General features: G+C 53.6%; 56 protein-coding genes (1 of these 56 running past the window's edge). 43 read left to right on the forward strand and 13 right to left on the reverse strand.

Going from position 1 to position 57,671, the window contains the following annotated elements; all coding sequences use genetic code 11:
• Positions 1-525: helix-turn-helix transcriptional regulator (locus MKX51_RS00005; protein ID WP_340990760.1), on the forward strand; the 525-nt coding region annotated here is incomplete at its 5' end.
• Here the strand turns inward: MKX51_RS00005 and MKX51_RS00010 are convergent.
• Positions 522-1,142, reverse strand: coding sequence for a flavin reductase family protein (locus MKX51_RS00010; RefSeq protein WP_340945276.1), 621 nt, complete (start codon positions 1,140-1,142; stop codon positions 522-524). The genes MKX51_RS00005 and MKX51_RS00010 overlap by 4 nt on opposite strands.
• 95 nt (positions 1,143-1,237) lie before the next feature.
• On the opposite strand from MKX51_RS00010, the gene MKX51_RS00015 reads away from it, so the two are divergent.
• Entirely contained in the window at positions 1,238-1,927 is a 690-nt protein-coding gene (locus MKX51_RS00015; RefSeq protein ID WP_340945274.1) for an ArsR/SmtB family transcription factor, read from the forward strand.
• Positions 1,928-1,942: 15 nt separating this feature from the next.
• On the opposite strand, the gene MKX51_RS00020 is transcribed toward MKX51_RS00015, so the two are convergent.
• Entirely contained in the window at positions 1,943-2,386 is a 444-nt protein-coding gene (locus MKX51_RS00020) for an SMI1/KNR4 family protein (RefSeq protein ID WP_340990761.1), read from the reverse strand.
• 108 nt (positions 2,387-2,494) lie between these two features.
• Entirely contained in the window at positions 2,495-2,905 is a 411-nt protein-coding gene (locus MKX51_RS00025) for a hypothetical protein (protein ID WP_340990762.1), read from the reverse strand.
• A 237-nt stretch (positions 2,906-3,142) separates the two neighbouring features.
• On the opposite strand from MKX51_RS00025, the gene MKX51_RS00030 reads away from it, so the two are divergent.
• The 9 genes from MKX51_RS00030 (at position 3,143) to MKX51_RS00070 (ending at position 11,861) form a co-directional block, all read left to right on the forward strand.
• Positions 3,143-3,835, forward strand: coding sequence for a response regulator transcription factor (locus MKX51_RS00030; protein ID WP_340990763.1), 693 nt, complete (start codon positions 3,143-3,145; stop codon positions 3,833-3,835).
• Positions 3,832-5,304, forward strand: coding sequence for a sensor histidine kinase (locus MKX51_RS00035; RefSeq protein WP_340990764.1), 1,473 nt, complete (start codon positions 3,832-3,834; stop codon positions 5,302-5,304). The genes MKX51_RS00030 and MKX51_RS00035 overlap by 4 nt, the downstream gene beginning before the upstream one ends.
• Before the next feature lie 103 nt (positions 5,305-5,407).
• A complete protein-coding gene (locus tag MKX51_RS00040) occupies positions 5,408-6,529 on the forward strand; it encodes a TolB family protein (protein ID WP_340990765.1) in 1,122 nt (373 codons plus the stop codon).
• Positions 6,530-6,812: 283 nt separating this feature from the next.
• Entirely contained in the window at positions 6,813-7,355 is a 543-nt protein-coding gene (locus MKX51_RS00045; RefSeq protein ID WP_340990766.1) for a MarR family winged helix-turn-helix transcriptional regulator, read from the forward strand.
• 42 nt (positions 7,356-7,397) lie between these two features.
• Positions 7,398-8,852: an aryl-sulfate sulfotransferase gene (locus MKX51_RS00050; protein WP_340990767.1), complete on the forward strand. Its 1,455-nt coding sequence runs from the start codon at positions 7,398-7,400 to the stop codon at positions 8,850-8,852.
• A 47-nt stretch (positions 8,853-8,899) separates the two neighbouring features.
• Positions 8,900-9,928, forward strand: coding sequence for an ABC transporter substrate-binding protein (locus MKX51_RS00055; RefSeq protein ID WP_340990768.1), 1,029 nt, complete (start codon positions 8,900-8,902; stop codon positions 9,926-9,928).
• Positions 9,929-9,950: 22 nt separating this feature from the next.
• Positions 9,951-10,739, forward strand: coding sequence for an ABC transporter ATP-binding protein (locus tag MKX51_RS00060; protein WP_340990769.1), 789 nt, complete (start codon positions 9,951-9,953; stop codon positions 10,737-10,739).
• 18 nt (positions 10,740-10,757) lie between these two features.
• Entirely contained in the window at positions 10,758-11,534 is a 777-nt protein-coding gene (locus MKX51_RS00065; RefSeq protein ID WP_340990770.1) for an ABC transporter permease, read from the forward strand.
• A gap of 90 nt (positions 11,535-11,624) precedes the next feature.
• Positions 11,625-11,861: a DUF6953 family protein gene (locus MKX51_RS00070; RefSeq protein WP_042231904.1), complete on the forward strand. Its 237-nt coding sequence runs from the start codon at positions 11,625-11,627 to the stop codon at positions 11,859-11,861.
• 140 nt (positions 11,862-12,001) lie between these two features.
• Here MKX51_RS00070 and MKX51_RS00075 read toward each other — a convergent pair whose 3' ends face one another.
• From MKX51_RS00075 to MKX51_RS00085, 3 genes are read right to left on the reverse strand one after another with little or no spacing between them, the layout of a single operon-like run.
• Positions 12,002-13,084: a mannose-1-phosphate guanylyltransferase gene (locus MKX51_RS00075; RefSeq protein WP_340990771.1), complete on the reverse strand. Its 1,083-nt coding sequence runs from the start codon at positions 13,082-13,084 to the stop codon at positions 12,002-12,004.
• On the reverse strand, positions 13,077-14,183 hold the full coding sequence (locus tag MKX51_RS00080; RefSeq protein ID WP_340945258.1) for a glycosyltransferase: 1,107 nt from the start codon (positions 14,181-14,183) through the stop codon (positions 13,077-13,079). The genes MKX51_RS00075 and MKX51_RS00080 overlap by 8 nt, the downstream gene beginning before the upstream one ends.
• Complete coding sequence (locus tag MKX51_RS00085; protein ID WP_340990772.1) at positions 14,183-15,364, reverse strand: glycosyltransferase family 4 protein; 1,182 nt, start codon at positions 15,362-15,364, stop codon at positions 14,183-14,185. Before MKX51_RS00085 ends, MKX51_RS00080 begins: the two co-directional genes overlap by 1 nt.
• Positions 15,365-15,565: 201 nt before the next feature.
• Here MKX51_RS00085 and MKX51_RS00090 point away from each other — a divergent pair, with 201 nt between their 5' ends.
• From MKX51_RS00090 to MKX51_RS00100, 3 genes are all read left to right on the forward strand, one after another.
• Positions 15,566-15,862, forward strand: a complete 297-nt coding sequence (locus MKX51_RS00090) for a helix-turn-helix domain-containing protein (protein ID WP_211721882.1) — start codon at positions 15,566-15,568, stop codon at positions 15,860-15,862.
• Positions 15,828-16,775 (forward strand): DUF1861 family protein, encoded by a 948-nt coding sequence (locus tag MKX51_RS00095; protein WP_340990773.1) that lies wholly within the window; start codon positions 15,828-15,830, stop codon positions 16,773-16,775. Before MKX51_RS00090 ends, MKX51_RS00095 begins: the two co-directional genes overlap by 35 nt.
• A gap of 83 nt (positions 16,776-16,858) precedes the next feature.
• The gene (locus MKX51_RS00100; RefSeq protein WP_340990774.1) at positions 16,859-17,443 is read left to right on the forward strand and encodes a 50S ribosomal protein L25; all 585 of its coding nucleotides are present in this window, start codon (positions 16,859-16,861) and stop codon (positions 17,441-17,443) included.
• Between the two features lie 175 nt (positions 17,444-17,618).
• Here the strand turns inward: MKX51_RS00100 and MKX51_RS00105 are convergent, their stop codons facing one another.
• Entirely contained in the window at positions 17,619-19,952 is a 2,334-nt protein-coding gene (locus tag MKX51_RS00105) for a UvrD-helicase domain-containing protein (RefSeq protein ID WP_340990775.1), read from the reverse strand.
• Between the two features lie 93 nt (positions 19,953-20,045).
• Positions 20,046-20,516: an Imm30 family immunity protein gene (locus tag MKX51_RS00110; protein ID WP_340945246.1), complete on the reverse strand. Its 471-nt coding sequence runs from the start codon at positions 20,514-20,516 to the stop codon at positions 20,046-20,048.
• Between the two features lie 137 nt (positions 20,517-20,653).
• Between MKX51_RS00110 and MKX51_RS00115 the strand changes: the two genes are divergently transcribed.
• On the forward strand, positions 20,654-20,779 hold the full coding sequence (locus tag MKX51_RS00115) for a hypothetical protein (protein WP_340945244.1): 126 nt from the start codon (positions 20,654-20,656) through the stop codon (positions 20,777-20,779).
• A gap of 37 nt (positions 20,780-20,816) precedes the next feature.
• Here MKX51_RS00115 and MKX51_RS00120 read toward each other — a convergent pair whose 3' ends face one another.
• Complete coding sequence (locus MKX51_RS00120; protein ID WP_340990776.1) at positions 20,817-21,686, reverse strand: Cof-type HAD-IIB family hydrolase; 870 nt, start codon at positions 21,684-21,686, stop codon at positions 20,817-20,819.
• 298 nt (positions 21,687-21,984) lie between these two features.
• On the opposite strand from MKX51_RS00120, the gene MKX51_RS00125 reads away from it, so the two are divergent.
• On the forward strand, positions 21,985-23,226 hold the full coding sequence (locus tag MKX51_RS00125; protein WP_340990777.1) for a DUF445 domain-containing protein: 1,242 nt from the start codon (positions 21,985-21,987) through the stop codon (positions 23,224-23,226).
• A 404-nt stretch (positions 23,227-23,630) separates the two neighbouring features.
• Here the strand turns inward: MKX51_RS00125 and MKX51_RS00130 are convergent, their stop codons facing one another.
• Together MKX51_RS00130 and MKX51_RS00135 are read right to left on the reverse strand one after the other, a co-directional pair.
• Entirely contained in the window at positions 23,631-24,737 is a 1,107-nt protein-coding gene (locus MKX51_RS00130; protein ID WP_340990778.1) for a glycosyltransferase family 4 protein, read from the reverse strand.
• A 103-nt stretch (positions 24,738-24,840) separates the two neighbouring features.
• Positions 24,841-25,665, reverse strand: a complete 825-nt coding sequence (locus tag MKX51_RS00135) for a hypothetical protein (protein ID WP_340990779.1) — start codon at positions 25,663-25,665, stop codon at positions 24,841-24,843.
• 302 nt (positions 25,666-25,967) lie between these two features.
• Between MKX51_RS00135 and MKX51_RS00140 the strand changes: the two genes are divergently transcribed.
• From MKX51_RS00140 to pulA, 3 genes are all read left to right on the forward strand, one after another.
• Entirely contained in the window at positions 25,968-28,994 is a 3,027-nt protein-coding gene (locus MKX51_RS00140) for a PAS domain-containing protein (RefSeq protein WP_340990780.1), read from the forward strand.
• Positions 28,991-29,602 (forward strand): C39 family peptidase, encoded by a 612-nt coding sequence (locus tag MKX51_RS00145; protein ID WP_340990781.1) that lies wholly within the window; start codon positions 28,991-28,993, stop codon positions 29,600-29,602. The genes MKX51_RS00140 and MKX51_RS00145 overlap by 4 nt, the downstream gene beginning before the upstream one ends.
• Positions 29,603-29,796: 194 nt before the next feature.
• Entirely contained in the window at positions 29,797-31,752 is a 1,956-nt protein-coding gene (gene pulA, locus MKX51_RS00150; RefSeq protein ID WP_340990782.1) for a type I pullulanase, read from the forward strand.
• 64 nt (positions 31,753-31,816) lie between these two features.
• On the opposite strand, the gene MKX51_RS00155 is transcribed toward pulA, so the two are convergent.
• Both MKX51_RS00155 and MKX51_RS00160 read right to left on the reverse strand, forming a co-directional pair.
• Positions 31,817-32,665 (reverse strand): hypothetical protein, encoded by an 849-nt coding sequence (locus MKX51_RS00155; RefSeq protein ID WP_340995448.1) that lies wholly within the window; start codon positions 32,663-32,665, stop codon positions 31,817-31,819.
• Positions 32,666-32,778: 113 nt separating this feature from the next.
• Positions 32,779-33,300, reverse strand: coding sequence for a TetR/AcrR family transcriptional regulator (locus tag MKX51_RS00160; protein WP_340990783.1), 522 nt, complete (start codon positions 33,298-33,300; stop codon positions 32,779-32,781).
• Positions 33,301-33,417: 117 nt separating this feature from the next.
• Between MKX51_RS00160 and MKX51_RS00165 the strand changes: the two genes are divergently transcribed.
• The 24 genes from MKX51_RS00165 to MKX51_RS00280 all read left to right on the forward strand — a co-directional run.
• The gene (locus tag MKX51_RS00165; RefSeq protein ID WP_340990784.1) at positions 33,418-33,873 is read left to right on the forward strand and encodes an NUDIX hydrolase; all 456 of its coding nucleotides are present in this window, start codon (positions 33,418-33,420) and stop codon (positions 33,871-33,873) included.
• Positions 33,874-34,136: 263 nt separating this feature from the next.
• Positions 34,137-34,463 (forward strand): PadR family transcriptional regulator, encoded by a 327-nt coding sequence (locus tag MKX51_RS00170; protein ID WP_036723569.1) that lies wholly within the window; start codon positions 34,137-34,139, stop codon positions 34,461-34,463.
• 5 nt (positions 34,464-34,468) lie between these two features.
• Complete coding sequence (locus MKX51_RS00175) at positions 34,469-35,449, forward strand: permease prefix domain 1-containing protein (RefSeq protein WP_340990785.1); 981 nt, start codon at positions 34,469-34,471, stop codon at positions 35,447-35,449.
• Between the two features lie 293 nt (positions 35,450-35,742).
• A complete protein-coding gene (locus tag MKX51_RS00180) occupies positions 35,743-37,227 on the forward strand; it encodes a glutamate synthase subunit beta (RefSeq protein WP_340990786.1) in 1,485 nt (494 codons plus the stop codon).
• A gap of 221 nt (positions 37,228-37,448) precedes the next feature.
• Positions 37,449-38,000: a phosphodiesterase gene (gene yfcE, locus MKX51_RS00185; protein ID WP_340945226.1), complete on the forward strand. Its 552-nt coding sequence runs from the start codon at positions 37,449-37,451 to the stop codon at positions 37,998-38,000.
• A 241-nt stretch (positions 38,001-38,241) separates the two neighbouring features.
• Positions 38,242-39,270 (forward strand): agmatine deiminase family protein, encoded by a 1,029-nt coding sequence (locus MKX51_RS00190; protein WP_340995449.1) that lies wholly within the window; start codon positions 38,242-38,244, stop codon positions 39,268-39,270.
• Positions 39,271-39,298: 28 nt separating this feature from the next.
• Entirely contained in the window at positions 39,299-40,174 is an 876-nt protein-coding gene (gene aguB / locus MKX51_RS00195; RefSeq protein ID WP_036723561.1) for an N-carbamoylputrescine amidase, read from the forward strand.
• Between the two features lie 225 nt (positions 40,175-40,399).
• Positions 40,400-41,215, forward strand: coding sequence for a transporter substrate-binding domain-containing protein (locus MKX51_RS00200; RefSeq protein ID WP_036723560.1), 816 nt, complete (start codon positions 40,400-40,402; stop codon positions 41,213-41,215).
• 96 nt (positions 41,216-41,311) lie between these two features.
• Complete coding sequence (locus MKX51_RS00205; protein WP_340945223.1) at positions 41,312-41,959, forward strand: amino acid ABC transporter permease; 648 nt, start codon at positions 41,312-41,314, stop codon at positions 41,957-41,959.
• Between the two features lie 5 nt (positions 41,960-41,964).
• Positions 41,965-42,696, forward strand: coding sequence for an amino acid ABC transporter ATP-binding protein (locus tag MKX51_RS00210; RefSeq protein ID WP_340990787.1), 732 nt, complete (start codon positions 41,965-41,967; stop codon positions 42,694-42,696).
• 257 nt (positions 42,697-42,953) lie between these two features.
• Complete coding sequence (locus MKX51_RS00215; protein WP_340945219.1) at positions 42,954-43,400, forward strand: tellurite resistance TerB family protein; 447 nt, start codon at positions 42,954-42,956, stop codon at positions 43,398-43,400.
• A 111-nt stretch (positions 43,401-43,511) separates the two neighbouring features.
• Entirely contained in the window at positions 43,512-44,108 is a 597-nt protein-coding gene (locus MKX51_RS00220; protein ID WP_076085946.1) for a TerD family protein, read from the forward strand.
• A 29-nt stretch (positions 44,109-44,137) separates the two neighbouring features.
• Positions 44,138-44,713 (forward strand): TerD family protein, encoded by a 576-nt coding sequence (locus MKX51_RS00225; RefSeq protein WP_076085949.1) that lies wholly within the window; start codon positions 44,138-44,140, stop codon positions 44,711-44,713.
• 50 nt (positions 44,714-44,763) lie between these two features.
• Complete coding sequence (locus tag MKX51_RS00230) at positions 44,764-45,345, forward strand: TerD family protein (protein WP_036723550.1); 582 nt, start codon at positions 44,764-44,766, stop codon at positions 45,343-45,345.
• 94 nt (positions 45,346-45,439) lie between these two features.
• A complete protein-coding gene (locus tag MKX51_RS00235) occupies positions 45,440-46,765 on the forward strand; it encodes a TerD family protein (protein ID WP_076085952.1) in 1,326 nt (441 codons plus the stop codon).
• Positions 46,766-46,792: 27 nt separating this feature from the next.
• Positions 46,793-47,536, forward strand: a complete 744-nt coding sequence (locus MKX51_RS00240; protein WP_036723548.1) for a TerC family protein — start codon at positions 46,793-46,795, stop codon at positions 47,534-47,536.
• Positions 47,537-47,769: 233 nt separating this feature from the next.
• The gene (locus tag MKX51_RS00245; protein WP_340945215.1) at positions 47,770-48,978 is read left to right on the forward strand and encodes an HpcH/HpaI aldolase/citrate lyase family protein; all 1,209 of its coding nucleotides are present in this window, start codon (positions 47,770-47,772) and stop codon (positions 48,976-48,978) included.
• A 76-nt stretch (positions 48,979-49,054) separates the two neighbouring features.
• Positions 49,055-50,347, forward strand: a complete 1,293-nt coding sequence (locus tag MKX51_RS00250; protein ID WP_340995450.1) for a phosphoribosyltransferase family protein — start codon at positions 49,055-49,057, stop codon at positions 50,345-50,347.
• Positions 50,344-51,498 (forward strand): cysteine protease StiP family protein, encoded by a 1,155-nt coding sequence (locus MKX51_RS00255; RefSeq protein ID WP_340945213.1) that lies wholly within the window; start codon positions 50,344-50,346, stop codon positions 51,496-51,498. The genes MKX51_RS00250 and MKX51_RS00255 overlap by 4 nt, the downstream gene beginning before the upstream one ends.
• On the forward strand, positions 51,495-52,331 hold the full coding sequence (locus tag MKX51_RS00260; protein ID WP_340990788.1) for an HAD family hydrolase: 837 nt from the start codon (positions 51,495-51,497) through the stop codon (positions 52,329-52,331). Before MKX51_RS00255 ends, MKX51_RS00260 begins: the two co-directional genes overlap by 4 nt.
• The gene (locus MKX51_RS00265) at positions 52,328-53,383 is read left to right on the forward strand and encodes an ATP-grasp domain-containing protein (RefSeq protein ID WP_340990789.1); all 1,056 of its coding nucleotides are present in this window, start codon (positions 52,328-52,330) and stop codon (positions 53,381-53,383) included. Before MKX51_RS00260 ends, MKX51_RS00265 begins: the two co-directional genes overlap by 4 nt.
• A 36-nt stretch (positions 53,384-53,419) precedes the next feature.
• On the forward strand, positions 53,420-54,139 hold the full coding sequence (locus MKX51_RS00270) for a hypothetical protein (protein ID WP_340945206.1): 720 nt from the start codon (positions 53,420-53,422) through the stop codon (positions 54,137-54,139).
• A 13-nt stretch (positions 54,140-54,152) separates the two neighbouring features.
• Positions 54,153-55,247 carry a toxic anion resistance protein gene (locus tag MKX51_RS00275; RefSeq protein ID WP_076085967.1) on the forward strand — a complete coding sequence of 365 codons (1,095 nt, stop codon included), beginning with the start codon at positions 54,153-54,155 and terminating at the stop codon, positions 55,245-55,247.
• Positions 55,248-55,406: 159 nt separating this feature from the next.
• On the forward strand, positions 55,407-57,671 hold the 5' portion of the coding sequence (locus MKX51_RS00280; protein ID WP_340990790.1) for an S-layer homology domain-containing protein. It continues 984 nt past the right edge of the window; the window shows 2,265 of its 3,249 coding nt (coding positions 1-2,265); its start codon is at positions 55,407-55,409; its stop codon lies beyond the right edge, outside the window.

Here is a 57,671-nt window from a genome sequence, read left to right on the forward strand (position 1 = left end):
TTGATAGATAATAATAAAGCCGGGCAGAATATATTGAACTTAAGGAAGGGGCTATCCCTGACCCAGACAGAGCTGTCCAGCTTACTTGGCGTAAGCCATCAGGCGGTTTCCAAGTGGGAGCAGGGTGACTGCCTGCCTGATATCGGGGTGTTGCTGAAGCTTGGACAGGTCTTCGGGAAGTCGGTGGAGGAGCTTCTGTTAGGAGAGAGCGTTAGCGGCGGTTCAGCTTCTGAGACAATTGTAAGCCCTCCCATCGGGCTGCCGGATGAGATCTGGACTGAGGCTTTGGAGCGTATCCAAGACCGCATCTCGCCGCCCAGCTTCAACACCTGGTTCAAGGGCACGAAGGGGAAGCAACTGGGGGAGACTTACTGCGTCTACAGTCCGAGCCGTTTTGCTGCAGAATGGTTATATCAGCGCTATTCCACTTTGATTGTACCGATTCTCGAAGATATTACAGGCACATCCAGCCTTAAGGTCGAGTTCTGCTCTATGGGAGCATGGGACACCAACCGTAAGGGTTAGGTTTCTGCCCGGTAGGTTTTGCCGAGCTGATGACCCAGACCAAAATAATGGCGGAAATTGTAGATGAGCGGACTCCATTTCAGAGGATCGATATGATTGTCATCGATAATAATATCCTGATGGGCATGTACATGAACAGCTTGCGCCTCAATGATTGCAAAGGCAGGCGAATGATCGGGTATGCGAATATTTTGTATGCTTGCTTCAATTTGTAACGGGCACTCCATAATTCGGGAAGGCTTAACTGTTTTGGACGCCACGGGTGTGAGTCCGCTGGCAGCATATTTATCCTTTTGATAGGAGTAGCCATGTTGTTGCTTGTAATCAGGGACTGGATTCTTGCCCGTATAGGGAGCAAGCTGCTCCACATTCTCCCACAGCGATGGACCGGGGATGTTAATGACGCATTCGGGGAGCCGTTCCAGGTTCTCGATGGCTTTTCCTCCAAGACCAACCCCTAGTACTATACAGTCTCCCAAGGCCCAGGAGGATGAAATAGGACTGATATTTACGGTATCATCCTCATTCAAGGTGTTCAGTAAGATGACAGAGGTTCCATAATATAAAATCTTGGGTTGTATCGTTTCAGTGTTCATCATTTGCTTCGTATGGTCCATTGTATTTCTCCTCCCCTATTGTAGATTCTACTTCAGTGTATAATATAAATAATTCAACACTCATCGAAGTATGGAATGCATAAAGGAGGGTTAGGATGCAGGCAAATCCGAATGTTGCTATAATCGCAGCTCTAGTGAGTGAAGCTTCACGGGCGGCAATATTAACTGTTTTACTGGATGGAAGGTTCCATTCGGCGAGCGAGTTAGCATATATGGCTAGAATCAAGCCTCAAACGGCAAGCTTTCATTTAGCGAAAATGATCGATGCTAACGTGGTTACCGCTCTGAAACAAGGGAGACATCGTTACTTTGCGATTGGAGATCAAGAGGTTGCGCGGGTGATGGAATCCTTATTGTCTATTGCTCCGCCCGTGACAGTTAAGTCTTTAAGGCAATCCTCGCAGGACAAGGCGTTGCGTTATGCCAGAACATGTTATGACCATCTCGCCGGGAATGTGGGGGTGCAACTAACTGATGCATTGCTAAGCAGCGGTATTTTACTTGAAGAAGAGGACAGGTACACGGTGACGGAGCGTGGGGAGCGATTTTTTGCCGATTTTGGCGTTGATTTGAATGAAGCTGCAACGAAACGCCGTCTATTCTCACATCAATGCCTGGATTGGAGCGAACGCCGCCACCACCTGGCCGGAGCCCTGGGAAATGCCCTGCTGGAGAGAGTCTTGGAGCTGGACTGGGTCCGGCGTCTGCCTGGTACACGTGCGGTACAAGTCACCGATGAGGGGAAGGCGGGTTTTGAAGAGGTATTCTCGTTGGATTTGAATTAGGTGCAAGGAATGAAGCTACCACTCCATAAAATTCTCTTCAATCAGCGCAGCGAATGATTTCGCGATCACCTCGCAGTCCCCGTTATCATGGTCGATGAGCAGCACGCGGCCTTCGGGGTCAAGCAGGATTGGGTTGCCCGAGCCGTCCATGGAAAAGACTGCACTTCGTGCAAGCAGCCCGCTCATAGGGGTATCCTTGTAATCCTCGCGGAAGGACAACGTTAACTCAGTCACACTCTCCCGTCCGATGGAGGAACCGTTGCTGAAGGCGTGTACGGATAATCCGGCATAGGCGCCGCCAAAGCTTCGGATGAATTGAACATAATCCTGATCCAGCGACAGACCCAGTTGCTTCTCTGCCTCAGCGATTTGTTCCTCTGTTGCCGGTGTACCGAGCAGACTCTGATTCCCCTCTTTGGTTAAAAAAAGCTGCAAACGTTCCATTAGCGCATCATTCATAGCTAGTCCTCCTCTTTTAAGAATATCTATTCATCATAACAAGAGCGGCACCCGAGTCAATAGCCCGGGTGCCGCTCTTGTGGATATTCGCTATTTCAAATACTTCACTCACCCAAACGAAGTTTCGACACTCTGCGCCACAATCTCCCTGAGCTCGGCCTTCTGTGCGTTGAACTGCTGCGGGGTGATGCTGCCGCTGGCGAGTCTCGCTTCGAGCTGCTGGGTCAGCTGCTTGACCTGGAGGTTGATGACCTGAGTCACGTTGCCGCCATTCTCTTCTGCGATGTTCCGCAGGGATTTGCCTTCATACAAGGCGTCGTATAGCTCTTCTTCAGAGGTGGAGTTCAGGTTCAGGGCGTCCAGCAGCTCATCGGTATCGGCCACATCAGAGGTGGACCATTTGGCGACAGGTAGGGTATGTAAGGCCGGCTTACCCCAAGCCGTTCCTCCGAACGACATGGCTACAATCATGGTTCCTACAATCATTACACGCTTAATATTCATATGTTTTATATTCATGTGTATAATCCTCTTTTCGTGGTTGGTTATATGGGTCAAGGTTCATCATTTACGGCGGCTAGCGAAGTTCAGCTAAATACAGTTTACCCAACAATACTGAAATGAAGCTTAAGTCTTCTTAAAGATAACCTAAACTTTACTTCCAGCTGCCGGTTCCTTGCTCCGGCTTCTTCATCTGCGTTATTCTTGAAGGGCATTGCCGAACCGAACAAGCGAGAGCGGAAGGATGAACCGTCTATGAAAAAAATACTGGTCGTCGATGACGAACCGGCCATTGTAAGTGCGATTGCCTACGCGCTGCGGCGTGAAGGCTATGAGGTCGATACTGCCGGTGACGGGGAGGAAGCGCTAAGCAAGGCGAATACCTTCCGTCCGAATGTGCTGGTGCTGGATGTAATGATGCCGAAGCTGAGCGGTTATGATGTCTGCCGCAAGCTGGAGGACCGGGATGATATTGGAATCATTCTGCTCACTGTCAAGAATGATATTGTGGATAAAATTGTCGGTCTGGAGCTGGGTGCAGACGATTATATGACTAAGCCTTTCGAGATCCGCGAGCTGCTGGCCCGGGTGAAGGCGCTGCTGCGCCGGCTGGAGAAGAATACGGCCGAGCTCCGCAATGAGCTGATCGAATACGGCCTCTTGCAGGTTCATCCGGACCGGCGCAGCGCCGAGCTTGGCGGGGAGCCGCTGGAGCTGACCCCGAAGGAATTCGATCTGCTGCATCTGCTGCTCTCGCACCCGCAGCGGGTGTATATGCGGGAGGAGCTGCTGGAGCAGGTCTGGGATATGGACTATGCCGGGGGAACGCGTACCGTAGACATTCATATCCAGCGGCTGCGCAAAAAGCTGGGCGAGCCCTACCAGAATATCCTGCAAACCGTCTATGGTGTAGGTTATAAGGCAGTGCCTGCGGGGAGCTACTCATGAGAATCAGCATCAAGCTGAAGTTCAGCCTGTTCCTGGCGGTGCTGCTGATTCTGGCTGTCGGCGTGCTAAGCTACTTCGTCCTGCGCGGCGTGGAGCGCAATGAGCAGGGCCAGACGGAACGCAGTCTGGCCCAGCATGTCAACACGGTCAATCTGCGCGTGAAGCAGACATACTATACCGGTGCGCGCCTTACGCCGCAGGTCTTCATGCAGCAGCGCGGCAAGGCGCTGGCTGCCGAGCTGGCCGGATTCACCGGCCTGGAGGTGACCCTGTACGACAGCCAGGGCCAGCAGGCGGGCACCTCGGCGCAAGGCGAGCCGAGGCTTGGGCCGGGCAAGCCGGATCTCAGTACGGCGCTGGACTATGCGCTGAATAACAAGGTCGCCTACCAGAGTGAAGGCGACAAGCTGTTCTACCTGGCCCCGCTGCAGGGACCGGAGGGGCAGATGGGCGTGGTGCAGCTGCAGTACTCCCTGGAGGGTGCCCGCAGCTTCCAGCAGACGCTGCTGAATCTGTTCCTGACCACAGGCGGCGCGGTACTGGTATTCAGCTTCATCCTCGGGTATCTGTATTTCAACCGTGCGGCTGCCGCTATCGGGCGGCTGAAGAAGGCGGCGGAGGATATCCGCGGTGCCGACTATATCACAGCTCCGCCGGTGCGGCGCAAGGATGAGCTGGGGGAGCTGGCCGAGGGCATCTACTTCATGAGCCGGGAGATCGAGCGCAGCATTGCCGCCAAGGATGAAGAACGGCGCAAGCTCCAGCTGGCCGTGGAGAAGCTTCAGGCGCTGGAGCAGCAGCAGAAGCAGTATATCGGGAACATCAGCCATGAATTCAAGACGCCGCTGACCTCGATTAAGGCGTATGTCGATCTGCTGAATATGTATGACGATGACCCCAAGCTGCTGCATGATGCCAAGCTGAGTATTGCCAAGGAAACAGAGCGGCTGTACGAGATGGTGGAGAAGGTGCTGCAATTGACGGCGCTGGAGAAGTATGATTTTGAATCCCAGGCAGAGCTGCTGGAGGTTGAGAGTACCCTCATCGATATCTGCGGACGGATGAAAGGCAAGGCGGAGCGCTACGGCCTGACAGTCACGCTTGACGCCCAGCCTGCGCATATCTGGATCGACCGGGAGAGCTTCATGCATATCTTCATCAATCTGCTGGACAATGCGATCAAATATAATGTCCCGCAGGGGAGTATCCATCTGCACAGCGAGGTCAGGGAGCAGCGGGTATGGATTACTGTGCAGGATTCCGGCATTGGCATTCCAGAGGCGTCCCGGGAGAAGATCTTCGAAGCGTTCTATACGGTCAACCGTGACCGTTCCAGAGCGTCAGGCGGCACAGGGCTTGGACTCTCGCTGGTCCGTAATCTGGTGGAGAAGCAGGGCGGCACCATTGTTCTGCTGGAAGGCTCAGGCGAAGGGGCAGCATTTGAGCTGTCTTTTCCGCTGGTGACCTGAAGGGATAATGTTTACAAGTTAGATATATTTGCGATGCGGTTTGGAAATAAGCGTCCGGTAAGCTGAAGAGGCAACATGAGCGATGAGCTGGAGGGAAGCCTGAATGAATCATAAGAGCCATAGAGCCTGGGGCAAGATCTGGAGCATTCTGCTCTGCGGAGCTGTTCTGCTATCGGTTACTGCCTGTAGTACTGAGAACACAGACGCACGTGAGGTTGTAGAGAAGGCAGGCCGCAAAATTACAGTCCTCGACAATGTCAGCGAACCGGTCTATACGAAGCTGAAGCTTGCGGGCATACAGAAGGTGGAGGGTGTGCGGGGGACGGATTTTGCCGGCGAGGATGTCATGGTAGTGACCAAGGAGAACCGCAGTCTTCCCTCGCAGGTGATTGAAGGGCAGGAACGGTATCCGCTGAATCTCTATCTGCATACCCTGTCCACAGGTGAGGAAGCTCCGCTGCAGACGGGGGAGCTGAATTATGGCGCGCCGCAGCTATCTCCGGACAAGACGCATGTATTCTTCAAGGAGCTGTATGACATCACAGGCTTCGGTTATATTATGGATCTGTCCGGGGGCGCCCCGGTGAAGGTAAGCGATGCGGAGTTTCGGGTGGAGGAAGGGAAATGGGCGGATGACACGCATGTGATTTTTCCCGATATGGAAGGCAATATTCTAAGCACAGATGTGACCGGCAAGCAGGAGACCCTCGTGAAGACGGGCATCCCTTATGTGCATGAGGTGGTTCAGACCGGCAGCCGGATTCTCTATGTTACAGGTGAAGACAGCCAGCTTAACGCCTATGACACGGTGACGAAGCAGACCAAGGTGCTGCGTAAAAATGTGATCTGGGCGGTTCCCTCCCCGGACGGAAGTCAGATGGCGATTGTCGAGCGTGTCGGACGCGGAGAGATGACTCTGCAGCTCTGCGACAGCGAAGGCAATGAGCAGTCTAAGCTAGCTTCGGGGCAGCAGATCTTCGGCACCAGCTGGTCGCCGGACGGCAAGCTGCTGGCTTATGCAGTGACGGCGGCGGGTGCGACGGATGACCAGCAGGACCTGTTCATTACGGAGGTGGAGACCGGAGAGCAGACGCCTGTGCTGAATGATTTTCATCTGGCTGATCCTCTCCACTGGAGTCCGTCCGGTAAGAAGCTGCTGGCCACAGCTACGGTTCTGAAGGATAATATTTATCAGTTTCTGACCTATGTGGTTAGCCTGTCGTAACGCTTTTCTACGCCAAAAGCAAAAGGCTGCCCGGGATCAGCCGCATGACGGCTACCCGGACAGCCTTGCTTTTAGGTGAGTTTATAATTCATACTTGACAGGTTGGTTTAAAGGGGTATATGATAACAGCAATCGTTCACCGCTAATTAAATGAACAGTGAAATAATCGCTGTGAACATCATACCTGAGATTTGAGCTGATTGGACCACCAAAGGCTCCCGTTACAGTTCCCGAACAGGGAATGGACCGGGGGCCTATTTGCGTCCCGTGGAGGAGAGAGGGCATGGAGGATAGACAGTGGGAGCAACTGGAGCAGGCGGATCATCTGTTCCGTAAGCTGGTACGCAGGTTCGTCAAGGAGCGCGACCGGGTAAGCGTGGAAGGGGTGGCCTTGCCGGGAATGCTGATTCTGCACAAAATCATCCGCGACGGAGAGCAGCGGCTCGGCGATCTGGCGGAGCAGCTTGATTTCACCTCAGGCGCCATAACGGCGCTGAGTGACAAGCTGGAGGCGGGCGGATATACGGTACGCAGGCGTAAGGAAGATGACCGCCGGACCGTGCTGCTGGATATTACCGCCAGCGGCCGGGAGATGGTGAAGCGTAACGGCAACATCGGTGCCAGGTGTATTACGCTTCTGTTCGAGGGCTTTACGGAGGAAGAGCTGGAGCAGCAGAGCTGTTTCTATGAGCGGATGATCGGGAATCTGGAAGGGTTCTCGGAGACGCTGCTTGAGCTGGCCCAGCAGAATGCTGCCAATCCCGTTCCCGCAGAGCCTGAACAGAAGCCGCGAGCAGTTACGAAGAGCAATTATCTCAGCTACTGAGGAATGAAGAGGATACTAACCTAATGATGAGGAGAGATGAGCATGGGACATTCCACAATATATCCAACAGGGGCTACCATATATAACCCGGCCAAGGCATGGAGCGGCTACACGGTATTTCAGGCGGGCGATGAGGGCGTAGTGCTGATCGACATGAGCGGCAAGGAGGTACATCTATGGCAAGGGCTAATCGGTTTTCCGGCCAAAATCCTTCCCGGCGGCTATGTCCTGGGCAGCACCGGCCGAAGAGACCCCAAATTCGGCATTCAGGATAATGTCGATCTGGTGCAGGTGGATTGGGAAGGCAATGTGGTCTGGAGATACAACAGCTATGAGCTGATCGAGGACCCTGGGGCCGAGCCGCTCTGGTATGCCCGCCAGCACCATGATTACCAGCGGGAAGGCAATCCTGCCGGATACTATGCTCCCGGGCTTGAACCTTCGGTTAACAGCGGGACAACGCTCATCCTGGCGCATAAAAATCTGCATAACTCCGAGATTTCCGACAAGGAGCTGCTGGATGACACGATTATTGAAGTGGACTGGGAAGGTAATGTCCTCTGGGAGTGGGCGGCTAGCGATCATTTCGCGGAGCTGGGATTCGACCAGGCGGCGCGAAATGTCCTGTTCCGCGACCCCAACACCCGCTCCTTCGGCGATCTGGGCGGCGGCGTAGGCGACTGGCTGCATATTAACTCTGCGTCCTATGTAGGGCCGAACCGGTTCTATGATCAGGGAGACGAGCGTTTTCACCCGGACAATATTATCTGGGATGCCCGTGAGGCGAATATCATCGCGATCACGGATAAGCGCAGCGGGGCCATTGTCTGGCGCTTGGGCCCGGATTATTCCCTGCCCGAAGTGAAGCATATCGGCTGGATTATCGGCCAGCATCATGCCCACATCATTCCGAAGGGGCTGCCGGGGGAAGGCAATCTGCTTGTATTCGATAACGGCGGCTGGGGCGGTTACGGACTGCCTAATCCGGCATCGCCCTTCGGGCAGAAGAATGCGCTGCGTGATCACTCGCGTGTACTGGAGATTAACCCGGTGACGCTGGAGATTGAGTGGCAGTATACTTCGGCGGAGGCCGGATTCTCCATTCCGACGGATTCCTATAAGTTCTACAGCCCGTATATCAGCTCCACGCAGCGGCTTGCGAACGGCAACACGCTGATCACCGAAGGCTCCAACGGACGGCTGTTCGAGGTCACAGCAGAGCATGAACTGGTCTGGGAGTATATCTCCCCGTACACCGACCGCCGCAATACGAATATGGTCTACCGTTCTTACCGGGTACCCTATGCTTGGGTGCCGCAGCTTACGAAGCCGGAGGAGCTTGCGATTGAGCCGCTCGACGTGTCCAGCTTCCGGGTGCCGGGAGCCGCGCCGAAGGGATCGGATTCGGTCGTGCAGGTGGCGACGACGCTTCCTTTTACAGAGGGGGCAGCCTGTGTAGCCACTACGGATGAAGGCAGCGTCCGGGGGACCAGGTAGAGACTCAGGCAGGCTTCAGAAATTCATAGACGAAGAGGTGCGTTCTTGTGACAAAATCATGGTACAGCTCAAGCCTTCTGCTCTTATCCTTATCGCTGGTACTGGTGCTCTCCGGCTGCAGCTCCAAGGGAGATGCGGCAGCCTCGGCGGGAGGGGGCAGCGGTACACCGGAGACCCTAAAGATCAGGATTGCCGATATCAACACGAATCCGACCTTCCGGGTAGCCCTTAAGCAAGGCATTTTCAAAAGCCACGGCATCGATGCGGAGATCATCAACTTCGGGACGCCGGCGGAGGGAGTGAATGCGCTGTTCATCAAGCAGGTGGATGCGGCCTTCGGCGCGGACTTTCCGGTGCTGAACGCCGTTGCCAAGGGCGACTATTCGATCATCGCTTCCGCCGGTCAGGCCACGGATCAGGCAGCGGCAGTGTGGAAGCTGTACGTCAGGGACGACATTCAGTCTGCCGCTGACTTGAAGGGCAAGAATCTGAGCTTCCTGCGCGGGACGTTCCTGCCGTATCTGTGGGATGAATACCTGAAGGAGCAGAGCATCGCGCTTAGCGATGTGAAGCTTACAGGACAGGGGGCCTTCGACGAAGCCTTCATTGCCCTGAAGCAGGGGGATGTCGATGCCGCCTGGTTCAGCGGTTCAGCGCTGACCGATAAGCTGGTTGCGCTTGAGGGCGTGCATGAGCTGACCGATATGTCCAAGACTCCGGTGCGGCTGGGGATGGGAATCGTAGCCGCAGATGCTTTTGTAGAGGAGCATGGTGAAGGCATTGGAGCCTTCCTGGCAGCGGTGGATGAAGCCTCGGCGTATGTACAGGAGCATCCGGAGGAGGTGGCTGAGCTGATGTTCAAGGAAGTGAAGCAGCCGAAGGAGGCGACATTGAAGGACCTGCCGGCGAATCCGTGGAAGGTGGGCTTCACCCAGGCTGCATATGACAGCCTTGCCGGACAGAAGAAATATATGGTGGATACAGGGATTATCACGCAGGACTTTGACCTTGACAGCAAGCTTAAGCTGGAGCCGCTGAAGCAGGCGCTGCCGGATAAAGTGACCTATCCGAAATAAATGAAACCACAGGAGGTGCCCTATGTCGTTATCTGCTAAACCAGCGGCAAGGCAGCATGCTATTCATATCGAGCAGCTGCGCAAGAGCTACAGTGAACCGGCAGCCGGAGATGTCCACTACATTATCAAGGATGTAGATCTGGTGATCAAGGGCGGAGAATTTTTTGTGCTGCTTGGCCCAAGCGGTTGCGGCAAATCGACGCTGCTGAATATGATCGCGGGGTTCGTCTCCAAATCGGGCGGACATTTGCGGGTAGACAACATTGAGGTGGATAAGCCGGGCCGGGACCGGGCGGTGGTGTTCCAGCAAGCCGATTCGTCACTGTTCCCCTGGCTGACTGTGCGGGAGAATGTAGAATTCGGACTGCGGATGAAGAAGGTGGCCAAGGCAGAACGCCGGAGCTTATCTAGCCGGTATATCAAGCTTGTCGGGCTGAACGGTCATGAGGATAAATTCCCGAAGGCGCTGTCGGGCGGGATGAAGCAGCGGGTACAGCTGGCCCGGGTGCTGGCGAATGATCCGGCGATCCTGCTGATGGATGAGCCGTTTGGCGCGCTGGATGCGATGACCCGGCGGACGATGCAGAAGGAGCTGGTGCAGATCTGGCGGGAGACGCATAAGACAGTGATCTTCGTGACCCATGATATTCAGGAAGCGCTGCTGCTGGGGGAGCGCATCGGCATTATGTCGGTAGGGCCCTCCTCCAATATCACGGACATCTACGACAATACGCTGCCCTTCCCGCGGGATGTGGCTTCACCTGAATTCTACTCGCTGTATAGCCGGATTCAGAGCCATTTTGAAGAATAGGAAGGGAGGTGACACCTGATGAGATGGGTGGAAAAGAAATGGGTATCCGTATCCCTGCTGTGGCTTGCCGTACTGCTCCTCTGGCAGCTTGGCGCCTGGGTGTATGGTCCGGATGTCATTCCCGGGCCGTGGGCCACGGTCCGGGGCGGGCGTGAGCTGGTGGAGGACGGGACGCTGGTGCAATATATCGGGGTCAGCTTGTACCGCGTGCTGATCGGCTGGGTGCTCGGCAGTCTGCTGGCTATTCCGGCAGGACTGATCACTGGCAAGGTGAATGTAGTCCGCCTGTTCGCTGAGCCGTTCCTGAACTTCATCCGCTTCATTCCGCCGATTGCCTTCATTACACTCTTCCTGGTCTGGTTCGGCATCGGGGAGCAGTCGAAGATCGCGCTGATTATGTACGCCACCTTCTTCATTGTGGTATTGAACACCCTGACCGGGGTTATGTCGGTGGAGGAGGACAAGATCCGCTCCGCACGCAGCATGGGGGCCAGTGAGTGGCAGATTCTGCTGCATGTCATTGTACCCTCGACGATTCCGTATATTTTCACCGGTGTACGGCTGGCAATGGGCACCTCCTATATGGCGATTATCGGCGCGGAGATGATTGCCTCGAACGAAGGGGTAGGCTACCTGATCTGGAATTCGCGGCTGTTCTTCCGCACCGACTGGATCTTCGTAGGGCTGATTAGCCTCGGCTTCATGGGCTTCTTCACAGACCGGGCCTTCGGCTGGTTCGGCCGGAAGGTGCTCTACCGCTATGGTGTGGTCAGTGTGGGTGCGCACAGAAGATAAAGGAACAGATCGGACGGTTAGAAGCAGCGGGATTCGTGGTATAATGGGGGAATGTGCAAGCAGGATCAACAGGAAGGAGCAGTACCCCCAATGGAAGTAACCGCACAGGAAGTAGCGGAGTGGATGGTGAAGGAGATCAAGTTCACAGGGACGTTACACCAGACCGCTGCGATTGAATACGTGAAAGCAAATTTCGGTGAGGAATTTGTATTCGTAAATGAGAACGGCAATGCCTCGTTATCCAAGGAAGTGAAGAAGGCCTTCCGCAAGCTGCATGGCGGCCGGATTGCCTGGGATCGCGACGGATTCTTGTGGGCCTGGACCTAAGGGCTGAGCTCACAATAAGACCTGAACATAACAAAGGGAGCGTTGCTGATAACAGCGGCGCTCCCTTTTGTATGCAAAGACGTACAATATTTATGTCTGCAGCACTTAATAAGAGTTCTTCATTGTAGAGGCAACAAATCTTATACGTACTCCAGCATTCCCTTTTCCTTCAGCAGATCCACAATGTCTTTGACCGACTGTGCTTTATCCTTGGGACAGATCATGACTGCATCCCCCGTGTCAGCGATGATGAAGCCGTCTACGCCGATAGTGGTAATCAGCCTCCCGTTGCCGTAGATGATGGAATTGCGGGTGTCGATGCCGACATGATTCGCTTTGATAATGTTGCCTTCATCGTCAGGCGGGAAGATGGCCCCGAGTGCGTCCCAGCTGCCGATGTCATTCCAGCCGAACTGGCCGGACAGGACCACTACCTCGTCGGAACGCTCGAGAATGCCGTAGTCAATCGAGATGTTCTGCAGCAGCGGATAGATCCGGTTAAGGGTCTCCTGCTCCTGATCTGTACCGAGTGCATCGCGGATCGGCAGCATCGTATTGTATAGCCGCGGCAGATAGCGCTTGAAGTTATCAATAATGACCGAGGTCTTCCAGATGAAAATCCCGCTGTTCCAGAGATAATTGCCTGAGGCCAGATACCCCTGTGCCTTCTTGAAATCCGGCTTCTCCACGAATTCAGCTACATCGTATACGGCAACCGGCTTGACTGCGATGGGCTCTTTGTCATAAGCGATGTAGCCGTAGCCGGTGGACGGGAAGGTCGGTTTGATCCCGATCGTGACAATGGCATCACTCTCCATCGCGACAGTGCAGGCTTCGTCCAGCGTAAGCCGGAACTGCGGCTCATCGGTAATATAGTGGTCGGAAGGCAGGACCACCATTAAGGAATCCCCTTCACTCATCTGCTGGATGGAGAAGGCGGCGAACAAGATGCTTGCTGAAGTATTCCTAGCCACAGGCTCGATCAGAATATTGCTCTTCTGCACGCTACTGTGCATAATGCTCTCCAGCAGGACCGCCTGGGTGCGGTTCGTTACAATAACGGTATTCTCCTGCGGGATGATGCCCTTGAAGCGTTCGATGGTATCGTTCAGCATAATATCGTTGCCGCTGATGTTCAGCAGCTGCTTGGGGATTTCCTGTCTGGACAGCGGCCAGAAGCGGGTGCCGCCACCGCCTGCAAGTATGGTTGCGTATTTATCCATGATGAGTCACCAGATGGGCAATCGAGAACGAGATGATGCTCTCCGATCCCTGATTGAGGTTCAGTCCCGAGCTGTGAATCCCGTCGTAGCAAGCCCCGGTCTGGGGATCGATCAGGCTGAGCTGCAAGGAGTTATTCCCCGTATACCAGGCATAGCATAAGTCTGCCTGATGCAGATAAGCAGGGTCCTTAAGCACCGTGGCAGCTTCCCGGCAGGCCAGCAGCATCTCGCAGGCTTCGATCGGCTGCTCGTCATAGAGAGCAGGCTTGCCGCCCCGCAGCAGCCAGCCGTGGCTGCCAATGGGCTTGTAATAGCCTTCCGGCGCGAAGGTCCGGGAGATCAGGAAATCGAGGCTTTCCTTAGCCGTGATTCTCAGCGCCGGATTGCCGGAAATCTTGTAAGCCTTAAGCAGCGCCCAGGGCAGCATCGAGTTCCCGTACGTAAGGCTGTCTTCATACCAATTCCAGCCTTCGCCCTTGGTGAGATTGTATTGGTCATTCAGCCGGACGGCGATCGATTCGATCAGCCCGCCAACGATAGCTTCAGGCAGGAAGGCCTGTTCTTCTTCTGTGCTTGGTGTATGCGGATAAGGGAAGGAGTAAGTGCGTGCTCCGGGAGTTTTGAGCAGGTAGCTAAGTCCGACAACGGCATAGGCCAAGGCCCGGGGAGAGCGCATTCCGCCGATATGCGGCAGCGCCTGGTTGATCAGATAGCGGCAGGTATTCAGCAGGTTATCCGGCAGAATGGAAGAATAGGCGAGTACGAAGCCCAGCGCCCAGAGGGTACGCCCCTGGCAATCCTCAGAGCCGCGCTCTTCCAGGAAGGAACGGTTATAGTCCATGAAATTCCGGAAGTTGCCTTCTTCAGTCTGTGCATGGTGGACGAAAGAGAGGTACGTATGGATCAGGTCGAGGGAGGCGTTGTCCTGAGTCTTTTTGTACATCAGCACAGCTGCGATTAAAGCCCGAGCATTGTCATCGGTGGTGTAGCCTTTGGCACGGTCGGGCACGCCGAACTTTGTATGCTGAAAGATTCCTGTATCATCGGTGATCCGGCGCATATAGTCAGTTCTGAACTGTGACGCTATAGGTGTCTGCATTAAATCACACTCCGGTCAGCCGGGGCGCGGAGGGCTAGGAGATCCTGAAAGATGGCCGCGTAGGTCTTCGCAACCTCACTCCACATCATCGTACTGCCAAGCTCCTGTGTACGCTGCTCCATATCCTTAACCTTGGCCGGATCATCCAGCAGCTCCAGAATACAGGCTTCGAGGGAAGCCGAATCACGGAAATTCGCCAGCAGGCCGCGGCCTCCGGCAAGCATCTCTTCGGCATAGCGGTAAGGAGTGGAGATAATCACTCTGCCATATCCGACGCCGTAAGCAAGCGTGCCGCTGACGGCCTGATCCTTGCCCAGATAAGGAGTCATATAAATATCGGACATCACCAGGGACTCGATGACCTCTTCCTGGGTCAGCAGCTTGTCGACGAACAGCACATTATTGACCAGGTCTAATTCATGCACCAGATCGGTCAGCTTTTGACGGTATACTTCACCTATCTCCTGTTTGACGACCGGATGGGTCTTGCCCCAGATAATATATAGCGCGTCCGGATGCTGCTTCACTACTCCGCTCATAGCCTCAATGGCATATTCAATGCCCTTGCCGGGACTCAGGAAGCCAAAGGTCGACAGGATTTTGCGTTCGCCTAACTTGTACTGGAGCTTCAGCTCTGCACGTGTGGAGGTCTGGACAAACGGAACGCCGTGATGAATGAAAGCTATTTTGGCGGCATTAATATGATAGACAGAGATCAGATCCTCTACTGTGGACTGGGCCATGGTCACCACCTTGACGCTTCCTTCGGCGAGCCGGGTGATGATCTCATGCTGCTTGGGAGTAGGCTTGGTTAAGACAGTGTGGAAGATAACCACGTAAGGGACCTGAAGCTCTTCTGTGAACTGCAGCAGATATTCGCCGCTCTCTCCGCCATAGATGCCGAATTCATGCTGAATGACTAGCAAATCGGTATCTGACTGGTTGATGTCTCTGGCTGATTCTATATAATCGGATAGCTGATGTTGGTTAATTTCCCGCATGACCTGATCCGTGTAACGGTAGTTCCCGTTGTTATTCATGGCGATGATGCGCGGTTTGTTGAAGCCCTGAAGCTTCGTGAATTCATCCAGCAGATCCTGGGTGAAGGTAGCAATTCCGCATTCTCTAGGCAGGCTGGTGGACAGGAAAACAATGTTTTTATTGCGGTTGCTGTGGTTCATAATAGAAAGCCTCCCTATTGATTATCGAACTTTTGGGGACAAAAAAAGAAAATAAAGCGGGCTTTATTTTCCGGAGATGAGTGGTATAAAATTTTGTTTCTGCAAATCATTTCCTGCCCAAACTATAACATGACCATTTAATCTTGTCAATTTATTGACTCCCTTGAAATCACCGGATATAGTGATGTAGGAGGTGTATGGATGCCAGTCATACGCAGTAAATTGAGTGAGGTTATGGAGAAGCATGACCCGAAATTATCGATTCGCAAGCTAGCGAAGGACATTAATTACCATTTCGATTCCGTCCGGCGGATGTACAAAGACGAGATGGTACAGTATCCCCGGGATCTGCTGCTGAAGCTGTGTACGTATTTCAATATTCAGCCCGGAGAATTGATCCGGATGGAATCCGATGAGAATGACTGGGACATAGATAAGACAAATGAATATGAGGAGGAAGGCAATGACAAGGAGCCCGGCGAAGACAGCAACCTGTAATGAACTACTGAATACCTTTTATGCCAATCTCCGTACCGTGCACGTGGAGAAGCTAGTCTTCTCCGGTGTGGGCGGGCGTGATGTCTACAATATAACGGCTCCGTTTCTGCATGACGGGGAGGAAGTGATCTTGGGAAGAGTTGAGGAACGGGATAGCGAGTTCTCTCAAGTCTTCTTTTTTACATCCGGCGAGAATGGTGTATGGGTTCCTCGTGCGCATACCCATACCTATAATCTGCAGGACCCTTGCGTAACCCGCGTCAAAGGAGAATTGATTGTCGGCGGAGTTGAGGTGATTACGGCTGGGGATAAGCCGCCCAAGATAGTCTCCTGGGTTACCCAGTTCTACCGGGGATACCGGATCGACTCGCTGCATCACTTCTCCTCCGGTCCGGAGCTGATGAAGGATATCCGGCTGATTGAGCTTCAGGATGGCAGAATCGGCGTACTGACCAGACCGCAGGGAGACCGGGGCGGCAGAGGACAGATTGGCTTCACCATTATTGATTCACTGGAGGAGCTGCATGAACAGACCTTCCTGGAGGCGGAGATTCTGCAGCATCAGTTCGTGCCGGAAGAGTGGGGCGGAGCCAATGAAGCCCATCTGCTTAAGAATGGCCATGTGGGGGTACTTGGACATATTGCCTGCTTCGACCCTCTGGGGAAGAAGCATTATTACGCTATGGTCTTCTCGCTTAATCCGGACACCTTCGAGACAACTCCGGTCAAAATCATTGCGGCCCGCAGCGATTTTCCGGTCGGCCCGGGTAAACGGCCTGATCTGCAGGATGTGATCTTCAGCGGCGGACTGGTACGCGGGACGGCCGGCCGGGCGGTGTTGTCTGTAGGCGTCAGCGATGCAGAAGCCTACAGAATTGAGCTTCCTGATCCTTTTGCCGAATACGAAGTGTAATGTTACTGGTTTGACTAGATTCTATGGTCATGGTACACTTTGTTTGACAAGAATTTATGGTCAAAGAGAGCGGGAACCAAGCAATGGGTATATTCATTCAACTAAACAATCGTACATCGGAAACAAAGTCCAACCTGAATGTGGCAAGAAAGCAGGGCCGCATCCCGGCTGTACTGTACGGGATTGGTAAAGATACACTCAGTCTTGAAGTGAACGAGAAGGAACTGCTGGAGATGCTGAGAACGAATCCGCGGGCAATTCTACAGGCGAAGCTGTCAGATGGAACGACCCTTCCGGTAGTGGTTCAGCACATTCAGAAGCAGTCGATGTCCGGTAAAGTGCTGCATATCGATTTTCAGCATGTGAACATGAGCATCAGCATGGACAGCAAGGTGACCATTCATTTTGCAGGCGAAGCTGTTGGCGTCAAAGAAGGCGGCGTACTGCAGGTGGAAATCTATGAAGTAGAGGTCCGCTGTATGCCGGGCGATCTGCCTACTTCCATGGAAGTGGATATCAGCGGCCTGGCCATCGGCGACCAATTACTGGTGTCGGATCTGATCTTCAAGGATGGAATTGAAGTGCTGACCGATCCAAGTACTGTCATGATTCAGATCAAGACTGTACATGAAGAAGTTGAAGAACCGGTAGTAGTTACTCCGGCTTAAATACAGATTAACGAATAATAGCCCCTTCGGGCAGAACGTATTCGGAATTCATGAGGATATCATGACTCCGGTTACGTCTGCTGGAAGGGGCTTTTTGTTGAATTATAAGAATTTATATGCTTCACGCTATACATTATCCTGCTATTTCTCGCCGAAACGGCAGCCGAATATTCGCTTACACCGGGACTTCCCGGCTGCTCTGGCTCATCGGGGCGCTGCAGAGCGGACAGGGCTTCGAGGCCAGGTGATCCTCGGCGCCGCCCGCCTTCATCCGGGTCCAGCCCTTACAGGCTTTGCCGGTGCATGTCCAGACCGGGACGGTGTGTGTTCTGACTGCGGATGAACCCGTAGCGCTGCTGCGGGTAACAGGCGTTCTGACTCCGGCCGCCGGAGCTGATGTATACGGGCGGGCTGCCGAACGGAAGGCCGCGAGCATGAAGCGCGAGACCTCCGCTTTTTTGCCCCGATGTCTTGCAGGCGAGCTGATGAACAGCTCCTCCTTGGCCCGGGTAACGGCCACGTAGGCGAGCCGGCGCTCCTCCTCCAATGCGGCAATGCCCGCTTCGGCTGCGGCTCTTGCGGCAGCCGTGCTGATCACCTTGACGGAGGCCTTCGCTGGCTTGCGGTCCTTGGCGCGGTCCTCCTCCAGCGCGGAGCTATGCGGCAGAATTCCCTCTGAGGCTCCGATCAGGAAGACGACGGGGAACTCCAGCCCTTTGGATTTGTGGATGGTCATCAGCGCCACCCGGTTGCCTTGCTCCTTCAGCCCCGGTTGCCGGTTCTGCTCGTTACGCTCCGTTACGTTGTCGATGAATTCGAGGAACAGCGGAATTGTAGCGAACCGCTCCGCCGATGCTTCCAGCTCATCCAGCATTTCTTTCAACGTCTCCCGGTGTAGCGTAGCCTGATGGCGCTCGCTGCCTTCAATGAAATAATCATAGAATACCGTGCGGATCTGGCGGATCGCCTGCACCGGCGTCAGCTCCCGCAGGCCGCGGATCAGGTCCAGCCGCTCGCGCAGCTTGACGCCCTTGAAATCCTCCATGCCCGGCATGGACAGCAGATGAATAAGCGGGCCCTGCTTCGCCTGTACCGCCTCCATGCGCCGGATATGCTCCATACCCTTGTCCCGGCTCATGTACAGCGTCGGCAGAATATTCTCCATGGCGGCGAAGTCCCTGCGGTTAACCGACAGGCGCAGGTGATCCAGCACTGGAGAGATCAGCCAATGCTCATAGAGCAGCTGGCCTTCCCCGTAATCAATATAAGGAATATCGCGCAGCAGCAGCAGCTCCAGGACCGCCCGGTTGCTGCTTGTTGCGCGGTATAACAGGGCGAAATCACGGTATTCCCTGGCTCCGCTCTGAGTTTCACGCTCAATATGCTCCACAATCTGTCCAGCCTCGTCATCTGCTGTCTGCGGACGCAGATAACGGGGCGGCAGACCGTTGCTGCGGAACGCCTGCAGCGTCTTGTCGCGTCGCCGTGAGTTATGGCGGATGATGCCGTTGCCCAGCCCGATGATCGCCGGACCGGACCGGTAGTTGATATCCAGCGTGATCACCTTGGCCTGCGGATACAGCTTCTCGAACTCCAGGATGAACTCGCTGCGGGCCCCGTTGAAGGAATAGATCGTCTGGTCATCGTCGCCGACCACCATCAGATTATCCTGCGGAGCAGCAACCATCTTCACCAGCTCATATTGCAGCGCATTCGTATCCTGGAACTCATCAACCATCACATATTGATACTGCTGCTGCAGCTCACGCAGCAGCGCCGGCTGTTCCCGGAGCATCTGATAGGCGAGCAGCAGGACATCGTCGAAATCGATCTTGAAATGATCGGTCTTCCACTGCTCGTAGAGAGCCAGGATGGCCTTCATCTCCTTCTCAGCCTCGGTCGTCTCCGGCAGCTGCCCGGGCAAGCCCATGTTCATCTTGCAGGCGGAGAGCAGACTGAGCAGATTCTCCGGCGGATAGGCATCCTTCGGCAGTCCCAGCTCGCGCATAATCTGCTTCAGCAGAATATGCTGGCGGCGGGTCTCGTGGAAAATATCCTGCCGCAGCCCTTGCCGCCGCAGGAAATATAGAAAGAACGAGTGGAACGTACGCGCCTGCAGGCGCGCAGCATCCCCCTCGTTCACCCCGGGCAGCAGGGCGATCCGCCCGCGCATCTCTGCTGCTGCCTTACTGGAGAAGGTCAGCAGCAGCAGGCGTCCGGGGGCGATGCCGCGCACAGACAGCAAATACCCGGTTCTGCAGATCAGCACCGAGGTTTTGCCGGAGCCCGCTCCCGCCAGCGTCAGCAGCGGTCCGAGATGATGCCGCACCGCTGAGATCTGCGGAGGATTGAGCAGAATGCCGCCGGCCTCCAGCCGCCTGAAATAAGCGGCATCGCTGTCCCCCGGCTGTACCGTCTCCCGGCTTGTCCGGGCTGAGGCTACCTCCGCCTGGGGTATATGTTCACCGCTGGCTCCCAGTGGGATATTATGGTATATAAGCTTGTTCATTAAGTTCACCTTCGTTTGTTTCTGAATGCGTGATCAGCCATGCAATTTTGGCCAGTATACACTATACCATTCCGCACTCTTTTCTGCACGGGGCTATCTCCCGGATGCATTCAGCTTGGCGAGAATGGAATTCACCCTGCGCTCGTATAGCCGGGGCTGATCCTCCTTGATCTCCTCCAGCAGGAAGGCCAGACACTGCCGGATTCTTGGCGGCATGCGCACAGCGATCTCAGCGTAATCCTTGCGGTAGCGGTCGTCCTGGAGAATTCGTTGATTCAGCACAATCGCCCAGTTGCGGGCATGCTCCAGCATCTCGGGCAGCGACTCCAGCAGCTGGGTGAGGTACATCTCCATCTGGACACTCTCTACAAAATGAACAAGGCTGAACATCACCTCTTCCTGCTCGGTATCATCGTCGAATACTTTGAAAATCTGGTGAATGACGGCATCCTCCGTATCACCGGCCAGACCCTCCAGTGCCAGATCGAACTGCTCGCATTCCAGCTCGGTGCGCAGCAGCCGGTTCTCATATAACCGGGCAATCCCGGGGTATAGATGGTTCATAGAATAACTCCTCCCAGCAGGAAAATAACGCCATTTATCATAAAGTCCATTTTTTGACAGATGAGGATAATATATTGGACAAAGGACTAGCTGATTATAACAGATGTACAAGTAGAAGTGAGGTATGGAGGGATATAATGTTTATTCCGGTTCTGATGGAATTAACCAATGCCGAACGGTTGACGCTCATTCTATATCTGGCAGTCAACCTGGGCGCCATCTCATTATTATGCTTTCGGCGCTCGGGAACCGACCGCCGCTAACAGGAACAGCCTTCATGCGAAGGCTGTTTTGCTGTCGCTACGCTTGTTCCTTATCCAGAAGATGCCGCAGTCCTGCCGCTACACCATTCTCCGTATTACTTGATGTAATGAAGTCAGCGGTCTGCTTCAGAACGGGTGCGGCATTCTCCATGGCAATCTTGTACCCTGCCATCTCGAACATAGGCAGATCATTGTAGCTGTCGCCCATGACCGCCACTTGCTCCGCAGGAATCCCGTAGTGGGCAGCGAGCCTGCTTACACCGGCGCCCTTATTCGCTTCCTTATGATTGATCTCGATATTGTTGACATGCGATGCGGTAATAATCAGTCCGGGAATGGCGGCGAACCGCACAGAGGCTTCCTTCAGCAGCTCACGGTTCAGAGAGAAGACCAGGGTCTTATAGATCAGATTCTCTTCCTTGCTCCAGACGTCCTCCATCTTCTCCACATAGGTTACCGCTGCCTGCTGGAACTGCTGATCAACCATCGCCTGTAGCAGCCAAGCCAATTCCTCAGGAACCTCAGTGTCCTTATGAGTAGCCAGCTTTTCCAGCTGTACCCGCTTGTCCAGCTCTACATATACGTTATCCTCTGTGTATACCTCGTAGTACAATTCAGGAACTTCATTCATCCAGCGCAGTGCGGGGATAATATCCTCTTTATTCAGCGGAGTGCTTGCCGCCACCGTCCGGTCAGCAAGCGTGATCACAGCACCGTTAAGACTCACCACAGGGCACTCCAGATCAGCCAGCCGCAGCTGCCGCTCAGCGTCCATATAGGACCGGCCTGTAGCAATAATCACGATATGCCCCAGACGCTGTGCGTGAAGAATAGCCTCTTTGTTCTCCCTGCTGATTTCGCCCTCCGCATTGAGCAGTGTTCCGTCCATATCCAGTGCAATAAGCATGAGATTGATCTCCTGTTCTATCTATTTATTGTAGGTTTCCCTGTAAGGGTGCGTATGCTATGCCTGTATTTTATCATTATTTATCGGGAAACTAAAAAATTAAAGTGTTCATCTATAAGATTGCAGTATAGATTGGCCGCTGCATGCAGCGTGAGGAATTTTCAGAAAAGTGTGCTCACGTGGTACAATGAAAGGCAGACCTAGAGCGTGACTGCCTGGTTCGTCTGCTGAATGCGAATGGGACGATGCCCGGGGTGCAAGCGGCTTGGGGTCGCTATGTAAGGGGGAAAAGATACTGATGAAATCCAGAAATTTAGCTACGATCTCTCTGGCCATTATGGCCTGCGGCTTTCTGTTCACGTTGTTTCTGCCGGAGAATCTGGCAGTTATTCTGCTGAGAGGGGGCTTCGAGGCAGGGCTGGTCGGAGGAATAGCCGACTGGTTTGCCGTGACGGCGCTGTTCCGCCATCCGCTGGGCCTTAGAATTCCGCATACCTCGCTGCTGCTGAAGAACCGGGATAAGCTGATCCAGTCTCTGATCTCTGCGATGGAGAATGAACTGCTGAATAAGGAGAGCATTGAGAATAAGCTGCGCACATTCAATATAATCTCGCTCGGAGCCACCGTACTGACCCGGTTCTTCTCCAGAAAGAAAGCGCGGCAGGAAGTGCTGGAGCAGCTGAAGGGCTTCGTACTGCGGCTTCCGGTAGAGCAGGCCGTTCCGTATATTCAATCGGCAGCGGCAAGCTACCTGCGTGAAGCTAAGCTCGGAGTTGCCGCAGACACCATTGCCACCAGCTTGATGAATGAGGGCAAGGATATTGCCGCTCTTGATTTTGCGCTGGAGGGGATCTCCGCCTGGAGCGGACGCCCGGAGACGCGGGCCATGCTGGGCAAGATCGCCAGTGAGAAGCTGGCTGAGGTCAAGCTTGGCGGACTGAAGGGAATGGCCTTCCAGGCCTTCGTCGGGTTCGTGGATGCCGATATGCTGGGGGAAATGCTCCAGGGTATGGTGCAGTCTACGATCCGTGACTTTAAGGAAGAAGATAGCCCCTACCGGGAGGAAGTCATCCGGGAGATCCGGGTGGCTCTGTTCCAGCTGCTGAGCGATGAAGCACGGATTGCCTCGCTGAAGAATTGGGCGCTGAATGAGCTTCAAGGGGAAGCGGCCGCCGCATTTGTACTGCAGCAGCTGCAAGGGCTGCGCGGCAAGGCGGTTACGCTGCTGGAAGAGGACCGGGGCCGGGGAGGCCGCAGGCTGTTCTCGCTATATGCCCTACTTGTCCGGCGGGTTAGCCAGGAGAAGGAATGGATTCAGACATCAGAGGACCGGATTCGCGGTACACTGATCTCCTTCGTGGAAGCTAATCATTACCGGATCGGGCAACTGGTCAAGGAGAACCTGGATCAGATGGACGATGCCGCTCTGGTCAATATGCTGGAGGAGAAGGTCGGCAAGGATCTGCAGTGGATTCGTGTCAACGGTGCCGTCTGCGGCTTTGTGGTCGGGCTGGGGCTTACCGTGATTCAGCTGATCTGATCATCGCAAGACCAGGAATTCATAGAGGCAGCAAGGCAGCCTCCGGGCCGTCCGTGAAGACGGAGACCGGGAGGAGGCTTTGCTGCCTCTTTCATAAGCAAGAGACTTGATCATTAACATAACGATGAACCCTTTCTACAGCGAATAATAGGTTGTAGGGGGTTGCCCATATCTCGGTGGCTTACTGTATAGTGCATTTGTTTAATGGTAACGCTTACACGTGTAGTATATTATGAACTCCGGCTGCATCCTGCGAGAAGGATCACCAAATCCGTATTACACATTGTCGCATCCTGACCGGACATACAGTCCGGTGCTGTCCGCCCTCCAGGAAAGTATTTCAAGGTTAAGCGTTGTGCCCTTCGTTAACCGGAGGAGCCCTCAAGAAGAAAGCTTCCCCCTGGTTAACGTGAAGGCACCAGCTTCAGATAAATATTCTCCAGCAGCTCTGCGGTATGCTGCCATTCATACATATGCAGCGTATCGCTTCTTCCCTGCAGTCCGATCCTTGCGGCAAGCTCAGGATTGCGGCCGATCTGCAGCATACGGCTGGCAAAAGCAGCGGGGTTCCTGTACTGCTTCACCAGATAGCCGTTATGACCCGAATCGATAATCTCCCGGATTCCGCCGTTGCTGGAGGCGATCACCGGCAGTCCCGAGGCCATAGCCTCCACATTCACCAGCCCGAAGGATTCATGCTGCTGGGAGGGGCAGATCAAGCAGTCGGCAGCCTGGTACAGACTGTGGATATCCTTATGGGGGATATTTCCAAGAAAGGCTACCTGTACACCCAGCCGCCGGGCAAGGGCTCTCAGCTGCCGGAGATACGCCGGCTTCCCCCTGCCTGCGATCAGCAGCCGGGCAGGCATATGCCGGTTCAGGCGGTGCATGGCCCGGAGCAGCACGGGTATCCCCTTGCGCGGAATGACCCGGCCTACGAACAGGAGCGTGAAGCCGGGACCAAGGCCATACACCGTGCGCAGACGCATCTTCTCCTGCGTTGATGCCGGGGTGAAGCGTGACAGGTCTGCTCCCAGGGGAACCACGCGAAGCTTGCTGCGGATGCCTGGGAACCTCCGGATAAGCCGCTGCTCCAGGGAGCTGCTGTTGGCCGTGACGGCATCGGCCATGGCTAGGCTGCGGGCGATACCGGACTCCTGCGGCACGAACGTGAGAGAGTGAAGGAATGCCAGCACCGGAGTGCCGGGGTGCTGCCGCTTCACAGCAGCTACGAGCCGCGGCCGGTTATCGATCTGGATGAGATCGAACGGCTCGGCTGCTTCCAGGAACATAAGAACGGAGCTGCGGTACCGGGAAGGGGTGCCTGAGGGCAGCCGGATGAACTGGACCTGCTCGAGCTCATCCGTGTCAGGAAGCTCTGCGGCTCTGCGGCTTACGATGGTTACCTTATGTCTCTTGGCCAGCCGCCGGGCGATATTCCAGATGCAAATCTCCACAGAGCCGTCCCCGGGAACCGTGAACTGCTCCGGTGCAATCATGCAGATGTGCATTGTGGCTGCTCCTCCCGTTGCATAGTAGATAGGGTTCTTAACCTAACATATGCGTTCAGGCGTGCAGAAGACACAGGAGTAAGTAGTGGGCGTCGTCTGCGGCTTAGCTGCCTGTCTGTCTAAGGGTGGCGGCAATAACTCCGGCAATCGTCTGCTCATACTCCAGGATCTTCAGCTTCCCCGCCGCGATCTGCTTGTACCCGGAGACCATAGAGGATAAGGATTGTCCGGTGAGAGCCGGATTCTGCTTGCGGATGGCCGCCTTGAAGTCGCTCCAGTCTGCCGTTAGCCGCTTGTTCAGTGCAGAGACTGCGCTTTTCTGTGATTTGATTAAGCTTTGCGGTCTGTCAATGCCCGCCAGGGTCTTGCGGGCAGCGGCCATCCGGCGGGTACGGGTATCCTTGGCGGCCTTGAGCAGCGCTTCCTTGTCGCGGATCTCCTGGCGGGCCATTTGGACCAGCAGCTTCATGGCTTCCGACTGGGCCTTCAGGACGGAGTTCAGCGTCTTGTCCTTCAGTCCCTTGAGCAGGGAGATCCGCTTGTTCAGCGCGCTGTATTGATCGAACAGCGGCTGATAACGCTGTTTGGCACTGCTGACGGCGGTGCTCAGCTTGGTGATGGAGGCCTGGTCTATATTCTTGATGGACTCCCGGGCTGCATTCAGCGCCTCTGTATTCTGATCATGAAGCGTCCTGATCTGCACCTCCCGGCTGTCATACCCGGCAGACAGGACGGTCAGCTCAGTGAACTGGCTCTTCATCCGGGCGCGGGCAGTGCTGTCTGCCTTAGCAGCAGTCAGATCAAAGGAAGCCTGAACCGATGAGGTAATCACCGTTGCTGCTGCCGAAGCCGGACCGGCCGGGAAGCTGAGGGCGAGGGCAATCAAGAGGGATAGCAGCAGACAACTGGGCTTGTACAGATTATTCATTACATTCCTCCGCTTGTATTCATGTCCCGCAGCACAAAGAAAGCACCCGCAGTAAAGGCCAACAGGCCTCTATTACGGGTGCTTCCGGCGTAATGAGTCACGAAGATAGTTTTGCTTTTTATTATAGATATAATATCTTAATTTTGTCAATATTATCAATTTTAACTTATGCGAATCAAGGGGGAGGACCTTCATTTCATTCCGTGACGGTCTTATCGTATACTGTGAAGGAAGAACGTCAAGGGAAGCACAACAGAGGGTCAGCAGAAGCGCCAGCCCCAAAATGAAGGAGGCCTTAGGTGATGGATAACCTGGCTAGGAATAACAGCATTCTCGATCAAGCCTTCCAGTTATCTCCGGTGGGGATGGCTGTATTGTCTCCGGAAGGAGGCAGATGGATGAAGATTAATCCTGCTTTTTGCAATATGCTGGGCTGCACTGAGCCTGAATTTCTCTCAGGGACTCTATCGGGGGCCGGCCGGGACCTGCAGGAAGAATTCTCTATTCAGCGAATCGGGACAGAGCTTGTACAGCGGCAGGGACAGCCTCTCCAGGAGGAGCAGCGGTTCTCCGGCAGTGACGGGAAGCCGTTCTGGCTCTCCCTGACCTTCATCTATGCGGAAGAGGAGCCTTCCAGCCGAACCGTTATTGTATATGCACAGGATGTAACAGACCGCAAAATTGCTGACCAGCTGACCGTAGACAGAAGCGATCTGTACAATTTATTCATAAAAGACGATCAGAGTATGATCTCCTTCTCCCTGCCCGACGGGACGATAACCTTCATATCGCCGTCCTCCTATTCCCAGATCGGATACCATCCGGAGGAGATCGTCGGCAGGAACCGCGCCGATTTCTATCACCTGGAGGATGTTGAAGCCATCAACAGCTCCGGCAGCCTGCTGAAGAACAATATCTCCATCCGCCGCCTGCGCCATAAGGAGGGCCATTATCTGTGGTTCGAGACATCCTTCCATGTGGTCCGCGGAGATAAGGGTGAAATCACTCGGATTATGGGGATCGGGCGTAATGTTACACGGCGCAAAGCTAGCGAGGAGGCCCTTGCGTCCGCGCAGCGGGTGGCGCGAATAGGCTCATGGGGCTGGGATCTGGTGAAGGGCAGAATCACGTTCTCCGACGAACTGCGGCGTATTCTGCAATATAGTGTGGAGACAGGCCAAGTGAATCAGGAGGCCTTCCTGGCACTGGTCCATCCGGGAGATATCAGGATTCTGCAGGAGGCCGTAGAACGGGCTATGGGACTAGGGGAGCCGGGGAATACGGCTTACCGGATGATTTTGCCGGATGGGGAGGTCGTGATGGTGCATGTCCAGTGGGATGTCATCCTGGGACCGGAGGGCCAGCCAGCCCAGCTGTTCGGCATGATGCAGGATATTACGGAGCGTATGCATATGGAGGAGCAGCTGCGGGAGAGTGAACGGAATTTCCGGCTGATGTCGGAGAACTCCCTCGACCTGATCTCGCGCCATGCGATTAAGGACAGTATCTTCCTGTATTGCTCACCGGCCAGCCGTTCGCTGCTCGGTTATGAGCCTGAGGAGATGATCGGCACCAGTGCCTACGATTACCTGCATCCTGATGATCTGGAGATGATTCTGAATCAGATGGCGGAGAGCGTGGATTCGGGATTGATTCCGCCGGCCTCCTACCGCTACCGGCACAAGAACGGAACCTATATATGGTTTGAGACGAACAGCCGGTATATTTTTGACGCGCAGGGCCGGAAGACGGAGATTATTGCCGTAGGCCGTGACATTACTGAACGCAAGCAATTCGAATCGAAGCTGCAGGAGAACGAGCAACGCTACAAATCCCTGTTCGAGTATAATCCTGCGGCGGTATATTCCATGAATCTGCAGGGGGATTACCTGACGGCAAATGCCAATCTGGAGAAGCTGACCGGCTACTCGCTGGAGGAGCTGCTGGGGAGTTATTTCGGACCGCTGGTGGCCGAGAAGGATATCCAGAAGACGCTGCATCATTTCACCCTGGCCAGCCAGGGGGAGCCGCAGAGCTATGATCTGACGCTGATCCACAAAGACGGCCATCCGGTGGAGATCAATACGATTAATATTCCAATCGTTGTGGATCATCAGGTGGTTGGGGTATATGGGATCTCCCGCGATATTACGGATCATATCAGGTACACGGAGCAGATTGAGAAGCTGAGCAATGATTATACCCTGATTCTCAATGCCGTGTCCGAAGGGATATTTGGTCTGGACAACGAGGGGCGGGTCACCTTTATTAATCCTGCGGGGGCGCATATGCTGGGCTTCGAATGTGATGAGATTACCGGGCATCCTTACCTGGACCCCATCCAGCAGACCGCGCTTGACGGCAACCATTATCGGCCGGAGGAGTCTCCGCTGATGCGGGCAGTCCGGGCAGGAGAAGCCCATCAGAGCCTGGATGCGGTGCTGTGGCGCAAGGACGGCTCCAGCTTCCTGGCCGAGTACCAGGTTACCCCGCTGTTCGACAAGGGTGAGCGCAAGGGAGCGGTTGTCGTCTTCCGTGACACTACCGGGGAGAAGGAGATTATCAGAGCCAAGGAGCTGGCGGAGAAGGCGGACCAGGCCAAATCGGAATTTCTCGCCGTCATGAGCCATGAGCTGCGTACACCGATGAACGGAATAATGGGCATGACCGATCTGCTGAGTGAGACGGAATTGACGGAAGAACAGCGGGGGTATACCCAGATTATCAGCGAGAGCAGTGCATCCCTGTTATATATTCTTAATGAAATTCTGGATTTCAGCAAAATCGAAGCCGGTAAAATGACGCTTACCCGCGAGCCGGTAAGTCTGGCGGAATTACTCGACAATATCACGGAGCTGTTCATGCCGAAGGCCCGTGAAAAGAATATTGAGCTGTCCTGCCGCATGGCTGCGGATGTGCCGGAGCTGATCATGGGAGATGCGGCCCGGCTGCGCCAGGTGCTGGTGAATCTCGTCAGCAATGCCGTGAAATTCACCGAGACGGGACAGGTCTCCATTCTGCTCAGCAGAGAATATAGCAGGGATCGCAAGAAGCTGACGCTTAAATTCAGCGTGGCCGATACAGGGATAGGAATCCCTTCGGAGAAGCAGCCGCTACTGTTCCAGTCCTTCTCGCAGCTGCACCCGTCCATTAACCGCAAGTATGGGGGAACCGGATTGGGCCTGGCCATCTGCAAAAAGCTGGTGGAGCTGATGGGCGGTGCCATTACGGTCGAGAGTGTCGTCGGGGAAGGGTCTGATTTCTATTTTATCCTGCCTGTAGATATGGAGCTGGGTCTGGAGCATTTCAGCGATAAGGTATCCCTATGAGCCGGAGGCCTTCTGGTGAGCGATTGAAGGCGAAGGCGTATACACAGTGGGAGACAGGCGTAGCCTCGCCTTCCTCAGCCTGCGGGCCGGCGACCATGGCTGCCCTCCTGGAATATTGGCATTCGCATAAGGGCCGGACGTTTATTCCGGGTATCCGTCATTTTGATTCCATGGCCGCGCACATCAATTACATCTACACCCATCATGGCGGGACGCCCTGGGGCATGAGCGCACGCAGCTTTGTCAGAGGCCTCCGGGCGTACATCGGCGCAGCCCTACCGCCTTTAAGTTACCGCTCTGACCTGATTAAGATATCCGTGTTCAATGATATCGGGCGCTACCGGGCCGAGATTGATGCCGGGCGTCCGGTTGCGCTCAAATTCGACAAGTGGTTCAGCCTCCGCTGGCGGGGCAGATATGCGTATGACTATCATTGGGTGCTGGGAATCGGCTATGAGGATGAGGAGGACGGCTCCTGCAAGCTGGTTGTCCATGACAACGGGGTGCAGCATCCGGGCGGCGGTTATACGCCGGGCAGAGAACGGCAGATCTCCTATTCAGCCAATAAAAAAATACTTACGATGGTGTCGCTCGACCTGCCGGAATAATAATCCTCCTATTCTCGCTGAAACGGTCCCGTCCTTTAAAAGGACGGCCAAGCCGTTTCCACTTGCAAAGTGTGATTCAAACGTTTGCACAAAGTTGGCGGTTAGGATAAAATTTCATTTAGAGAAATGAAGAGTTGTATAAAACCCAGGAGCCCTGCCGTATATTTAGTTAAGGGTAAAGGAGGCGGTAAGCCTTGTCAGTACAGAAGGAAATGAAGGAACCGATTGATTACGGGGACCCGGCGGCTACCAGCGGAATCTCCGTCTTCGACCGGAGTTTCGATGAGCTGTTCAGCTATGACGGAGAGGATCTTGGCCTAACCTATTCGGCGTCCGGCTCCGCGTTCTGTCTGTGGGCCCCGACGGCCCAGGAAGCGGAGCTGGTGCTCTATCCATCCTGGAAGGATGCTGCGCAGCGGCAGATACCCATGGTGCGAGACGTCCGGGGAACCTGGAGACTCAGCGTTCCGGGTGATCTGGACGGAATGTTCTACACCTACAAGGTGCGTATCGGTGATCTATGGAACGAAGCGGTGGACCCGTATGCCCGCGCGGTCGGGGTGAACGGGGACAGAGGGGCTATACTGGATCTGCGCAAGACCGATCCCGCACGCTGGACGCAGGATAAGCCGCCGCTGGAGGACCCGGTGGATGCGGTGATCTATGAGCTTCACCTGCGCGACTTATCGGTTCATCCTGCCAGCGGGATTACGCATACAGGGCAATACCTGGGTCTTGCCGAAGCCGGTACCCAGGGTCCTGAGGGCATTGCCACCGGCCTTGATCATATTGCCAGTCTGGGTGTTACCCATGTGCAGCTGCTGCCTATCTATGATTATGCGACAGAGAGCGTGGATGAGACCCTTCTTACGGAGCCTCATTATAATTGGGGATATGATCCCAAGAATTACAATGCTCCTGAAGGCTCTTATGCGTCAGATCCGTATGTTCCGGGCCTGCGCATCCGGGAGCTGAAGACAATGATTCAGGCACTTCATGACCGCGGCCTGCGTGTCATCATGGATGTGGTCTACAATCATGTCTATGACGGCTTCCGTGTTAATTTCACCAAGCTGGTCCCTGGCTATTATCTGCGGTATAAGCAGGACGGGCGGTTGTCGAACGGCTCCGGCTGCGGGAACGACACTGCTTCTGAGCGCAAGATGATGTCCCGTTTCATCATAGAGTCCGTGTTGTACTGGGCTAAGGAGTACCATATTGACGGCTTCCGCTTCGATCTGATGGGACTGCATGATACAGGGACCATGAATGAGATCCGCCGCCGTCTGGATGAGCTGGACCCCTCGATTATGACCATTGGCGAAGGCTGGGTGATGGACACGGAGCTGCCAGAGGACCTTCGGGCTAACCAGCGCCAGGCCAATGAGATGCCGGGCATCGGGCATTTTAATGACGGCTTCCGCGATGCGGTCAAAGGAAATATATTTCTGCATGACCAGAAGGGCTTCATCAGCGGCGGATTCGGCTTCGAGCGCAATGTGAAGGCAGGCATTGCCGGAGCGATCTACTACGGGCCCGGCCTCGGGCAATTCGCTCAGGAGCCGCAGCAGAGTGTGAACTTCGTGGAGTGCCATGACAATCATACACTGTGGGATAAGCTGGTATTGTCAACGGCAGGAACGGAAGACAATCAGCGCCGCGCTATGCACCATCTGGCCTCGGCCATCGTGCTGACGAGTCAGGGGATACCGTTCATTCATGCCGGGCAGGAGTTCCTGCGGACCAAGGACGGTGTGGAGAACAGCTATAAATCACCAGTGGAAGTGAACTGGCTGGACTGGGAACGCTGCGCGGAGCATGCTGAATCAGTAGCGTACATGAAGCAGCTGATTGCGCTGCGAGCGGCTCATCCCGCCTTCCGGCTGCGTACCGCCGAGGAGATCCGTGACCATCTGATCTTCGAGGAGGCACCGGCGCAGGCGGTGGCCTTCACCCTCCGCGATCATGCCGGAGGAGATTCTGCGGAGCATCTGTACGTTCTGTACAATGCCAACCCGGATGGTGCAGCCCTGAGGCTACCTGAGCTGGGCGAATGGAATCTGGTGTTCGGCGGGGAGCAGATCAGCGGACTGGCGGGCGGCATTTTAACTGCTGCAGGAATTGGAATGATTGTACTTGCTGTGAACTAATGGATAGGTACCGTGATATAGGTATTACGCTGAAGCAGGCTGCCGGGGCGGTCTGTTTTTTGCCCTACCGAATTTTACAGGCAGACATTAGAGCTGAAATGACAGTGAACAGCCAAACCAGTAAACAGAGCAGGGCAAGTATTGAAAACAAGCTAACCTCAAACATAGAACGGCCAAGACTGGTCTGAACGGCGATGAACATAATGGCAATCAACCAAGCTATGCAGCCTGCATGCAGGAGCATGCGTTGTTTGCCGGGCCGCAGATTCGAATGTTCCAGCAGCCAGGCCGGTAACAGTAAGGTTTGGAGGGAATGGAGACCCATTCCATGTAGTACAATATAATTGCCCCCAGCTCCGATGAAACGGCTTTGTAAGCTCATCATGATCAGGCCTGCCAGATTAGCTATGAATACCGACAGCAAGGCATAACGGATACCGGTGATAAGTACAGGGCGAGGCAATGGAGCCTTCATCCTCAAAAATTGAATAATAAGCAGGATACCTGAGACCACAAAAGAAAGAGAAATGACGCCAAATAAAGCTCCCCCAAGGGTGTCCACCAGGCCGCCAGCTTTAGAGAAACGGGGATTGAAGCCCCGAAAATTCTGCAGGGTTTCAATTGCATAGCTGTAGGAAGCAGCAGCAATATTAAGCCGGCGAACCACTTTTCTCATGCGGACAGTAAAGCCTGCAAAGGGTAGAATCGCAGCGATGGAGAACAGAAAAATTCCTAGTGCTGCTGCAAACGAGAATACATTTTTAATATTACCCTCCGGCTGAACAACGGCCCCTTGAAAGAACATATAGAAAGCAGCACTTCCCGCGATAATAAACCCAAGCAGTCCAAGGATAACGAGCGCTTTTTCACGTTTGAAAATAGAGACGGCAGATGCCATCAACTCGTTGAACATAGTAGGCACGATTCGATCACTCTCTCAAATTTATTTATCGATAAATAAATAATTAGCAAAATAATTGCAAGCAGTAACAGATAAGATTCATCCGTTTGCTGCTTGCACATCCTTTAATCTTTATTCGTTTGTATGGACTGTTTTATTTCTGGTATATCAAGCACCTCGGATAACGTGACCAGCAGCCCCATGCTCATAAAACGTATTGCATTTTCTTCCGCATCGGGTAACCCGGCCTTCTGGAATTTGCCAGTCACTTCATCAAAAATAGTCTTATAAAGCTTAGCAGAATGCTGTTTGATCCCCGCTTCCGATATGGTATAAGCCTGCATAACCATCAATATTTCGGAACGGTGCGTCTGCATTAAGTTGAAAAAGCTGCTGCCCATTGCGCCAACCAACTGATCAGCAGGTGCCTCGACTTCCATAAAAGTGTCATGAATCCGATCGTATGCACGTTTTAACACAGCTATATATAAGTCTTCTTTGTTGTCAAAAAAATGAAAAATATAGGGCTGTGTAACTCCCGCGGCTTTAGCTACCATGGCTGTTGTTGTCCTGTAGTAGTCATATTCTGCAAATAAGGTTAATGCGCTTTCCATAATTTTTTGCTTTTTATCTTCCTTTGCTGCCATTGTGATCAGTTCCAATCGTTTATTTATCGAGCGATAAATAAATCATATAAAAGTATGATTTGTCTGTCAATGCTATACTAAGGTAAATACAGCCGAAATTATAAGGACGTGAAGCATATGACCAATTATATTAAACAAATCCGCACCTTAGTCGGAACTCATCCCCTCATTATGGCAGGAGCTTGTGTGATTTTGTTGGACCCTCATGGGCGATTATTATTGCAACAGAGAACAGATAACGGCATGTGGGGATTGCCTGGAGGTTCCATGGAGCCGGGGGAAGAGATGATAGAGGTTGCGAAGCGGGAGCTTTTGGAGGAGGTAGGATTAGAGGCGTTAGACTTAGAGCTACTGGACTTATTTTCTGGGCCGGAATTGTATTATCAGTATCCCAATGGAGACGAAGTACATAACGTTGTTGCAGCATATTTGTGCAAAGGTTACCGAGGAACCATTAGAGGAGATGGAGATGAGGTGCAGGATATTCAGTTTTTTGAGCTAGATCAACTGCCAAGTCACATAAGTCCTCCGGACCGGCCCATCATATCAAGGTTTCTAAGAAATCAGGTGTAGCACCTGAAGCAAGCAAGATGATGTAAAAACGGGATAGTAAAGTCCAGGAATATGGCCCGATTTAAGCGTCCTTTGGAGGAAACTCTCCAAGGGGCGCTTTTATGTCAAGGGCTTATCCGAGCCTGCTTTAGTACGGAAACCGGCCATAAGCCCGCTTTTAAAAATAAATAGTATTTCCACATAAAACACTACTTCATCTGTCGTAGTAATTATGCTACAATGAACCTAATTACTACGACAGATGAAGTATAGGAGGCAGGCAATTGATCAGCAGTGATGTGATTAGGGGATACAATGACACGATGATCCTCTACATGCTTCTGGACGGGGAGTCTTACGGCTATGAGATTTCCAAGAATATACGGAAGCTATCGGAAGAGAAGTACATTATGAAGGAAACCACACTCTATTCGGCATTCACCCGGCTGGAGAAGAACGGTTATATTGATTCCTTTTATCTGGATGAGACGTTCGGCAAAAGACGCACTTACTACCGCATCACTCCCCAGGGTCTTGCCTACTACCGGGCCAAATGCGAGGAATGGCAGATCACGCAGGAAGTTATCAACAAATTCATAAAGGAGCTGTGAGGAACTTGGATACCATCATTGGATACTTGAACAATATGTTCGCATCTCTGCCCAGAACGGAACAGATGGCGATGCTGAAGCAGGAGCTGCTTGGCAACATGGAAGAGAAATACTATGAACTGAAGCATGAAGGGAAGTCGGAGAATGAGGCGGTGGGCATCGTTATTTCCGAGTTCGGCAACATTGATGAGCTGGTCAGCGAGCTGGGGCTTGGAGAGGATCGTAAGGAGGAAGGAATACGGCTGCCCATGCTGGATGAGCTTGCTGTAGAAGAATTCATTGCTGCCAAAAGAAAATCCGGCCTGCTCGTAGGCTGGGGCGTAGGGCTGATTTTGCTGGGTGCTGCGCTGCTTATCCTTTTCTCGGGTCTTGGGGAGAACGGGGTCATGGGAAATGTATTCTCTGAAGATGCGATGAGTATGATCGGGCTGGTCTCCCTGTTACTGCTGCTCGTTCCTGCTATTGCGTTATTCATCTACAGTGGCACGAAAATGGAGAAATACAAATACATGGAGTCCGGGTTCAGTCTGCCGCATCCTCTGAAGGCGTATATTGAGCAGCGACAGGCCGCTTTTGCCGCCACGTATACGTTATCGCTTATCATGGGGGTGTGTTTATGCGTGTTGTCGCCGATTGCCATCTTTGTAACTTCTGCGTTTGGAGATGAATTCAGCTCATACGGGGTGGCCGTTCTGCCGATAATGGTGGCTGTAGCCGTGTTCCTCTTCGTGTATTACGGGAATATCCGGAGTGCGTACCAGCAGTTGTTGAAGACAGGCGATTTCAGTGAGGCGAAGCAGGAGGAGGGCCGGATTGTCGGTGCAGTTGCCGCTGTGGTCTGGCCGCTGGTTACCTGTGTTTTTCTGGTCAGCGGTTTCGTGTTCGACCAGTGGGAGATCAACTGGATCGTCTTCCCGTTAACAGGGATTCTGTTCGGGGTGTTCAGCTCGGTCTACAATATGTTCAAGAAAAAAGATGCTGCCTGAGTCTGCTGCACACGATTTGCCACATAACGTTAACACAAAAGGTGACATTGCTCATGTTCCCTCCCTGAGGATAGGTGGTAATATGAAGGCATTTATTCCCCTTATGATAACCGTGCAAGAGCCTGTACCGGGGTGCTTTGAAGCCCCGTTATAGCCTCTTGCTTCGCTGCTTTACAGTGACAGAATAACGGACGGTGACAGAAGAGTGTGTTTCTTTTTGGAGCCGGGTGTGGGCATGAATGCCGTCTATTACCTTTCGGCGGCCAATCAGAGAGACTCGGAGGATGACAGGGATGGGTAAAACAACCGGATTTATAGAATATCAGCGGCGGACGCCTGCTGAATGCGAGCCAATGGAGCGGATTAAGAACTGGAATGAATTCTCGGTTCCGATGGAGGAAGAACAGCTGCGTGAGCAGGGTGCCCGCTGTATGGATTGCGGAACACCGTTCTGTCATGTCGGGCGTATATTGTCAGGGATGGCCAGCGGCTGTCCGCTGCATAATCTGATTCCCGAGTGGAATGACATGGTCTATCGCGGGAACTGGCAGGTCGCGCTGAAGCGCCTGCACAAGACGAACAACTTCCCTGAATTTACAGGACGCGTCTGCCCTGCACCATGTGAAGGTGCTTGCACAGTAGGGAAGAACGGCGATTCGGTAACGATAAAATCGATCGAAAAAGCGATTGTAGATAGAGGGTTTGCTGAAGGCTGGATCGTTCCTGAGCCGCCGCTTACCCGTACAGGCAAGAAGGTCGCCGTTGTCGGCTCCGGCCCTGCCGGGCTGGCCTGCGCTGCCCAGCTGAACAAGGCGGGACACAGTGTAACGGTATATGAGCGGGCTGACCGGATCGGCGGACTGCTGACCTACGGCATTCCGAACATGAAGCTGGATAAGAAGAAGGTGCAGCGCCGGGTGGATCTGCTGGCGGCGGAAGGCGTGACCTTCGTCACCCGTACCGAGATCGGCAGGGATATTGCAGCGGCTCAATTACAGGAAGAACATGATGCGGTCGTCCTCTGCGGCGGATCGACCAAGGCGCGCGACCTGCCGCTGGAAGGCCGGGAGCTGCGAGGTATCCATCAGGCGATGGAGTTCCTGACACTGAACACGAAGAGCTTGCTGGATTCCGAACTGGCGGACGGAGAGTATCTGTCGGCGGCGGGCAAGGATGTGGTCGTCATCGGCGGCGGAGATACGGGTACGGACTGCGTAGCCACTTCGATCCGCCACGGCTGCCGCAGCGTAATCCAGCTGGAGATTATGCCGCAGTCCCCATTGACCCGCCAGCCGGGCAATCCTTGGCCGGAATGGCCGAAGGTGCTGAAGGTGGACTACGGACAGCAGGAGGCGGCTTCTCTGTATGAAGAAGATCCGCGCCGCTATTTGGTGAATACGAAGCGTTTTGTGGGTGATGCGGGCGGACATGTGCAGGAGCTGCATACAGTGCGTATTGAATGGAAGCGCACGGAGGACGGACGTATGGCCCCTGTAGAAGTGCCGGGCAGCGAAGAGGTCATTCCGGCGCAGCTGGTGCTGCTGGCGCTGGGCTTCACTGGACCGGAGGAGACAGTGCTGGGACAGCTTGGTGTGGAATGCGATGAGCGTTCCAACGTTAAGGCAGAGTTCGGAGCGCAGGCAACGAATGTGGAGGGAGTCTTCACAGCCGGTGATATGCGGCGCGGCCAGAGTCTGGTGGTCTGGGCGATTAACGAGGGCCGCCAGGCCGCCCGCGAGGTAGACCGCTTCCTGATGGGCTCGTCCAATCTGCCTTGAGACGGCTGTGATGCGACCGATTGTTGCATATATTGCAGTTTTGGTGCATGGATACATGGGAGTTTAGGAGAAATGTTGCACAAATTGCAGGAAATCATCCCGCATTCAGCTTGAAGGAGAAGGAATCCTGCTTTTTGTGCAACAATAGCTGATTCGTGCCGGAATGGTCAGCGGAATGTTGCATTTTGGGCAGGATATATGGACAGAGAGGAAGCGTACGAATGAAGCTGATGTTTATTTCCGATATTCACGGATCCCTGTACTGGCTGGAACAGGCGCTGGCGAAGGCGGAGGAGGAGCAGCCGCACACGCTGGTCATTCTGGGGGATTTCCTGTATCACGGACCGAGGAATCCGCTGCCGGAGGGGTATAATCCGCAGGGGGTCGCCGACAGGCTGAATGCTTACAGCCAATCGGGCAAATCGCTGGCGGCGGTGAGAGGTAACTGTGATGCCGAGGTGGATCAGATGCTGCTGCAGTTCCCGATGATGGGCGACTACGTGCTGATTCTGCATGAGGGCCGGAAGATCTACGCTACGCACGGGCATGGCTTCAGCATCGACCACTTACCGGCGCTGTCCCCGCAGGATATATTCATTCAGGGGCATACACATCTGCCGGTGGCAGAGGTGAAGGACGGCATTACCCTGCTCAACCCCGGATCGATTGCGTTACCGAAGGAGAACAACCCGAACTCCTACGGCGTTCTGGAGAATGGTGAGTTCAGCATTAAGGATTTTGAGGGCAATATAATCAAGCGCATCACTCTGTAAAATCGATTCATCCCCGAGGTTCTCTGATTGTAGTCCCGCAATCTCTCTGATTGGAGTCTCACAGTTTTTCTGATTACAGTACCGCAGATTATTATGCTTCTATGGCAGTCCCTCTGGATATTTCCAGAGGGATTATTGCTGCGCAGCAATTGAGCCTGTCGGCATATTCATGTATGATGGGTGAGGAGCTTGCGGGTAAGATCCCCGGCTTCAAAAACTAAACAGCAGAGGTAACTAAATGATGCATCCACGTGATTTACACTATACAATGCCTGCCGAATGGGCCAAGCATGAACGGACCTTCATTTCCTGGCCGGTGAAGGACTCTATGGTACACCCAGATAATCATGAAGCGGTTAGTGCGGGCTATGCCGAGATTATCCGGGCGATTGCCGAATTCGAGCCGGTGACGGTTATCGTCAATCCAGAGGAGCTGGATCAGGTAGAGAAATTGGCGCTCGGCGGGAATGTAACACTGCTCCCCGTCCGGCACAACGATGCCTGGCTGCGGGACAATGGACCGACCTTCCTAACGGGTCCTGACGGGAAGCTGGCCGGGGTCAACTGGAAATTCAATGCCTGGGGCGGCAAATACTCGCCTTGGGATCTCGATGATGAGGTAGCTCCGCAGATTCTGAAGCACCTGGGAGTCAGCGCATTCGATGCTCCGCTGGTGATGGAGGGCGGCTCGATTCATACGGACGGTGAAGGCACGCTGCTGACCACCGAGGAATGTCTGCTCAACACCAACCGCAATCCGGGCTTAAGCCGCGAGGAGATTGCTGCATATGTGAAGCAATATACCGGGACCGAGTCCATCATCTGGCTGAAGCGCGGCCTCAGCGGGGATGAGACGGACGGGCATGTCGATAATATCGCCTGCTTCGCGGCACCGGGCAAGGTGATTATTCAGGTCTGCGAGGACCCGCAGGATGAGAACTATGCGATTACGCAGGAGAATCTGCGCATCCTGGAGCAGACGGTTGATGCCAAAGGCCGGAAGCTGGAGATTATCCGCATTCAGCAGCCGCCCCGCGTGGACTTCGAGGGCAGCCGCCTGACGCTGAGCTATCTGAACTTTTATTTTGTGAACGGCGGAATTATCCTGCCGGTCTTCGGCGGTACGGCGGCTGAGACGGACAAGCTGGCTGAAGAGACGCTGGCCGGGCTGTTCCCAGGCCGCCGTATCCGTACCGTGAACGGAATGGCCGTGATCGGCGAAGGCGGCAACGTGCATTGCACCACCCAGCAGATGCCTGCGGTGGAGTAGACCAACCTAATCATAAGGAGGAACAACCATGAGACAAGTAAAAGTAGCCGCGACGCAAATGAGCTGTTCCGGCGACATAGATGAGAATATCCGCAAGGCGGAGACACTGGTAAGAGAGGCAGCCGCTCAGGGTGCGCAGATTATTCTGCTGCAGGAGCTCTTCGAGACGCCGTATTTCTGCCAGAAGGAGAAGTCGGATTACTACGCCTATGCTACGGAGCTGGAGCAGAACAAGGCGGTGAATCACTTCAAGGCGATTGCCAAGGAGCTTGCGGTGGTGCTGCCGATCAGTTTTTATGAGAAGAAGAATTATGCGCGGTACAACTCGCTGGCGGTCATTGATGCGGACGGAACCGTGATGGGCAAATACCGCAAGAGCCATATTCCTGACGGTCCGGGCTATGAAGAGAAATTCTACTTCAACCCGGGCGATACCGGCTTCAAGGTGTGGAATACCCGCTATGCCAAAATCGGAGTCGGCGTATGCTGGGACCAATGGTACCCGGAAGCTGCCCGGGTGATGAGCCTGATGGGTGCGGAGATTCTGTTCTACCCTACAGCGATCGGCTCGGAGCCGCAGGATGGGTCGATTGATTCCAAGGATCACTGGCAGACCTGCATGCTGGGGCATGCTGCCGCTAACCTGATTCCTGTAGTAGCCTCCAACCGGATTGGCAAGGAGACTGACGAGGATTCCAGCATTGACTTCTACGGCTCGTCGTTCATCGCTGGTCCGCAGGGCAACAAGATTGTCGAAGCCGGACGGGATGAGCAGACTGTGCTGGTCAGTGAGTTCGACCTGGATGCGCTTGAGGTTGGCCGGATCGAATGGGGGATCTTCCGTGACCGCCGTCCGGAGCTGTACCGGATGATCGCTTCCTATGACGGCGATTTGACCTTCTAACTTATGCGCTAGCGCTAATATGTATAGACCATTCAGTAAGCAGCCAGAATGCGCTGCCGGAGCTCTCTCCGGGGCATTTCGGCTGCTTTTTTTGCATGAGATGTTACAATATATCGATAATAATGTCATATTATATTACACACAAGGATAAAGTTAATTGTCATCACTACTTTAATCTGATAAAATCTCCTTAAGTTATTTTACAAAAAGTAGGGGGATTGGAGAATGGGAATCCGGAAAAAGTGGGCGATGTCAGGTATGGTGGCACTCCTGGTCTTGGCAATGGCGGGTTGTAGCTCTGGTAATGATGCGAAAGGCGGCAGTGCGGACGGGAAAAGCCTCAAAATCGCTACCGATGCCAGCTATGCACCAATGGAGTATATGGATACCGATACGATCAAGGGCTTTGACATTGATTTCATTAAGGCGGTGATGGCGGAGGCCGGCATTGATTACACGGTCACAAACACAGGCTGGGATACCATGCTGACGAGTGTGAAGCAGGGTACTGAATATCAGGCGGGTGTATCCTCGGTATCGATTACAGATGAGCGCAAGGAAACCTATGACTACTCCATCCCTTATTTCGAATCTACGAACATGATCATGGTGAAGGAAGGCAGCGACATCAAATCCGCCCTGGACCTGAAGGGGAAGAAGGTTGCGGTTCAGGCAGCCACGACAGCAGATGAGCTGATGAGCGGCATTATGGGCGTCGACAACGGCAATCTGAAGCGGTTCGACAGCAATGCGGTAGCGCTGATGGAGTTGAACGGCGGCGGAGCGGATGCGGTGGTTGCGGATATCGCCATCGTGAACGAATACATCAAAAACAATCCGAAGGAGAAGCTGACAGGCATTATCGACAAGGAGAATTTTGGCTCCGAGTACTACGGCATTCTGTATCCTAAGGGCAGTGAATGGAAGGCGAAGCTGGACCCGGCGATCAAGAAGGTCATCGAGAACGGCAAATATGCGGAGATCTACAAGGAATGGTTCGGCGAAGAGCCGGATACGGCGGCGCTTATGAACGCGAAGTAGCATAGGCGCCGGCACAACTAAGCATGCGTAATGATTGCTATTGCGCGTGCTTCTTTTTTTGAGCAAGCCACAAGCAGAAGAGAAGGGAAGAATTCTATGGATTTCAGATTCGACATCATCGTTCATTATTTACCGGTTCTGCTAAAAGGGACCCTGTTCACCATCGGCGTATCGCTGGTCTCCATTCTGTGCGGCTCCCTGCTGGGGCTGATTATCGGCTTCGGCAAAATGGCACCCAAATGGTATTTCCGCTGGCCGTTTCACGCGTATATTAACCTCTTCCGCGGTACGCCGCTCTATGTGCAGATTCTGATCGTCCACTTCGGGCTGATCCCGTTGTTCTATGGCAAAACCTATGCGCTGATGAGCGCGTTCGTGGCGCTGTCGCTCAATTCCGCCGCCTATTCTGCGGAGATCTTCCGCGCCGGTATCCAGTCCATCGACCCCGGTCAGCGGGAAGCGGCCCTATCCCTCGGAATGACCCGGCAGCAGGCGATGCGCTTCATTATTCTGCCCCAGGCCATCAAACGGATGGTTCCCGCCTTCGGGAATGAATTCATCGTACTTGTTAAGGATTCCTCGCTGCTGGCGCTGATTGCCGCCCCTGAGATTATGTACTGGAGCAATACCATGAAAGGCCAATACCTGCGGATCTGGGAGCCTTATCTGACCGCTGCACTGATCTATTTCATCCTGACCTACTCCCTCAGCAAGCTGCTTAATTATATCGAACGGAAGGTGTAACCCCTATGGAACCGGTTATTTCAGTCAAGCATCTGCACAAATCATTCGGTGCCCATCAGGTACTGACGGATATCAGCGTCGACATTCACAGCCGGGAGGTTGTGGTCGTCATCGGGCCTTCGGGCTCGGGCAAATCGACCTTTCTGCGCTGCCTTAATCTGCTGGAGCAGCCGCAAAAGGGCGATATTATCATTGAAGGCACTTCCTTGATGGCCAAGAGCACAAGGATTAACGATATCCGTACTGAGGTGGGGATGGTTTTTCAGCAGTTCAATCTGTTTCCGCACCGCACAGTGATCGAGAACATCATGCTGGCCCCGATGAAGGTGCGGAAATGGACGGAGGATCAAGCGAGGCAGAAGGCTGTAGAGCTGCTGCAAAAGGTGGGCCTCAGTGAGAAGGCGGAGATGTATCCTGCCTCGCTCTCCGGCGGTCAGGCCCAGCGGGTGGCGATTGCCCGGGCGCTGGCGATGGAGCCGAAGATCATGCTGTTCGACGAGCCGACCTCGGCCCTGGACCCCGAGATGGTGGGCGAGGTGCTGGCCGTAATGAAGGAGCTGGCCCTTGAGGGGATGACTATGGTTGTGGTGACCCATGAGATGGGCTTCGCCCGTGAAGTGGGGGACCGGGTGCTTTTTATGGAGCAAGGGGCCATAGTGGAGCAGGGTGCGCCGGAGCAGCTGTTCGGCAGCCCGTCGCATGAGCGTACACGGGAGTTTCTGTCCAAGGTGCTGTAAGAATCGCCTAAAGTAGAATATTGTTATTTAATCGGTTATATTAGAAGAGTAAGAAATAGGCAATAAGTCCAAGCGTGAATAGCTGCCCAGGGTGGCGGGGAGGAGGCTCGGAGATATCTTTTTTTAAAGTATAAGGATGACAGCGGTTCTGCATAATGATTGATCCTTATATTTCCGGCAGAAAAGGATAGGGTGCTTAATAAGACGGCATAGGCTTTCTGCTGGTCATAATTCCATAATGATAGAAGGAGAATACGATGAGCACATTCAAGAATTGGCTGAATACCACCAAGAGCGGACTGACGGATCAAGTGAAGAAATTTAAAAATAAAGACTTTATGAACGCGGTGGTGGCGGGCTGCGCGCTGGTTGCTGCTGCTGACGGCAAGATTGAGGAAGCTGAGAAGAACAAGATGGCGGGATATATGAATCTCAGCAATGAACTCAAGGTATTTGACATGAGGGACGTCATTGCCCAGTTCAATTACTATGTCAGCAACTTCGAATTCTCGCCGGAGATCGGTAAGCAGGAAGCGCTGAAGGCCATCGGGAAGTTCAACGGCAAACCGGAGGTTGGACGGTTAATCGTGGGCGTATGCTCGGCGATTGGTGCAGCAGACGGTGACTTCGATGAGCATGAGAAAGCGGTTGTGCGGAATATCTGCAATGTACTGGGACTTAGCCCAAGCGAATTCAGCCTGTAATTACAGGCTGGATTTCATTTGCTAATTACTGAAACTTTAGGCGATTCATCGCCGTATCACTGATGTAACACCCGCAAGCATACTTCTATCTGGAAACGGAGGTACTTCAAGTTGGCTGGAATTAATCTGGTAAAAGGTCAGAAGATCGATTTAACCAAAGGCAATGCCGGACTGTCTAACGTAATCGTAGGACTGGGCTGGGACCCTGCCGAACCGGCAAGAGGATTCTTTGGGGTTAAAAAACAGGCGAATGTGGACTGCGATGCTTCAGCGCTGCTGCTGAATGAGAACGGCAAGCTGACGAACAAGCTGAACCTTGTCTGCTTTCACAACAAACAGAATGCGAATAACTCTGTAGTCCACTCGGGGGATAATCTGACGGGTGAGGGCGACGGGGACGACGAACAGATCATGGTGAATCTGAAGCAGATTCCTGCCGATGTCCATAAGGTCCTTGTTGTGGTTAACATCTACGATGCGGTGAACCGCAAGCAGGATTTCGGAATGATCAAATCTGCGTATATCCGCATTATTAATGCGGCAGGGAATGCAGAATTGGTTAAGTTTAATCTGACAGAGAATTATACAGGCTTCACGGCACTGATCTGCGGTGAGCTGTACCGTCATGGCGAAGAGTGGAAATTCGCAGCCATCGGCGAAGCGGCCCACGCCGCGCATATCAATCAGCTGGCAGAACGCTATATCTAAATCCAATTTGAGAAAAGAGGGCTCTATTCATGGCTATTAACTTATCCAAGGGACAAAAAATTGATTTAACCAAAACGAATCCAGGCTTGTCCAAAATTACAGTCGGCCTAGGATGGGATACGAATAAATACGACGGCGGTAAGGACTTTGACCTTGACGTTTCCGTGTTCCTGACGAATGCCAGCGGTAAAGTAGATAAAGAAACCAACTTCATCTTCTTCAACAACAAGCAGAACGAGAACGCTTCTGTCGTACACACCGGCGATAACCGTACCGGGGAAGGCGATGGAGACGATGAGCAGGTTCAAGTCGATTTGCTTAATGTTCCTGCAGATGTGGACAAGATTGCCTTCACTATTACCATCTATGAAGCAGAATCCAGAAGCCAGAACTTTGGACAAGTCTCCCGTTCTTATGTACGTATCGTCAACGATGCGAACAGTGAGGAACTGATCCGTTTTGACCTGGGTGAAGATTTCTCCGTTGAAACAGGCGTAGTTGTAGGCGAATTGTACCGTAACGGCGCAGAATGGAAATTCAATGCGATTGGCAGCGGCTACAAGGATGGTCTCTCCGGCTTGACCCGTGATTACGGTCTGCAATAAGGCTCTGACATTACGGGAATTAAATCTGTAAGGAAAGAGGGTTTTTGACAGTGACGATCAGTCTTTCCAAAGGACAGCGGATTGATCTTACCAAGACTAATCCGGGTCTGACCAAGGTAGTTGTAGGACTGGGCTGGGATACAAACAAGTATAGCGGCGGCAAGGATTTCGACCTTGATGCATCAGCATTCCTGCTGCATGAGGACGGCAAAGCCAAAAGCGAAAATGACTTTGTATTCTATAACAACCCAAGCGGCGGTACTGGATCTGTAACCCACACAGGCGACAATCGTACAGGGGAAGGCGACGGGGATGATGAGCAGATCGTCGTAGACTTCAGCCTGGTGCCTGCCAATATTCAGCGGATCGGGATCACGGTTACGATCTATGATTATGAGGCCCGGGCACAGAACTTCGGACAAGTCTCCAACGCTTTCGTCCGCGTAGTGGATGCATCCAGTGACCGTGAGATTCTGCGGTTCGATCTGGGCGAGGATTTCTCCACCGAGACGGCTGTGGTCTTCTGTGAATTCTACCGCCAGGGGGCGGACTGGAAATTCCAGGCGATCGGCAGCGGCTTCGCCGGCGGACTAAGCGCGTTATGCAAAAACTACGGGCTGGACGCGCAATAAGAGCTTCAAAGGCGGGATCATCATCGATCCTGCCCTTTTTATACACAAAATCTGATAAGTTGCGCTCTTATCCATGTATAAAGGTGGCGTAAGAATGAATACAGAAGTAGTCAAAGGACAGAAAGCAGACCTGACCAAAGGGAACCCGGGGCTCCGCAGCATTACGGTTGAGATCGGGTGGAAAGCTCCGTCTTCCATGGATATTGATGCTTCCGCATTCCTGCTTGGAGCTGGCGGTAAAGTCGGCAGTGACGACGATCTGATCTTTTACAATAACCCGTCTACTCCATATATCACTTATAAGGATGTGCCGGGTACGGCTTCGGGCGGACTGAAGCAGTTCGAGGTCTCGCTGGAGCGGATTCCGGCAAACATAGTGAAGATTGCCTTCACGCTTACTCTGTATGACGGAGAAAACCGCAAGCAGATGTTCGGACAAATGAGTGAAGCGGAGTGCCGGATCGTGAATCAGGCGACAGGTGCGCAGCTTCTGCGGTGTAACCTTGGAAATCAGTTCTCTGTGGAAACGGCTGTTGTAGTTGGAGAATTATATAGACATGGTGAAGAATGGAAATACAGTGCGATTGTTGCGGGCTTCTCGGGCGGGCTTAAGGCGCTCTGCGGCAACTATGGCATAGAAGTAGAGGACGAGCCTGCGCCGGCACCGAAGCCGCCTGAACAGACGCCTCCGCCGGGACGCCCGCCGCTTCAAGTGCCGCCGCCCCGCGCAGAGTCATCCAGACCGAATATTGTGATTCCGCCACCGCCTGCACCGGCACCCCCTAAGCAGGAGGCTGCTCCCGCACCGGCGCTGAATCTCAATCTGAAGAAGATTGAGCTGAAGAAGAAGGGCGATTCGATTAACCTGAAGAAATCCGCCTCCGGTCTGGGTGAGCTGCTCATTAACCTGAACTGGAACCAGAAGCAGGGCGGAGGGCTGTTCAGCCGTAACAAGGGCGGGGTAGATCTCGACTTGGCCTGTCTGTATGAGCTGAAGAATGGCAGCAAAGGCGTGGTGCAGGCACTGGGCAATGCGTTCGGCAACCTCCAGCAGCCGCCGTACATCATGCTCGATGGAGATGATCGGACAGGCTCCGTAACATCTGGCGAGAATCTGCGTATAAACGGAAGTAAGGTCGCCCAGATTGAACGGATTCTGGTGTTTGCCTTTATTTACAAAGGAGTTACCAACTGGTCTGAAGCGGATGGAGTGGTTACCCTGAAGCAGGATGGAGGACCGGATATTATCGTTAATCTGGACGAGCATAACAACCGTAAAGGCATGTGCGCCATCGCGCTGATCCGGAATGTGGATAACGAGACCTTCAGTATTGAACGGCTCGTGCAATATTTCAGCGGTCACAGGGAGATGGATGAGGCTTATGGCTGGGGGCTTCGCTGGGTAGCGGGAAGCAAATAATTTGATATTACCGGAGGCGCAAGTGGAATGGACTGGTTCAGTGATTTTTTTAGGAGTATCGGTGAGAATTACGGGCATTTCTTCTCATGGAGTGATATTGCAGGAACGCTCTCCGACCCTGTCAGCTGGGGGATAATCGGAAGCTTGATTCTGCTGGAGGGTCTGCTGTCCGCTGATAACGCGCTTGTACTGGCGGTCATGGTTAAGCACCTGCCGAAGGAGCAGCAGCGTAAGGCGTTGTTCTACGGTATTATCGGTGCTTATGTATTCAGATTCCTGGCGATTGGGCTGGGGACCTATCTCGTCAAATTCACGCTGGTGAAGGTGCTTGGAGCCTTGTATCTCTTCTACATTGCCTACAAAGGGTTGTTCAAGGGCAGCGGAGAAGAGGGAGAGATTAAGAATAAAGGCGCCTCCTTCTGGAAGACGGTACTCCTCGTTGAATTAATGGATATTGCCTTCAGTATTGACAGCGTGGTAGCTGCGTTTGGTCTTAGCAGTGAAGTATGGGTACTCTTCCTGGGCGGTATTCTCGGCGTACTGATGATGCGCGGAGTGGCACAGGTGTTCCTCAAGCTGATTGCCAGATATCCTGAACTGGAACAGACAGCATTCCTGCTTATTGCACTGATTGCCGGTAAAATGCTTGCCGGAGCCTTCGGCTATGAATTGCCGCATGTAATTTTCTTCGGTATTCTAATTGCGGTGTTTGCAGGTACTATCGTGTATAGCGCAAGCAAACGCAAGAAGGCTGAGAACCACAAGGCCTGATGGTTCTGCGTGCTTCATCTATTTATCCTTTATAGCTGTGCAGGAAGGCGCGGGGTTCACGGGAAGGGTGGACTCCGGCACGCCTTTCGGGTAATCGTAATAGGTTTATAGCATGGCCTTTGCTTGGGTTCTAAGCAAGCCGGATACCGTCCCCGAGAGGACGGCATAGCTGGTTCTGCTCGCAGCCAGAGGCCATTTGTATTGTGCTGGCACAACATTAAGGGGGAAGGGCCTTGAGATATTTCGATTACCTCACACAAGAACAGGAAGCCTCATTATTCCATGTTCCGCCGGTTTCATTTGATCATACTACCCGCAAGGATTTACTGGCTTATGCCGTCGGAGCAGCCCTTTATATGCCGGCCACCCGTGCCAGTGTTGCCGAAGATATTATTAAGCTGAGAGCCTCAGGACTTATTACGGTAATCATAGATCTGGAGGATGCCATCGGAGACGGTGAAGTGGATTATGCCGAAGAATCCATCGTCAGGCATCTGGCGTTCCTGTCCGCTTATGCGGAGAATGAGCCGGAGCAGCGCGGCAGTCTTCCGCTGCTGTTCATCCGGGTGCGTAACCCTGCACAGCTGCGGGATCTGATCTTTCGGCTGGGATCATTAATCACCATGCTGACCGGCTTCGTCTTCCCCAAATTCTCCGTAGAGAACGGTACGGATTATTTCGAGGCCATTGCCGATTACAATGACACACGCAGCTATTCCGCCCCGGTGCTGTACGGGATGCCGATTCTGGAGAATGCACCGATCATCTACCGGGAGAGCCGGATGGATACTCTGCTTGGGGTGCGCGATCTGCTGGGGCAATACCGCGAGTATGTACTGAATGTCCGGATTGGAGCGACGGACTTCTCCAGTCTGTTCGGACTGCGGCGCAGCCCGGATATCAGTATTTATGACCTGACGCCGATCCGTGACTGCATGTCGGATATCATTAACGTCTTTGGCCGTGTGGAGGAAGGATACGTGATCTCGGGTCCTGTGTGGGAGTATTTTGCCAGCAAAGGACACCGGGTCCTCCGCCCGCAGCTGCGGGAGACACCCTTCGAGGATACCTACGGCAAGCATGGCCGCGAGATGCGCAACAGCTTCATTTCAAGCTCGATGGACGGGCTGATCCGGGAAGTAATTCTGGACAAGGAGAATGGCATTGTGGGCAAAACCATTATCCACCCCTCCCACCTCAGACCCGTGCAGGCGATGTATACCGTAATGCATGAAGAGTATGTGGATGCCTTAAGTATTGTAGACAGCAACGATGGCAGCCGCGGCGTGTTCAAGAGTGAATACTATAACAAAATGAATGAAATCAAGCCTCATTTGAACTGGGCCAGACGAATTTTATTACGATCTCAAATATACGGGGTGTTACATGAACAACAGCATTTTGTCGGATTACTACCCGAGAACGAATACACACACGTTTAATATCGTCGAGAATCTGCAGGTTACGGTAACAGAAACCTCCAATCCTTTTCATATGCCTGTGGAGTCCTTGTTCTCTATGGCTGCACGAATCAATAAGAAGCGCTCCTTCCTGTTCGTCAGCAAAGTGCTTGGCAAGCACATTCCCGTAGGGCCCTATACCCCGCTGCTTAGCGGAGCGGCACTCGCCTTGCTCCTGTATCTGGAGATGAGCGCGGATACCGCTGACCGGGAGATGATGGAACCGCTGATGAACCAGGCCGTTCATGGCCTGATCCATCCTGAAGTTGCGGAAGAAGCTTATCATGCGCTGCTTGCTGCGCGCCTGGCTCTGCCTGAGCCGGTTCTGTTTATCGGGTTCGCCGAAACCGCTACCGCCCTTGGCCACAGCATGTATAATGCATTCGCCGGCGGTGCGTCCTATATTCATACCACGCGTGAGCTGATTCCTGAGCTGGAATCGGTGGTGACCTTTGAAGAGGAGCATTCCCACGCCGTAGATCATCTCTGCTATGCCCTGAATGCCGGGCTGTTATCGGGGACAGAGCCGATTGTATTAGTGGATGACGAGATTACGACCGGTAATACGGCGATTAATACGATCCGGGACATCCAGTCCAAATTCCCGCGCAGGGAGTATGTAGTGGCTTCTCTCTTGGACTGGCGGAGTGAAGCTAATATCCAGGCGTACCGTGAGCTGGAGCTGGAGCTGGGGATACGCATACAAGCTCTATCACTGCTGCAGGGAAGCATCAAGGTTGAGGGGGTTCCGCTGCTGCAGCCTGCAGCCGGTAACGGAGCCGCCGCTACCACAGGCGCAGAGCTTGTAACTACTTATGCATTCGACGGCTTAGAGCGGCTTCCGGTAACCTCGGCGGATGGACTGGGCGTTATCAATCCATCGCCTTATCTGAAGCACAGCGGCCGCTTCGGCCTGGAGTCTGCGGATAATGCGCGGATAGATGCAGGTGTAAGCCGTGTGGCCAGGCAGCTCCGGGGGCTGCGGGAAGGCGGACGTACCCTGGTGATGGGCGTAGGCGAGTTCATGTATCTGCCGATGCGGATCGCCGCAGAGATGGGAGAGGGCGTGCTGTACCAGTCCTCAACCCGCAGTCCGATCCATCCCGAGCGGCGTGCGGATTACGGCGTGCACAGCGCCGCAGCCTATCCGTCCGCAGGCGACACGGAGATCAAGAATTTCATCTATAATGTGGACCCCGGCCAGTATGACGATATCTTCGTCCTGCTGGAACGCGAGGTGCCCCGGCAGCGGATTGCACCGATGACGGATATTTTACAGAGGCTGGCGGGCAATAAGGTACATCTTGTTGTGCTCAGCCCAGAACCAGATACGGGAGGCTCAGGGCTATGAAGGGAATAGATATCGAAGCCATTCACAATAGAACAATATCCCCTCCGGTGGCACTGGGCAGCTATCCTGCTTCCGACGTTACCTTCCTGCTCAAGGATCTAAGCAATGTATCCCTGGAGCGGGGAACGGCCGAGCGGGAGGAAGCGATCCAGTCCGGCGTGCATTATTCGGAGATGCTTCCGGTGGAGTACCAGCCGACAGAGCAGTATATCGAATTGTTTCATGAGACGCTGCAGCAGACTGCGAAGAAGGTGGCGCTGGCTGTAGCTGTGGTGTCCGAGATGATTGTAGCCCGGCGGGGAACGGCGAATACCGTGCTGGTCTCCCTGGCGAGAGCGGGCACACCTATTGGGGTATTGATCAAACGTTATATTCTTGAGAAATATGGAGCGGATCTTCCGCATTACAGCATCTCGATTATCCGCGGCAAGGGGATTGATGAGAATGCGGTGCTCTATATGCTGCAGCAGCATGGAAGGGATGCCGAGCTGCAATTCATCGATGGCTGGACCGGTAAGGGGGCCATCCGGCAGGTGCTGATAGAGGCCTGTGAGAGTATGCATAAGAAATATGGCATTACGCTAAATGATGATCTGGCGGTACTCGCAGATCCCGGGCACTGCTCGGGAACCTACGGCACCCGGGAGGATTATCTGATTCCAAGCGCCTGCCTGAACTCCACGGTATCCGGCCTGATGAGCCGTACGGTGCTCCGTGATGATCTGATCGGGCCAGAGGAATTCCACGGGGCCAAATTCTACAAGGAATGGCTGGACAGTGATCTGTCCAACGTATTCGTTGAAGCGATTACCCCGTATTTCGCGGAAGTAGCAGCAGAGGCATTTGCGCAGGCTGCGGAGATGCTGGAGCATCCGCCGGAGATTACCTGGCAGGGGCTGGCCGATATCCGTAGTATCCAGGATACCTTCGGCATAGATAATATCAATCTGGTGAAGCCCGGAGTGGGGGAGACGACACGTGTACTGCTGCGAAGAGTGCCCTGGAGAATCCTTGTCGACAGGCTGGACAATCCCAACCTGCGGCATATTCTGCTGCTGGCGGAGGACCGGGGCGTGCCGGTAGAGGTCTATCCCGGGCTGACCTACTCCTGCTGCGGCATCATCAAGCCGCTGAAAGGGGAGAGTGAATGATCTACGCCAGCGATCTGGACCGCACGCTGATCTACTCTCTTAGCGCGATAGGCGTTCCTGAGGATACCCCGGGTCTGGTTCCGGCAGAGGTTGTTGACGGCAGAACGGTATCGTATATCTCACAGCAGGCTCTGGCTACACTGATAGAGCTGGCGGCGAAGATTGTCTTCATGCCGGTGACTACACGTACGATTGCCCAGTACCGGCGGATTAACCTGTTCCAGGAGACGGTCATTCCGGATTATGCCATCACCAGCAATGGCGGCAATATTCTTGTGAACGGGATAGTGGACCAGGATTGGCGGACGGCTGTCGGCAGAGCGGTGGAACGCGGCTCCGCTGCGGCGGAAGAAGCCGAAAGCATCGTGCGTGCTGTTGTTCAGGAAGAATGGATCATTAGCCGGCGGTATTGTGATGAGCTGTTCTATACCTTCGTGGTTCACCGGGATTCGCTGCCGCTGGAGGAGATTGCCCGGATGTCTCAACGGCTGGGCGAGCTTGGCTGGAGAGTATCCCTGCAGGGGCGCAAGCTCTATATCGTGCCGGAGGCGGTGAACAAAAGCGATGCCATTCTTCATGTCCGCCGCACCGTGCATTCGGAGCCGATGGTCGCCTCAGGCGATTCCCTTCTGGACAAGAGCCTGCTCGCCGCCGCCGACTATGCCATAGCTCCCTGCCACGGAGAAATATTTGCCGAGCAGCAGGCGGGTTTAGTACACTTAGAGTATCCGTTTACAGAGCGGCCGGGGGTATTTGCCGCGGATGAGATTATGCAGTATGTTCACAGGATTTATACACATTCGACAGCATTGGGAGTTGGACCGCCACCATGAAAAAGGTAAATATATATTTCAACCGCTGGTTCTCTGTTGCCTATCATTATATGAATCTCATCCGAAGCAATGAAGACGGGATTCCGGTGCAAATCTTCGCCACCCACCCGGATATCCACCATATGTCGCTGCAAGGCGCCGATGTGGCCGCAACCGAGCCTGCACTCGAAGGCATTGAATACGTGCAGTTCTGTGTTGATTTTTGCCGCCGGAACGAGATTGATATCTTCATCCCCCGGCTGCATATGCTCGATATCGCACTGCATGCATCGCTGTTCGATGAGATCGGGACGAAGGTGCTGGTCTGCCGTGATCTGGATCTGCTGGAGATGATCATGGACAAAGGCAAGTTCTATGAGAGCGTGAAGACCACCGGGATTATGACAATTCCTGATTATCATGTGGTTAGTAATGCAGAGGAGTTCAGGGAAGCTTATGAAGATCTCGCAGCCAAAGGGCATAAGGTCTGCTTCAAGCCTACCGAGACGGAAGGCGGGCTCGGATTCCGGATCATAGACAATGACCGCAGTCCCGTGGAGGAGCTGTTCGGCCATGTGACCCCGCTGATCTCCTTCGGGGAGGCTTACCGCATCCTTGCTGAAGCCGGGAGCTTCCCTAACCTGATGGTGATGGAGCTGCTGGAGGGATATGAATATAGTATTGATTGCCTGTCGGATGAGAAGGGCAGGCTGCTGGCCGCAGTCCCCCGCCGGAAAGCAGGCGGCCGCCTGCGGTTGATGGAATATATCCCGGAGCTTGCGGAGGTGGCCCGCAGGGTGGCTGAGACGTACCGGATTCCGTTCAATTTCAATATCCAGATGAAATACAGCGGCGGCGTGCCCAAGCTGCTGGAGATCAATCCGCGGATGTCCGGCGGCCTGCATATCTCCTGTCTGTCTGGAATTAACTTCCCTTATCTGGCTGTCAAAAGCGCGCTCGGAGGCGAGGTTCTGCCTGCGTCGTTCGAGCATAATGTCCTGGCCAGCCATGTCGAGCAGCCGCTGATCATGAAAATAAACGGAGAATCCGTCATTACGGATTCCGTGAATTGAGCGTGTAGCATTCACGCTCATAAGAGGTGAGAAGGAATGCAAGCTAAATTCAAAGTACTGGCGTATGCCGGTGCCGGTTATGTCGTAGCCGTACTGACCAGCGGCTTCCTGCCTGAGCTGGTCTCGCTGCTGCTTCCGGTAATCGGAGCCGCACTTGCGGTGCCGGAGCTCAGGCGCACCAGAGTGAATCTTCCGGTAGAGGTGATTCCTGCCGGACAGGAGCCCAAGGTGATTCCGGCGGCATCGTCCGCCGCGCCGCAGGCTTCGTCTGCTGCCGCTGCTGCGACTCCTGCTGCTGCGGGACAGGCCTCCCCGGCCCATTCGGGTGCCGGACACAGGGAGGACATACAGATCGGAGCAGAGTTCGCTCCGGTGGTGGAGTATCTGGGCATCCTGGAGGATATGATCATCTCCGAAGGGCAGAAGGATACGCTGGACAATGAAATTGTCGAGAAGTCGCTGGCGCTGTTCGCCAGGCTGCAGCGTGTCATTCCGCTGCTGCAGGAGCTGGGCAACGGCGAGATTAACCATACCGTCCGCAGGCTGGTGCTGAAGGACCTTAATGGAGTCATCAATCCGTTCCTGCGCCTGGGGGGCGAAGCCAAGACAAGAAACCGGAGAATGCTGCTGAACGGTCTGCGTGATGTCGATGCCAAAATTTCCGATATTGCGTCGACAATCGAGCACAAAGACCTGATGGAACTTCAGACCAAGGCGGAACTGATTCATCAGCGCTACAGCAGTTCCGAATTATAGGAGGAGGATAGCCATGTCCACGCAGTTAATTGAGCTTAGAAAAGAAGATGAGCAGAAGGTAGTCCAGGAGGCTTCCCAGTTAATTGAGCAGGTAGCCAAGACTGACACGGTGGCACTGGATTCCCTGATGGATGATATCGGGAAGCTTGGGGTCAAGACGCAGGAGAAGGCAGGCCAGACGCTGAAGCTGCTGGACCGCCCCGTCAATGACCTGATGAGCGGCAAGCGGGTGGAAGTGCCCAATATGATTATGAAGCTGCGGGGTGAGTGTGAGACACTCCAGCAGAGCAAGAATGTCAGCTTCTTCGGCAAAATGCTGCGCAAAAGCCCGCTTAAGAATTATGTCTACAAATATCAGTCGGTCCGCACCAACATTGATGCCATTATCACCGGTCTGCGTGACGGCCGGGATACGCTGGAGGAGAGCATCGTCAACATGCGCCAGCTGAAGCGCACCTCTATGGAGGAGATCTATAACCTCCAGACCAAGATCGCCTTCGGCAACAAGCTGAAGGAGCTGTTCGAGGTGGAGATCGCCAAGCCCGAGAATGAGTTCCGCAAAGCGTATCTGGAGCGCGGGCTGCGCAAGGTCATGGTGCGGATTCAGTCCATGACCGAGATGATTCTGCTCTACAATCAGGCGATAGCGGCAACGGATATCATCAATGACAATAATGACAAGCTGATTGATTCCGTAAACAACGCGATCGATAAGACCTCTAATCTGATCACCGTCTCGGCGATGATTGCCATGTCCCTGGCCGATCAGGAGAATGTCATCAATGCGGTCGAAGCCACCAACAAGACCATTGAGGATCAGTTCAAGGAGAATGCACGGCTGCTGCGCACGACGACCGAGAAGACAACGGAGCTGCTCTCCAAGCCGTCCATGTCGCTGGAAGCCGTGAATCAGGCTATTGGCGACCTGCTCAGCGCCCTGGATACCTCAGAGCAGTCCAACCGTCGGATCATCGAGAGCTGTCAGGATTATACGTCCAAAATGACCACCATCAACACCCAGCTGAACAACCGGCTCGGGCTGAATGAGGGTTCACAGCCGCAGGCGTTGAAGCAGGCGGAGAACGGGCTGAGCAGCTTTTTGAATTAAGGGTTTGATTCTGGGCCTGTAGAATAACTTGAATAATGCACCAAGCCTGCTGATATGGATTCGGCGGGCTTTTTTTGTTGTTAAATTTCTAATTTACTAATATATTCCGGTGAGCTATTATGAGAAGGTTCTAGTCGTACATACAAGGAGAGAATATTGATGGTCAGAAAATTAACAGGAATACTGGCAGGTATAGTTGGAGCGGGGATGCTGTTTGGTTCTTTGGGGACAGCGGCAGCCCAGTCTGCATTGACAAAGGATTATGAGGGACATTGGGCTCAGCAAACGATTCAGAGCTGGCTGGATAGCGGTTTGCTTAAAGGCTTCGGGGATGGATCGGTTAAACCGAACCAGACCATAACCAGAGCGGAGTTTATGACGCTCATCAACCGTTCTTATCATTTTACGGAACAGAGTAAGGTGAATTTCTCCGATGTGCCGCCTACCAGCTGGGCGTATAGTGAGGTTGCAAAGGCTGTAGCGGCTGGATATATCCAGGGCTTCAACAATGAGATGCGCCCGAATGCTCCGATTAACCGTCAGGAAGCGGCAGTTATAATCAGCAAGCTGCTGAAGCTGGACGCGGGTAGTATAGAGGTATTGGGGGTATTCAGTGATGCAAGCCAGATTGCATCCTGGAGTAAAGGAAGTGTGGCTGCCGCAGTCACAGCGAAGGTGCTTAAAGGATATCCGGATGGAACCTTCGGGCCCGTCAAACCCTTGACCCGTGCAGAATCCTTGGCGCTGATCGATGCGGCAGTCGCTCAGACGGGTCAATCTGCACAGGGAGCGGCGGCGCCTGCTCCAGCCGTAATACCGTCAGCTACTCCAGTAGCTACAGCTGCACCAACTGCGACTGCTGCTGCAGCTGCGGGAGGAAGTGGCGGCGGTAGCGGTAGTGGTGGTGAATCTCCGGCGACGCCACCTCCGGCTCCGACTGAAACTCCTGGTGTCACAGCCACACCGGCAGCGACAGCAACTCCATTAGCTATTCCGTTTGTAGACGGGGTGAAGATTGCTGTTAACGAGGATATCCGTACGGCTAATTCCGTCAATCTGACGATCGATTTCAGACGGGTTCCGGACGAATTGGTATCTAAGATAGACCATTTTGAACAGTATATTTCAAACGGTGCTGTTCCGGTTGAACAGTTATTGTCGGGAGAATTCTATCCTGAATATTTTGACTCACTTTATGAAAATTTCAACTTTCCTATTTATGCCTTTCAATTAGAGGGGATTACCGATCCCTATATTACGCAGGTCTTTTATGATACCGATAATCAGCCGGTAGGGTACTTCAGACAAAAGACTGAAATGAAGCTTATGACGGTTACAAAATCAGACCAATTCTCAGAGTTGCATGATGGAGTGACAGTATCCAGAGGCTCTGTTGGAGCAGATGTCTATGATATCCGGATAGATGTTTCGGAGGCACTGGAGCAAGCCGGAAAACAAGTCGTCTATTACTCGATTAATCCTCAAGAAACACTTATGGAACCGAGTGATGCACATGTGATCGACGAGATCCTGACAGGCCAGAATTATTTATATCGTCAGGACAGCGGGACTGTGTATTTTGAATACAGTTCAGATAAGACTTATTATGTAGTGTTCTATGACAGCAATCTTCAGGCTCTAAGCTATTACGCAGGAGATTGGAAGAGATCGGAGCAGAAGGCTTTGGAGCTTGCACTCACCCGTATTCAAGCCTTGCCGGATGCTGCGGTCATAACTCTAGCTGATGAGGATGCAGTAACTGCCGCTTTAAGTAAATTTGATATTCTGTCAGAAGATCAGAAGATGAAGGTAAGCATGGAGCTGCAGGACAAGCTGAACGATTCGGTTGAGGCAATCGGAAATCTGCGTCCGCTCGGCAGTTTGGGGTATCCTTATTTTAATGCGGTTACTACAGGTGAAGGTGATTATCTGAATAGTATCCCGATTGTTATAGATTTGCAGAACCTGCCGAGCCTACTCCGCTACACATCCGTTAATTTTACTCTTTCAGTTACAAGCAACCCTATCGGACTGGGGTTTCTAATTAATCAGGGTGAGAATTACAAATTCGATTTAGCCAGCAGACCGGTGGATATTGGAGGACCAACGGCGGATAGTTATCTAAACATCGTTCTCTATGATAAGCAAGGGAGAATAACTGCATACTATAGCGAGCCAGTGAGCTTTCCGGCAGTTAGAGCTGTGTGGAGCAATCCTATTCCTCAAATTACAGAGGGTGTAGTGATCCGGAAGAGCGACACCGGTGGCGATGCTGAAATTGACATTAGCGGATATGTGAATCAAGTCCCGCAATCGGCTGCTTATTACACTTTGAATTTACAGTCCCAGGAGCGCGGAGGATTAACGGAGTTTGGTCCCGAAACGAGGTTATTAAATAAGGAAATGGCATACTTGCGCAGCACC

The organism is Paenibacillus sp. FSL M7-0420 (genome assembly GCF_038002345.1).
In the GTDB taxonomy this organism is placed as follows: Bacteria; Bacillota; Bacilli; order Paenibacillales; family Paenibacillaceae; genus Paenibacillus_AQ.

What these genes read in the sequence shown, in the direction of transcription:
- MKX51_RS00010 (WP_340945276.1), bottom strand. Translation starts at nt 1,142, where the DNA reads ATGGACCATACGAAGCAAATGATGAACACTGAAACGATACAACCCAAG.
- MKX51_RS00015 (WP_340945274.1), top strand. Translation starts at nt 1,238, where the DNA reads ATGCAGGCAAATCCGAATGTTGCTATAATCGCAGCTCTAGTGAGTGAA.
- MKX51_RS00020 (WP_340990761.1), bottom strand. Translation starts at nt 2,386, where the DNA reads ATGAATGATGCGCTAATGGAACGTTTGCAGCTTTTTTTAACCAAAGAG.
- MKX51_RS00025 (WP_340990762.1), bottom strand. Translation starts at nt 2,905, where the DNA reads ATGAATATAAAACATATGAATATTAAGCGTGTAATGATTGTAGGAACC.
- MKX51_RS00030 (WP_340990763.1), top strand. Translation starts at nt 3,143, where the DNA reads ATGAAAAAAATACTGGTCGTCGATGACGAACCGGCCATTGTAAGTGCG.
- MKX51_RS00035 (WP_340990764.1), top strand. Translation starts at nt 3,832, where the DNA reads ATGAGAATCAGCATCAAGCTGAAGTTCAGCCTGTTCCTGGCGGTGCTG.
- MKX51_RS00040 (WP_340990765.1), top strand. Translation starts at nt 5,408, where the DNA reads ATGAATCATAAGAGCCATAGAGCCTGGGGCAAGATCTGGAGCATTCTG.
- MKX51_RS00045 (WP_340990766.1), top strand. Translation starts at nt 6,813, where the DNA reads ATGGAGGATAGACAGTGGGAGCAACTGGAGCAGGCGGATCATCTGTTC.
- MKX51_RS00050 (WP_340990767.1), top strand. Translation starts at nt 7,398, where the DNA reads ATGGGACATTCCACAATATATCCAACAGGGGCTACCATATATAACCCG.
- MKX51_RS00060 (WP_340990769.1), top strand. Translation starts at nt 9,951, where the DNA reads ATGTCGTTATCTGCTAAACCAGCGGCAAGGCAGCATGCTATTCATATC.
- MKX51_RS00065 (WP_340990770.1), top strand. Translation starts at nt 10,758, where the DNA reads ATGAGATGGGTGGAAAAGAAATGGGTATCCGTATCCCTGCTGTGGCTT.
- MKX51_RS00070 (WP_042231904.1), top strand. Translation starts at nt 11,625, where the DNA reads ATGGAAGTAACCGCACAGGAAGTAGCGGAGTGGATGGTGAAGGAGATC.
- MKX51_RS00075 (WP_340990771.1), bottom strand. Translation starts at nt 13,084, where the DNA reads ATGGATAAATACGCAACCATACTTGCAGGCGGTGGCGGCACCCGCTTC.
- MKX51_RS00080 (WP_340945258.1), bottom strand. Translation starts at nt 14,183, where the DNA reads ATGCAGACACCTATAGCGTCACAGTTCAGAACTGACTATATGCGCCGG.
- MKX51_RS00085 (WP_340990772.1), bottom strand. Translation starts at nt 15,364, where the DNA reads ATGAACCACAGCAACCGCAATAAAAACATTGTTTTCCTGTCCACCAGC.
- MKX51_RS00090 (WP_211721882.1), top strand. Translation starts at nt 15,566, where the DNA reads ATGCCAGTCATACGCAGTAAATTGAGTGAGGTTATGGAGAAGCATGAC.
- MKX51_RS00095 (WP_340990773.1), top strand. Translation starts at nt 15,828, where the DNA reads ATGACAAGGAGCCCGGCGAAGACAGCAACCTGTAATGAACTACTGAAT.
- MKX51_RS00100 (WP_340990774.1), top strand. Translation starts at nt 16,859, where the DNA reads ATGGGTATATTCATTCAACTAAACAATCGTACATCGGAAACAAAGTCC.
- MKX51_RS00105 (WP_340990775.1), bottom strand. Translation starts at nt 19,952, where the DNA reads ATGAACAAGCTTATATACCATAATATCCCACTGGGAGCCAGCGGTGAA.
- MKX51_RS00110 (WP_340945246.1), bottom strand. Translation starts at nt 20,516, where the DNA reads ATGAACCATCTATACCCCGGGATTGCCCGGTTATATGAGAACCGGCTG.
- MKX51_RS00115 (WP_340945244.1), top strand. Translation starts at nt 20,654, where the DNA reads ATGTTTATTCCGGTTCTGATGGAATTAACCAATGCCGAACGGTTGACG.
- MKX51_RS00120 (WP_340990776.1), bottom strand. Translation starts at nt 21,686, where the DNA reads ATGCTTATTGCACTGGATATGGACGGAACACTGCTCAATGCGGAGGGC.
- MKX51_RS00125 (WP_340990777.1), top strand. Translation starts at nt 21,985, where the DNA reads ATGAAATCCAGAAATTTAGCTACGATCTCTCTGGCCATTATGGCCTGC.
- MKX51_RS00130 (WP_340990778.1), bottom strand. Translation starts at nt 24,737, where the DNA reads ATGCACATCTGCATGATTGCACCGGAGCAGTTCACGGTTCCCGGGGAC.
- MKX51_RS00135 (WP_340990779.1), bottom strand. Translation starts at nt 25,665, where the DNA reads ATGAATAATCTGTACAAGCCCAGTTGTCTGCTGCTATCCCTCTTGATT.
- MKX51_RS00140 (WP_340990780.1), top strand. Translation starts at nt 25,968, where the DNA reads ATGGATAACCTGGCTAGGAATAACAGCATTCTCGATCAAGCCTTCCAG.
- MKX51_RS00145 (WP_340990781.1), top strand. Translation starts at nt 28,991, where the DNA reads ATGAGCCGGAGGCCTTCTGGTGAGCGATTGAAGGCGAAGGCGTATACA.
- MKX51_RS00155 (WP_340995448.1), bottom strand. Translation starts at nt 32,665, where the DNA reads ATGTTCAACGAGTTGATGGCATCTGCCGTCTCTATTTTCAAACGTGAA.
- MKX51_RS00160 (WP_340990783.1), bottom strand. Translation starts at nt 33,300, where the DNA reads ATGGCAGCAAAGGAAGATAAAAAGCAAAAAATTATGGAAAGCGCATTA.
- MKX51_RS00165 (WP_340990784.1), top strand. Translation starts at nt 33,418, where the DNA reads ATGACCAATTATATTAAACAAATCCGCACCTTAGTCGGAACTCATCCC.
- MKX51_RS00180 (WP_340990786.1), top strand. Translation starts at nt 35,743, where the DNA reads ATGGGTAAAACAACCGGATTTATAGAATATCAGCGGCGGACGCCTGCT.
- yfcE (WP_340945226.1), top strand. Translation starts at nt 37,449, where the DNA reads ATGAAGCTGATGTTTATTTCCGATATTCACGGATCCCTGTACTGGCTG.
- MKX51_RS00190 (WP_340995449.1), top strand. Translation starts at nt 38,242, where the DNA reads ATGCATCCACGTGATTTACACTATACAATGCCTGCCGAATGGGCCAAG.
- aguB (WP_036723561.1), top strand. Translation starts at nt 39,299, where the DNA reads ATGAGACAAGTAAAAGTAGCCGCGACGCAAATGAGCTGTTCCGGCGAC.
- MKX51_RS00200 (WP_036723560.1), top strand. Translation starts at nt 40,400, where the DNA reads ATGGGAATCCGGAAAAAGTGGGCGATGTCAGGTATGGTGGCACTCCTG.
- MKX51_RS00205 (WP_340945223.1), top strand. Translation starts at nt 41,312, where the DNA reads ATGGATTTCAGATTCGACATCATCGTTCATTATTTACCGGTTCTGCTA.
- MKX51_RS00210 (WP_340990787.1), top strand. Translation starts at nt 41,965, where the DNA reads ATGGAACCGGTTATTTCAGTCAAGCATCTGCACAAATCATTCGGTGCC.
- MKX51_RS00215 (WP_340945219.1), top strand. Translation starts at nt 42,954, where the DNA reads ATGAGCACATTCAAGAATTGGCTGAATACCACCAAGAGCGGACTGACG.
- MKX51_RS00225 (WP_076085949.1), top strand. Translation starts at nt 44,138, where the DNA reads ATGGCTATTAACTTATCCAAGGGACAAAAAATTGATTTAACCAAAACG.
- MKX51_RS00235 (WP_076085952.1), top strand. Translation starts at nt 45,440, where the DNA reads ATGAATACAGAAGTAGTCAAAGGACAGAAAGCAGACCTGACCAAAGGG.
- MKX51_RS00240 (WP_036723548.1), top strand. Translation starts at nt 46,793, where the DNA reads ATGGACTGGTTCAGTGATTTTTTTAGGAGTATCGGTGAGAATTACGGG.
- MKX51_RS00250 (WP_340995450.1), top strand. Translation starts at nt 49,055, where the DNA reads ATGGCTGCACGAATCAATAAGAAGCGCTCCTTCCTGTTCGTCAGCAAA.
- MKX51_RS00255 (WP_340945213.1), top strand. Translation starts at nt 50,344, where the DNA reads ATGAAGGGAATAGATATCGAAGCCATTCACAATAGAACAATATCCCCT.
- MKX51_RS00260 (WP_340990788.1), top strand. Translation starts at nt 51,495, where the DNA reads ATGATCTACGCCAGCGATCTGGACCGCACGCTGATCTACTCTCTTAGC.
- MKX51_RS00265 (WP_340990789.1), top strand. Translation starts at nt 52,328, where the DNA reads ATGAAAAAGGTAAATATATATTTCAACCGCTGGTTCTCTGTTGCCTAT.
- MKX51_RS00270 (WP_340945206.1), top strand. Translation starts at nt 53,420, where the DNA reads ATGCAAGCTAAATTCAAAGTACTGGCGTATGCCGGTGCCGGTTATGTC.
- MKX51_RS00275 (WP_076085967.1), top strand. Translation starts at nt 54,153, where the DNA reads ATGTCCACGCAGTTAATTGAGCTTAGAAAAGAAGATGAGCAGAAGGTA.